Origin of the sequence: uncultured Tateyamaria sp. (assembly GCF_947504105.1) — a bacterium.
Taxonomy (GTDB): Bacteria; Pseudomonadota; Alphaproteobacteria; order Rhodobacterales; family Rhodobacteraceae; genus Tateyamaria.
In genome coordinates this window covers 1-42,862 of sequence record NZ_CANNGP010000037.1, presented here as the reverse complement: position 1 = coordinate 42,862, position 42,862 = coordinate 1, and the positions used below count along the sequence as shown (strand labels likewise).

The window sequence follows — 42,862 nt, the reverse complement described above, 5'->3', positions numbered from 1 at the left end:
GAATAGCAGCCTAAATGAACCCCTGATCCATCTTAAACCGGCTGCAAATTGGTCGAAAATCTAGGACCACCTCTCTTAGCGCACACCGAATGGCACCGTTAGGTCGGGTTCAACGGACGCTCACCCTTCTGACTTAATCTTCTGCTTTTCTCCTGAAGCTTGCATGATGGCAGGCGGTGGAAACTACTGACCAATGCAACTAGTTTCTTAAGTTCTTTTCTTAGTAGCACACTAACATGGAGCTGAACCACGAGTTATGATTACCAACCTGTGATCAAGAGGTAAGATCAGCGTAATATCTAGTGTCATGAGCCTATATCGAGCCTAAAAAATCAAAAAGCCATCTAAGTCTTTGATTTTATGGTGCCCGGGGGCGGAATCGAACCACCGACACGAGGATTTTCAATCCACTGCTCTACCCCTGAGCTACCCGGGCACGGGTGAAGCCTGAGGCTTCGGGTGGGCGCGTGATAAGCGTATCGTCAGGCACTGTCCATAGCTAAATCACACCAAATGCCTAGTGTGGCAAAAGGACTATCTTCATCCGTCACATTCCTCTCGTCTTCGCGCTGAGAAGGGACAGCGTAAGCACCGTTCATCCATCGCGCCAAGTCGATGTCTGCGCAACGTCGCGAACAGAAGGGTCGGTACATTTTGACCGTTTGTTCATTGCAGATTGGGCACGTCACAACAGCACCTCGGTCAATGGCAGTCGTGCGCGCTTTCGTTGCAGTTCGAAGTGACCAAGCGGCGTCCAACCTGCCATCACCGTATCCACATCGTCCTTGCGCAGCGCCGCGCGCAATGTTGCCTCGAAAGTCTTGCGTTCCTTTTTGGGCATAGGTGCAAGATCTATTGTAATCTGTCCGCCTAAGCCTCGCACGCGCAAGGCAGACGGTAGCATGCGGGCGCAGGTGAGGTTCGCTTTCAAACCCGCGGCAAAGGAGCCGTCGGCACCCGTGTTCACATCTACCGCGACCAATGCCCGCGTTGCCTCGATAAACATACTGCCATTTGCGCCCAAGCTCACACGCGCCGCCCTCGCGCTGTCCAGCGCGTCAAGAACACCATTTACTTCAAAACAACCCGGGTCTGTCACGATAGCGGCTGGGTCCCCCCAGTCACGCCAGGCCAAGACGTGTGGACTATCGCCTTCCAGAAGGTTCTCGGGACCAGAGCCTTGATCATCCGCCACAGTCTCCGCCAAACCACGCATCGCGGCGATGTCTTCCGACACAGCTTCTGCATCCGCGCCTGCCGCAGCGGAGCGTAGGATCAGACCCATCTGGCTCCCGTCCATTCCATCATGCGCCAAGGCCATAAGTTCATCGCGGATATCGTCATCCCGAATGCTGCGGGACAGGTTCAGACCTGGCGCATCAGGCGTGACGATCGCGTAACGGCTTTTGAGCAGTATCTTGTGGCTGACAGGGATCGCCTTGCCCGGCTCGGCATATCCAGTAACCTGCACCAAAAGCGTCTCGCCCTGCCCGATCCCCTTCACACCGCGCAGATACGCCGCACCATCAGGGGTCTTGAGAAATACGCCCCCCTGCCCTTTAACCGGTCTGTCCGTGACAGCACGATAAATGGTTCCTGGGCGGGGCAGATCAGAGTCGATCAATACATCATCCAGGTGCCCGTCGACCATAAGCGCAGCCGCTTCCCGATCATTCATATGATCAAGCAGTATCTGGCGGCCCTTCATGTCCAAACCTTCACGCCTGCGGCCTGCAACAGCCCTGCTGTCTCGGCAAGCGGCAAACCTACAATGGCCGAGAACGACCCCGAAATCCACGGGATCAACGCACCAGCTGGCCCCTGGATCCCATATCCTCCAGCCTTGCCACGCCAGTCATCCGTTGCAAGATAACCCGCGATTTCGCCGTCGGCCAAAACCTTCATTCGCACTGTGCTGACAACGTCACGCTCCCAAATCTGGTCGCCCTTTCGTACAGCCACCGCCGTTATGACGCGGTGACGGCGACCCGACAGAAGGGTCAGGAATGCGCGTGCTTCTGTCGCATCAGCAGGTTTGCCCATAATGCGGCGCCCCAATGCAACGGTTGTGTCCGCGCACAGGACGACGTCGTTGTCGTCGGCAGTTACCACGGCCACCTTTTCCCGCGCCATGCGGGAACAATAGGGCCGCGGCAATTCCGACCTGCCCGGCGTTTCATCTATGTCAGGCGGGCGTACATCATCAGGCACAACGCCCAATTGCCCGAGCAACTCAAACCGCCTCGGACTTCCCGATCCCAGAACAAACGCCACGAAAGTGGCTTATTTGAAGCGGTAGTTGATCCGACCTTTGGTCAGATCATAGGGGGTCATCTCGACCTGTACCTTGTCGCCTGCCAGAACGCGGATGCGGTTCTTGCGCATTTTTCCTGCCGTGTGTGCGATGATCTCATGGCCATTCTCAAGCTCGACCCGAAACGTCGCATTGGGCAGGAGTTCCTTCACGACACCGGGAAATTCGAGCGTATCTTCCTTGGCCATGGTCTCTCCTTCATTACACCGCCCGCCGATATGCGGACGCGCCACTAAATGCGCCTCCGCGCCCCATAATTCAAGGGCTAATCAGGTCAGTGCCACGACTGTGACAGGATCGGCACGGCCGATCTGAGCGTCCCAGTCCCTGCGGTTCAGGACGCCACCGTTCGCCCGTACTGCTGCAACATGAGCCAAATCAATTTCACCAAAAACCCAACCCGGCGCGTTCAACGCGCCCAGTGCGATGACACCGTCATCCGGAAAGCCATGATCTGGTGGGCCAAAGATACCGCCTGCGCCAACAGAAACGTCAACTGCTTCTGACCAGGGAGCATCACCAACAACGGATGACATAACTGTAACGCACTGGTTTTCCAGCGCGCGGGCCTGTGCGCCGATCCGGACCCGGGAGTAACCGGACAAGGCCTCGGTCACAGACGGCACTAGAATAATGTCAGCCTCCGCCAAGGCACGCCCCAAAAGCGGGAACTCACTATCGTAGCATATCAGAATACCAATCCGCCCCAAGGACGTGTCGAACAATTGCAAAGGGCCGCCGGGCGCGACATTCCAAGTCTCCGCTTCGAACCGGGTCATGATCTGTTTGTCTTGCACGCCAATAGCTCCACCCGGTGCAAAGAGACGCGTTCGGTTCACAGGACGAGCGCCGTCATAGTGCCCGACGAACCCGGCCGGACCAGAAGCCGCAAGAATGTGACCCCCAAACTGGACAGCAAGATGGCTATGCAAAGCATCCGCATCGGGCAACCTGTCGGCCACAGCAAACAGCGATGCCTCAAGATCGCCAGCAACGTCCAAACCTGCAAGTGTGGCCAATTCCATCGCGCCATACTCCGGAAAGACCAATAAATCTGCGCCAGCGGTCGCTGCTTCGCTCACCCACGCTGTCAGCTTGTCTTCATAAGCCGCCCAATTGGGCAAGACATCGAGGGGGTAAGAGGCTGTTGCAATCTTCATACCCTGTTCTGCCTTACTCTGTTCACTTGACGCAAGCCGCGCCGCCTTCTTCCGAAATTCGAAATGAAACACGGATAGAACCTGATTTTTCTTGACCGAGCGACCTTCAAACATTCAAAGAATACGAAACTAGGGAAGGGTGATGGATGTTGAGCAAGGGCGTTACCCTGCGTGGCCTCGAAGTGTTCGAAGCGCTCGCCGCTACGGGGTCAGTTGCGCAAGCCGCGACAGTAACAGGGCTTAGCCAACCCGCTGTCAGCCAACAATTGCGAAACCTCGAAACCGCTCTGGCGACCGACCTTGTCGATCACGGCAAACGCCCAATGCGGCTTACGCCTGCCGGCACCAGCTTCCTCGCCCGTGCGGAAGCGGCCTTGTCGCAACTACGCCTTGCACAATCCGAGTTGACCGTCATGGATCTGGCACATCTGTCGGCATTGTCCATCGGAGTTATCGACGACTTTGAGAACGACCTGACCCCGCGGCTGGTTACAATCCTGGCCGACAGCCTGACCCGCTGCAAATTCACACTGGCTACCGCCCCCAGCCACGAGATCCTCCAAGCCATAGCCGACAAAAGCCTGCATATCGCCATTTCTGCAAGCGATGGCACAATGCGCGACGGAGTTCTTGAGTACCCACTGGCGCGCGACCCCTTCATTCTGGTCGCCCCGCGCGGCGTGGTACGTGACGGCAACCCGATGTCCATACTACCAGATTTGCCCTTTCTAAGGTACGAGAGGGAGCAGCTGATCTCACGCCAGATCGAAGCACATCTGGCCCGGCAAAAGCTTGACTTCGTGGATCGTTTCGAAATTGGCAGCCATCTGGCCCTGATGGCGATGGTCGCACGACGCATTGGTTGGGCCGTCACAACGCCGCTAGGCTATATGCGCGCTGGCCGCTTCCATGATCAGGTGGATGCGTTCCCCCTTCCCTTCAAGCCTTTCTCACGTACCATATCACTTTATGCGAGTGCGGATTGGGCGGGCGAGGTGCCAACCGATGTGGCCAACACGATGCGACGCCTGATCAAGACACACATGATGGATCCCGCATTGACGCAATTGCCGTGGCTCGCGAGCGAGTTGCGTTTGCTCGACGGCTGACATCTTGCACTTGTTGTCGAGGTGCGTCCACATGGTCACACAAAAGCAAGGAGATGCATGATGTCCGCACCGTCCATCGTGATCCTGACCGGCGCCGGGATTTCAGCTGAAAGTGGTCTCGGAACGTTTCGGGACGAAGGTGGGCTTTGGGCACAACACCGGATCGAGGATGTCGCCACACCTGAAGGCTTTGCGCGCAATCCCCAACGGGTTGTCGACTTCTACAACGCACGTCGCGCACAAGCGGCCGAGGCCAGCCCGAACGCAGCCCACGCAGCGCTGGCGCGGCTGCAGGCCGAACATTTGGGTGATGTGACATTGGTGACCCAGAACGTGGATGATCTGCATGAAAAGGGTGGCAGCGGGGATGTTATCCACATGCACGGCGCGCTGGCCTCTGCCCTGTGCGCTGCATGCGAACATCGCTGGCCCGCCCGCCTGGAGATGTCTGTCGGGGAAGAATGCCCTGCCTGCGCTGCCCCGACCATCCGGCCTGACATCGTATGGTTTGGTGAAATTCCCTATCACATGGAACGGATCGAGCGCGCACTGGCCAACGCCGACATTTTCGCAGCCATTGGCACGTCAGGCAACGTGTATCCAGCTGCCGGCTTTGTGCAGATGGCCCGCCATGTCGGGGCCGAGACGGTCGAGATGAACCTAGAGCCAGGCGAGAATGTAGGTCTGTTTGATGATATTCGCGAGAGCAAAGCATCGGAAACGGTGCCGAACTGGGTGGCAGAAGTTCTGGCTGGGTAACGCGGATCAAGACCTGCCCCACAATGTCTCAATCTGCGGCACGACATAGGTGGCAAACGGCTGGGCAATCCCTGCAACGCTTACGCCGCAACAACAGTAACGCGGTCTTGATCCGCCAGTCTTCAGTGCGAGTGACTTCCGTGAGCACCCGCTTCAGGCTTGCGTGTATTGTCGATAGGTATCGTTACCTCAACCTCGCCTGCATTCTCAAAGACCAAGGTGACATCGATGGTCGCGTCTTGCTCCAGCGGGCCGGTCAGGCCCATCAGCATGACGTGGTCCCCGCCCCGCACCATATGATATGTGCCGCCAGCGGGAAGGGGGACACCGCCCTCGATTTCAGTCATCTGCATAACACCGTCGCTCACCTCAATATGAGTATGCAACTCCACACGGGACGCGGCATCCGTGCTGGCGGAAACTAGCGTATCATCCTGTCCGGTGTCGTTGCGGATCATCATGAAGGCCGCGCCGGATTTGGCAGCCGGGCTGGCAGCCCGCGCATAGGAGTCCATGACTGTAATACCATCGGCAAAAGCTGGAACAGATAGAAACGTGACCGCAAACATAGCGGTAAGGTTAGTGCGAAAGGACATGTGGCCCTCCTGTCGTGAGAATCTTCTATGATTGGGAATCTGGATCAGATCGAAACAGGAGGCGCCCGCGCAGACGCCATTATCAAGGGCATGCCTTCATACCGTTCAACCGGCATTGGAGCGCATACTTGAATACCAATGTCGAACCATATCGGAACAACACTGGGTGAGGCCACAGCTGCAAAAAGATGCAGGGCGCAATCGGGACACAAGTGCGGCGTCGCCGTTGGTTGGCCTTCGGCATCAACAAAGACGATAGCCAGCCACCGCAGTGCCCGAGCAAATCACGATCTGATCGACCGCCTGCGGTGCACCACGTGCCATTGCAGCGCTGTGGCTTGTCACCAACAGCACAAGGCTCAGGGCTATGGACGCAAAAACGCGATACATACTAACTATTTAGATGGATTTTACCCGCATCTCAACTGCGGCACAGTTGCCATCTGTGTGCGTCGCAATTGAAAATAGTCGCGACAACAAGAAAACCCCGCTTTCAACAGAAAGCGGGGCCACAAGCTCGAAACCATTGAGGTTACGCGGCGGCGGCTTGCGCCTTTGCGATCTCTTTCTTCACCTTCAGGGCGCGATCCGACAGCTCAACGTCCTTGGCCTTGGCCAAGTACGCGTCCAAACCCCCGCGGTGGTCAACCGACCGCAGCGCCGCGGCCGAGATGCGGAACTTTACGCCACGCCCCAGAGTCTCGGATTGAAGGGTTACGTCGTTCAGGTTCGGCAGAAAACGCCGACGTGTTTTGTTGTTGGCATGGCTGACATTGTTGCCAGTCATCGGGCCTTTACCGGTCAGTTCGCATACGCGCGACATCAGTCTATCCTCTTCTCCGCTCTGTCGCTCATTCCGCGATGTTGGACTTGAAACGACATAGGCACCGCACGCTGGGCGGCACCATCGAAATTCGTTTGCTGGCTTTAGGGGGAATCGCGTGCAGGGTCAACCCGACCATCACCGAAATTGGCTTCCAACGCCTGAAGCGTGTCAGAGGCAGCCTTAGCGGGATCAAGCGTCCCGTCCGCCACGGCCTCGCCCAGCCTTTGCATCACTGTTTTGGCCGCCGCGGTTTCAAGCTTTGACAAAAGAGCCGACCGCACGTCCTCCTCGAACCAGTACCGCGCTTGCGCCGCACGCGTCGCGCCAAAAAAACCGGCTTCTCGCCGCCAGCTCATCAATGCTTGCATGTCACCCCAGGCGGTCGCCAGCCCGTCTCCAGTCATCGCTGACACCATAATCGCCTTTGGAAACCCATCCGGATCCTGCGGACGCTTACGCAACAGCCGCAGCGCACCGGCATAGTCCGCACAGGTGCGCGTGGCCGCTGGTTTCAGATCGCCATCCGCTTTGTTGATCAGTATCATGTCGGCCATCTCCATGATCCCGCGCTTGATGCCTTGCAGTTCATCTCCGCCTGCCGGGGCAAGCAGCAGCACGAATAGGTCCGCCATCTGTGCCACAATAGTTTCGGACTGGCCGACACCGACCGTTTCGATCAACACCACATCGAACCCCGCTCCTTCACACAGAGCAACAGCCTCGCGCGTGCGGCGAGCCACGCCACCCAAATGCGTCTGACTGGGAGACGGGCGGATAAAGGCGGCAGGTTCACGGCTCAGCCGATCCATGCGTGTCTTGTCCCCCAGGATCGATCCACCAGATCGTGCCGAAGAGGGATCGACAGCAAGCACCGCAACACGCAACCCGGCCTCGACAAGCATCATGCCAAAGGCTTCAATAAAGGTCGATTTGCCGACCCCGGGCGTGCCGGACAGGCCAATCCTCAATGCTTGCCGGTTTCGTGGCAGTGCTGCCAACACCTCGGTCGCCTGCACCCGATGATCCGTACGCCCGCTTTCTACCAGCGTGATGCCACGCGCCAGCGCCCGGCGTTCACCGGCTGCAATCCGCTCCGCAAGATCCTTTGTATCCATGCCGGTGTTTCTGCGGGGGCATCCCAAGAATGTCCAGTGTTGGCCGCCCATGTCACATGCGCCATAAGGCGACGTATGACCCGGTTGCCTATTGACGACATACTGCCCGACCTGATCGACGCACTGCAACAGCATGGGCGCGCCGTGCTGCAGGCCCCACCTGGTGCAGGCAAGACGACGCGGGTGCCACTTGCCATGCTTGACGCGGAATTGACCGAGGGGCGTATCCTAATGCTGGAACCACGTCGTCTGGCCGCACGCAGTGCCGCCGAAAGAATGGCATCAACCCTCGGTGAACGGCCAGGCCAGACCGTTGGTTATCGCATCCGCGGCGACAGCACGGTCAGTTCCTCTACCCGGGTCGAGGTTGTGACCGAAGGTATCCTAACGCGCATGCTGCAAGATGCCCCCGACCTGCCCGGTGTCGGGGCAGTGATCTTTGATGAATTTCACGAACGTTCCCTAAATGCCGACCTCGGCCTTGCCCTGTGCCTGGAGGTCGCGGAAGCGCTGCGCGATGACCTTATCTTGTTGGCCATGTCAGCCACGCTGGATGCCGCGCCAGTTGCAGAGGTGATGGATGCGCCGATCCTGACGTCGGAAGGTAAGAGTTTTGAAGTGACAGCGCATTGGCTTGACAAGCCCCTGCCCAAAACGACCCGCTTCGAAACCGCCATGGCAGACCGGATACGTTTGGCGCATAACAGTGAACCCGGTGGGCTGCTTGCCTTTCTGCCCGGTGAAGGCGAGATTCGGCGCACTGCCGCCCTCTTGTCCGATCTGCCGAACGTACAGCCGCTATTTGGAGCGATGGATTTCAAGGCGCAACGCGCTGCCATATCAACATCTGACCAGCGCAAGGTCGTGCTGGCCACCGCCATCGCCGAAACATCCCTCACCATTCCTGACATCCGCATCGTCGTAGATGGCGGGCGCGCGCGCCGCGCGCAATTCGATCCATCCTCGGGCATGTCTCGGCTGATCACCGAGAAGGCGACCAGGGCTGAGGCAACCCAACGGGCCGGCCGCGCAGGGCGCGTGGCTCCCGGGGTCGCCTATAAGCTGTGGACAAAAGGGGAAGACGGTGCACTATCCACCTTTCCACCTCCTGAAATCAGCGTGGGCGATTTGGCCAGTTTTGCGCTTGAACTTGCTATCTGGGGCGGCGGTGAGCACGGTCTGCGATTTGTCACGCCACCGCACGACGGGCGTTTGGCCGAAGCGCGCGCAGTATTGCAAATGCTAGGCGCGCTGGACGCAAACAGCAGGATCACGGATCATGGTCGGCAGCTTGCCCGAGAACCCTTGCATCCAAGGCTTGCGCACATGTTGGTCACGGCCGGAAAACAGGCAGCACCGCTGGCCGCGCTGCTCGCAGATCGTGATCCGCTCCGAAACCGGGGCATGGATCTTGCTCTACGGTTGCGCGCGCTGGAACGCCCCGGCGACTTCGGCGAAAGTGTTCATCTCGGTGCGGTTGCACGGATTAAGGAAGAAGCCAAACGGCTTGCCAAAAAGCAGCAGAGCGGCCCCGAGCTTGGAACCGCCGTCATGGCCGCACTGGCATATCCTGATCGGGTTGGATTGCGGCGGTCCGGAGATACACCCCGCTACGTTCTGTCGGGGGGCAAAGGCGCAATCATGCCAGATGGGGATGCTCTTGCCAGCCAAAAGTTGATCGTGGCCACTGATCTTGACGGCAACCCGCGAGAAGCGCGGATCAGGCAGGCCGCCGTACTGTCCTTGTCCGAACTGGAGGCGCTGTTTGCGGACCAGATCGGGTGGGCAAACATCTGCACTTGGTCCAAACGGGATGGAATGGTCCTTACCCGTACGCAACGACGCTTTGCGGCACTCGTACTTGAGGATCGACAATGGCAGGACGCCCCGGACGAAGCAGTAGCGCAGGCCATGTTGGAAGGTGTTCGACAGATCGGGCTATACCCGTCCAAGGCAGCCAAGCGACTCATGGCACGTGCAGCATTGATGGAGGGAAGCTTCCCCGACCTGAGCGAAAACAACCTGAACAGCACCCTCGAGAATTGGCTGTTACCACACCTGACCGGAGTGCGAACAACAGCAGATTGGAAATCCTTCGACATTCTGCCTGCCTTGCAGGCGCATCTTGGATGGGAAAACAAGCAAAGGCTCGACCGTGCTGTACCCGGGCACTTTGAAACGCCTCTGGGGCGACGGATTCCAATTGATTACGATGAAGCTGTGCCCGGCATCTCGGTGCGCCTGCAAGAGATGTTTGGTGTCACCAGGCACCCGATCGTGGGCACCGTACCACTACAAGTCACATTGCTTTCGCCTGCGCAACGTCCTGTACAGGTCACATCGGACTTGCCCGGCTTCTGGGACAATTCCTACGCCGATGTGCGCAAGGACATGCGAGGGCAATACCCGAAACACCCTTGGCCCGAAGACCCGACACAAGCTGACCCCACACTCAGGGCAAAGCCAAGGCGTTAAGTATTGTCCGGCTGCTGTCGGATGTCGGTCGGTGTCAGTCCCGGCGATCCATTTCCCGCAACTTCCGCCTGACGGATCAATGTGCTCATCCGGGCATTCAAAGGGGCTTGTCGCCCATACTGTTCAGCAAGTGCAAGGATCGCACCCTGCAAGGCATCAATTTCGGTCCGGCGGCCCTGATTCAGATCATCCCACATGGATGATCGGGCCTGCGCATCAATGGTCAACATCTGCGCTGCAATCCGGCGAAACAACGGTGTGGGCAAACGCAAAATATGAGGGATCAGGTGAGGCGGCGCAGACATCGTCTTGGCAGGCTTGATCCCTGCGGCGGACAGGATGCGAAGCGCCTCGGCCATCTGATCCGCCATCAGGCGGCGCCACGCCCGATCTTGCAATTGTGTCAGCAATGGCAAATCGGACAGCGCATTGATCGCATTGCCAAGATTGATCAGCAGCTTGCCCCACTGCACAGCTTCGATGTTGTCGACCTGTCGCCATGCAAGGGTCGGCGTGTCGAAGTCTGGCAACGGACCGGCTTCGACCAGAATTTCGCCGGATGTTGCGCGGTGAAAATGCACCGGGCTTTCGGGTACAACGTTAAAAGGAACCATGGCCGCGCGCACGTCCGCACCAGGAAGTGCGGCACGCAAAAGAGAGGCATTTTCGACCCCGTTTTGCAAGCTGACGACCTGTGCCGACGGCGCATGCGTGGCAATGCTCTGAGCCATGACTGCAGTGTCCCCGGATTTCACGCAAACAAGGATAACATCCGCGTCGACGAGCGCAGCCCCCGGCGTATCGACAATCTGCGGGGCAGGTAAGTGAAACTCGTTACCGTCAAAGTCGGTCACGCGCAGGCCGTCACGTGCACAGTTTTCCACAAGACGTCGCCGGGCCAGAAAACGCACGTCGTGCCCCGCCGCCGCAAGCAAACCACCGACGTAACAGCCGATGCTGCCTGCCTCTGCGATCGCTATGCGCGCGTGGTCCACCAGCTCAGACGCCCAAGCACCAACGCATGATCGCCTTCTGCGCGTGCAGGCGGTTCTCGGCTTCATCAAAGATGACCGAGTGCGAGCCGTCCATCACCTCGGACGTCGCTTCGTCGTCACGGTGGGCCGGCAGGCAGTGCATGAACAGGCTATCAGGCTTGGCCTTTGCCATCAGGGCCGCGTTGACCTGATATCCGCGCAGCTGATTGTGACGCCGCTCTCGCGCCGATTGAGGATCATGCATACTGACCCATGTGTCGGTTACAACCAGATCAGCACCTTGCACGGCCTTATCGGGATCGCGTTCGGTGGTATAGAGACCATCCAATGCGCGCTCCGGGTCCAGTGGCTCGGGACCGGTAAAGATCAGCTCAAATTCGAATTGTTTGGCTGCATGGGCAAAGCTGGCAAAAACGTTGTTGCCATCACCCGACCACACGACCTTCTTGCCCTTGATTGGGCCACGATGCTCTTCGAACGTCATGACATCCGCCATAATCTGACAGGGGTGCGTGCGGTTTGTCAGTCCATTGACCACAGGCACGGACGCATACTCGGCCATCTCGAGCAATGTTGCTTCCTCGAATGTTCGGATCATGATCAGGTCAACATAGCGGTTGAGCACGCGCGCGGTATCGGCAATGGTCTCTCCGTGACCAAGCTGCATATCGTTGCCCGACAATACCATGGTTTGCCCGCCCAACTGGCGCACGCCGACATCAAAAGACACGCGCGTCCGGGTCGAGGGTTTTTCGAAAATCAGAGCAACCATATGGCCTGCCAAAGGCTGGTCGTCATCCTGCGTGCCCTTGGGACGACCAGCGCGTGCAGTTTTCATGGTCTGTGCGCTGTCGATGATCTGCCGCAGGTCTGCCTGGCTGGTGGTGTGGATATCTAGGAAATGGGTCATGACAGTGTCTCTTGGATCCAGAGAACCAGAGGCATACAGCCCCGCAGTGCTCCGAGTTTAACTTGGTGTGTGGACGGGTCAGGCAGCGATGGTCATTGCCGCTTTATCAAGACGATCAACAGCATCGGCAATCTCTTCATCGGATATGGTCAGTGGCGGCAGCAAACGGACTGTGTTGTCCGCGGCAGGCACCGTTATGACCTCATGACCATAACCCGCCGCAACGACATCGCCACATGCGACCCTGCATTTGATTCCCAACATCAGGCCAGCCCCCCGCACCAGTTCGAACACATCGGGATAGGCAGCGACCAACCCTTCGAGCTTTTGGCGCAAAAGTCCTGCCTTGCGGTTCACATCATTCAGAAACGCGGGATCAGCAACGATATCCAACACTGCACATCCCACTGCACAGCCCAGCGGGTTGCCACCATACGTGGATCCATGGGTCCCCGCAGTCATACCGCCAGCCGCATCCTCGGTTGCCAGGACAGCACCGAGTGGGAAGCCGCCTCCGATGCCTTTAGCCACCATCATGATGTCCGGCTCAATGCCTGCCCATTCGTGGGCAAAGAGTTTGCCGGTGCGCCCCACACCGCACTGCACCTCGTCAAGGATCAGGAGAATGTCCTTCTCATCACAAAGGTCGCGCAACCCCTTCAGGCACTGATCCGGCATGGGGATGATCCCGCCTTCGCCCTGTACAGGCTCGACCATGATTGCAGCCGTCGTTTCTGTGATGGCCGCCGCGATTGCATCGTGATCACCAAAGGTTAGATGCGTGAAACCCGGCAGCAAAGGGCCGAAACCCTTCGTCATCTTCTCCGACCCTGCGGCAGCGATGCCGGCCGAGGATCGACCATGAAAGCTGCCCGAAAAGGTTATGATATCAATCTTGTCCGGGTGTCCTTTGTCGTACCAGTACTTGCGGGCCATCTTGACCGCCAGCTCGCATGCCTCTGTGCCCGAGTTGGTGAAGAACACCGTATCAGCGAATGTTGCTTCGACCAACTTGTCGGCGAGCGCTTGTTGTTGCGGGATATGGTATAGGTTCGACGTGTGCCATAGCGTGCCCGCCTGCTCGGCCAATGCCTGTGTCAACGCCGGATGGGCATGGCCGAGTGCATTCACCGCAATTCCAGCCCCGAGATCAAGAAAACGTCGGCCATCCGCCTCAATCAGCCAAGTGCCCTCGCCTTTGACAAAGGTCAAAGGAGCGCGATTATAGGTCGGCAGAACGGACGTGATCATCGGGATCATCCTTTTTGGAAAACCTAGGCGTCAAAGCACGTTGGTGCATGAGGCATCAGGCGGGGTCAACATATTTGAGGAGTGGGGTGCCATCACGGCACATCAAGATCGGGCGCAGTAGTCAGCTGCGTCGCAGAATTCGTTGGAATTGTACAAAGTCGATCATGCTGATCGTTTAGATCATTCGAGCCGGGCTTGCCAGTAAAAATGCGCTTGCGCTTGGGTCCACTTGGGCGCAGGCACGCGATATGTACATGCCCAAGGCTGAGAACCCTGTCCTTGCCGCCCTGCTGATTATCGTGGCGTGCGCCTTCATCGCTGCGACGACCTTGTTTGCATAGGCGCTCGGAACGAACCAGTTCGGTCCCGCACTGCATCCGTTCCAGATCAGCTTTGGCCGGTTTCTGTTTGCTTTCCTCGCTCTCAGCATGGCCGCATTGGTGCTGCGGCCAGAGTTGCAGCGACCCCATCTCGGCCTCCACCTGGCACGTACGTCCAGTGGATGGGCCGGCGTGACACTGATGTTCGCCTCAGTCGCGTACATTCCGCTGGCAGACGCCACCGCAATTTCATTTTTAAACCCAGTCTTCGGCATGATCCTTGCCATTCCACTATTGGGCGAACGGGTCGGCAAGTGGCGCTGGCTGGCCGCCGCAATCGCCCTTGTCGGTGCGATGATCCTGTTGCGACCGACACCGGCCAGCTTTCAACCCGCAGCGCTTCTGGCCTTGGGTGCTGCCATGGCGTTGGGGCTCGAGCTGAGTTTCATAAAGAAACTGACAGGACGAGAGGGGCCGTTTTCGATCCTGCTGGTCAACAACGCCATTGGCCTTTGCATCGCGGGGTTGGCTGTATCCTTCGTTTGGCGATCTCCCTCTGTCAGCCAATGGGCGCTCATGGCAGGGGTCGGATGTGCCATGGCGGCGGCGCAGACGTGCTTTGTCAACGCCATGGCGAGAGCCGACGCCAGCTTCGTTGCCCCCTTCAGCTACGCAACCCTGATCTTTGCAGCAGTGTACGACATCGCTTTCTACGGCGTAGTCCCCGATGCGATCACCATCTTGGGTGCCGGCATCATCATCGCGGGCGCATTGCTTTTGGCCTGGCGCGAAGGGCTGCGTGCATCCCCCAAAGCCTCAGGTCGTCCCTTGTAACTTTGGCCTGCGTGACTACTATAGGGCGCTGACACTGAAAAGAGACACAAGGCGGCCCCACGCGAGGCCGCTTTTTAGATCGGAAAGCCTGCTGATGTCCTGGACCGACGAACGCGTTGAACTGTTGAAGAAAATGTGGGGCGAAGGCCAATCGGCCAGCCAGATTGCCAAGGAACTTGGCGGCGTCACCCGCAATGCGGTGATAGGCAAGGTGCACCGTCTTGGCCTTTCAAACCGCGCTGGCGGTGGCGGCAGCGCAAGCACTGCCAAGGCGGAAGCCAAACCCAAAGCGCCGCCCAAGGCCAAAGCCGAACCCAAGGCACAGCCCAAAACGGAACCGGCCGTCAAACCAGTGCCGGAGACCAAAGCCGTGGTTCCGGCCCGTAAACAGATCATTCCGGCAGGCCAACCCCTGCCCCCGCAGCCTTCGGCCAACGAAATCAGCCCGGAGGCTCTGGCAAAGGTCAACGAGGTCGAGAAGAAGGCCAAAAAGATCAGCCTGATGGAGTTGACTGAGCGGACATGTAAGTGGCCCGTGGGTGATCCGGCCACCGACAATTTCTGGTTTTGCGGGCTGCCTGTACAACAGGGCAAACCTTACTGCGAGGCGCATGTCGGTGTCGCATTCCAACCGATGTCATCGCGCCGGGATCGCCGCCGTTAACCCCAAAGCCGTCTGACGACGACACCATGGATTAGGGGGCTTTGCCCCCGGCTTGGGGGCCTCCCCCATGGTATTTTCGGTCAGAAGAAGACAGGCTTTTCAGAATTGGGCGGTCGGGTCGGTTGTCGCCTGCGCAGGTATGGGCCAGACGACACAGCCTATCGCACATGGCCAAAAGATCCACGATTTTAGCGATTTTGGCTTCGATGGCATTCACGTGTATCTGTGTAGTCTTGTGGACGTCTGCGCTTGCCCGGCCCCGGTCTTCCCACAAGGCCAACCGTCATCTGCAATCTTCAACGGAAAAGCCGAGCGCCCGTGCGCGTACTAGAAACGCCAGTTGATGAATATGCGTATCTCTAAAATCCCGATACCCGTTTGCACTGCGATCCGGGTTGATAAGCCAAATCTCTTCTTAGTAGCGAACTGTTTCAGGCGGCAGCTTGGTACCGTTTGCAGCTTGCGAGATATTCATGTGGCCCCCTTCGTGCGCAGGCGCAATGCGTTTGTGACGACAAATACGGAAGACAAAGCCATGGCCAGCGCAGCCAGAGCCGGCGAGAGCTGCGGGCCATCAAACGGCACAAGGATGCCTGCGGCCACCGGGATGAGGGCAGTGTTGTAAACGAAAGCCCAGCCCAGGTTTTGCCATATGTTACGCAACGTGGCGCGGCTTATGCGCAATGCGCGCAAGACTGCAGCCGGCTCCGACGACATCAGGACCACATCTGCCGCTTCTATCGCCGCATCCGTAGCGCCGTTCACGGCAAGCCCCACATCTGCCGCGGCCAACGCCGGGGCGTCATTCAAGCCATCCCCAACAAATGCAACGGGACCATGTGAAGCACGCAAACTGCGGAGCGCATCGACTTTCTGATCTGGCTTTACGCCAGCGATGACGGTCCCGATCTGCAACGCTGCCGCAGTATGCCTTGCGGCAGCAGGCGTATCGCCAGAGATCATTGCGACATTACGACCCTGAGCCTTCAGTACGGCAATGGCATCTGCTGCGCCTTCTCTTATCGTATCACGGACAGCCAATGCAGCTGTGTGTTGTCCATCCATTGCGACATGCACAACCGTCGCGCCCGTGTCCGACCAGCGTTCAGCAGTTTCGGTCAAAGCGTCGTCCGGTGTTATCGTCGCTTGCGTAAGCATATCGATATTACCGACAACCACATTTCGCCCTTCTACAACTGCCGCCGCACCCGCTCCAAGCACAGCATGAAAATCCGTAACAGCTTTGGGAACAGTAGATACTGCAGCGACTATGGCCCGACCTATTGGATGCTCGGATAGGCTTTCCACACCTGCAGCCATGCTTAGAACAGATGTCTCATCTCCACCTACCGCCAGCGCGATCTCGTCCAATTGTGGCGTGCCATGGGTCAGTGTCCCGGTCTTGTCAAATGCCACAACCCGGGCATTCTGCATTCGTTGCAGCGCATCGCCCTTGTGAAACAGCACACCCAATTCTGCCGCGCGCCCTGTACCGACCATCACCGACATCGGCGTCGCCAAACCCATAGCGCAAGGGCACGCGATAATCAGTACTGACACGGCGGCCACCACAGCCGGTGCCAATCCGTCGACAGCCCACCAGGCGGCAAATGTTGCCGTGGCGATCAGTAGGACCACCGGCACGAACCATGCCGTAATCCGGTTGACCAAAGCCTCGACCGGCAATCGCGCGGCCTGAGCGTCACGGGTCAGGGCCGTGATACGTGCGAGCACCGTCTCTTCCCCAACATGAGTGGCACGCAGCGCCAGTGTTCCTGTCGTTGTCAACGTACCTCCAGTGACTGGATCTCCTGCCTGCTTCAGGACCGGCACAGGTTCACCCGTCAGCATGCTTTCGTCAACGTGGCTGTGACCATCGACCACAACGCCGTCCACGGGGATCCGCCCGCCCGACCGTACGCGCAACACATCACCTGTCTGCACAGCTGCAATCGGGACGATCTCGACGGCGCCATCATCCCGGACCCGTTCAGCTTCTTCAGGGCGCAGTCCCAACAACCGCCTTACTGCGTCGCCAGTATGACCCTTGGCGCGCGCTTCCAACCAACGGCCCATCAGGATCAGGGTCACAATCACGGCTGCCGCTTCGAAATAGACCCCTGCGGGAGGTAAAATGCCGGGGGCCAATACTGAAAAAGCCGAAAAGACAAACGCCGCGCCTGCCCCAAGCGCTACCAGTGCATCCATATCGGGACGCGCCTTGAACAGGTTGGGCAATCCACGACGAAAAAAACCTGCCCCCGGCCATGCAAGAACCACAGCCGTCAGCAAAAGCTGAAACAGGTGACTGTTGGCTACGCCAATGGTCCTGGCAACCCAGTGATGCAAAGGCGGGTACAAATGCCCTCCCATCTCGATCACAAACACCGGCAGGGTCAGTACAGCCGCCAATAAAAAACGGCGAAAAACGAGACGCGCTTCGTTCACTTCACCCGCATTATCTTCGGGTATGTCCGCTGGATAGCCAGCCGCCTTCAAAGCGTTGCGTAGCGCAGCATCAGACCCAAGAATATCGACCACAAGGGTTTTTGTGGGAAAGCGTACCTCGGCCTTCAGAACACCTGGAACCGCCTGGGCTACCGCCTCGATACGTCCGACACAGGACGCGCAGGACATGGACGGGACGTGCATGGTCATATGCCGTATCGCAGGCGGATAGCCCGCCTGATCAAGCGCCTCCATTGCTACATCCGCACTAACCCCAGAAATACGCGCACTATGATCCGCAAGGTTCACCCGTACATCATGCGCGCCCGGCAATGCCGTCAAAGCCGCCTCGGCACGCCCGATGCAAGATGCGCAGTGTAGCCCCTGCAACGTGAATGTTAGCGTGCGGTCGGTCATGTTGTGCACATAGGGCTTCCAGTCACTGGAACGTCAACCCCTTGATGAAACAAACCCAGCGCAGGTGTGAGTTGTGCGTCATCGATGACCATGACAGGAAGACGCGGTGCTAAAACGTGAAAGACCAGCAATGCAAGACCTGCCCCCGCCCCCCACACCACCACGCGCTGCAGATGTGCTGGCTGCACGCCTCTTTGATGCCGGATGCCGTTTTGCCTTTGGCATGCCCGGGGGCGAGGTACTGACGATCGTGGACGCCTTGGAACGCGCGGGCATTCGCTTTATCCTATGCAAGCACGAAAATGCGGCTGCCTTCATGGCCGAAGGGGCATGGCACCGCACCGGCGCACCGGGCATTCTTGTCGCCACGGTTGGTCCCGGCGCACTGAACGGCGTAAATGCCGTCGCCAACGCCTATCAAGACCGCGTGCCGCTGATTGTTTTGGCAGGCTGCGTTGATGCGGACGAGGCGCAAACTTATACACATCAGGTGCTGGACCAGACGCAGGTGTTCCAGCCAATTACCAAAGCCACATTCACCCTCAACACCGGCGCAGCGCACGTCATAGCAGATAAAGCAGTAGGCATCGCACTCGAAGGGCGGCCCGGGCCCGTACATATCGACGTTCCGATCACGGTGGCGGTAACGCCGGTGCGCCCCGACATCCCGGCACGCAGATCCCATGCAGAACCAGTTGTGCCCGCACCGACCGCTTTGTCCGATATGCAGGCGTCACTCGCAAAGGCCGAACGGCCTATCATGATTGTAGGGGTTGATGCACTGAACCAAGGGTTCAACACCCGGCGGCAAGACATGTCGGACACACTGCTGCAGTTTGTCGAAACCTACAACGTGCCCGTCATCACGACATACAAGGCCAAGGGTCTGTTGCCCGAAGACCATCCGCTCGCATTGGGTGGTGCCGGTCTATCGCCCAAAGCGGACGAAATCCTGCTGCCACTGGTCCAACGCGCCGATCTGATCATCGGCTTGGGCTATGACCCGATCGAAATGCGCACCGGCTGGCGCGATTTCTATTTTCCGGGCATCCAGACCATGATCGACATCACGGCAGAGCCGAACCACCACTATATGCATCAGGCAACTACCAACGTGATCGGCGACTGCTCGGCAACGTTGACTGCAATGGCCGACGGTGTGCCGCCGCGGAGCACATGGCCTTCCGGTGAGATCGCGGCCGCCAAAGCCGACTTGTCCAACGCCTTCCCCCGCAATGACGATTGGGGACCAGCAGCCGTAATCGACACCTGCCGCACCGAACTGCCCAGGGACGCGCTGGCGACGGCAGACAGTGGGGCGCACCGTATCCTGCTCAGCCAGATGTGGGAGTGCTACGAGGCGCGCGGCCTTATGCAATCCTCTGCACTTTGCACAATGGGCTGCGCCATCCCGTTGGCGATGGGCGCGCAAGTGGCAGACCCTACGCGCACTATCGTCAGCTTTTCGGGCGATGCCGGGTTTCTAATGGTTACCGGAGAATTGTCCACCGCGGCAGAGCTGGGCCTCAATACCATCTTCGTCGTCTTCGTCGATGCCTCGCTGGCGCTGATCGAACTGAAACAGCGGCAGCGGCAACTTGCCAATGCGGGCGTTGACTTTGCCAAACATGATTTCGCCGCGATGGGGCGCGCCTTTGGCGGTGCAGGTCATACAGTAACCTCGCGCGCGGAGTTGAAAGACGCGCTTGCCACCGCTAAATCCGCCGATACCTTCACCGTGATTGCCGCTGTGATTGAGCGGGGAGCGTATGATGGCCGCATCTGAAACACCGGGCGCGCTGGATGGACTGTTCGTTCTGGACCTGTCACGTATCCTTGCAGGGCCGACGGCAACGCAAATGCTGGGCGACCTTGGCGCTACGGTCATTAAGATCGAGAACCCGAAAACTGGCGGGGACGACACCCGTGGATGGGGGCCGAATTATGCCCGTAATCAGGACGGGTACCCCACTGACCTGTCGGCCTATTTCATGTCTGCAAACCGCAACAAGCAATCGGTGGCCGTCGACCTTTCGACCAAAGAAGGTCAGGACATTATCCGCCAACTCGCCGCCCGCGCAGATGTGGTGATCGAGAACTACAAACCCGGGGGGCTGGAAAAGTATGGGCTCGACCATGACACGTTACTGACAGCGCATCCGGGACTTGTATATTGTTCGATTTCCGGCTTCGGACAAACGGGCCCGAACCGTGACAGGCCTGGCTACGATCTGATGGCGCAGGGCTACGGCGGAATCATGTCGCTGACTGGCGATCCCGACGGCACACCGACCAAGGTCGGCGTAGGCATTGCTGATGTCATGTGCGGGATGTACGCCACAATCGGAATTCTGGCGGCACTGCGACACAGGGATCAAACGGGCGAAGGTCAGCATATCGACTTAAGTCTGGTGGATGCGCAGATGGCGTGGCTGATCAACGAAGGGTGCAATTATCTTGTGTCGGGACAGGTGCCGGAACGGCGCGGCAATGCGCACCCCAACATCGTGCCCTACGATGCATTTGCCACATCGGACGGGCACGTTTTGGTGGCAGTGGGCAATGATGCGCAGTTTGCACGGTTCTGCGATGCCATCGGTGCACCCGAACTCGGACGGGACCCGCGCTACACAACCAACCTGAGCCGCATCGAAAACCGGGTCACGCTGACCGCATCTCTGTCCCCAATTCTGGCTGGAATGGCCAAGGACGACCTGCTGACCAAAATGCACGCGGTCAAAGTACCAGGTGGGCCCATCCACGATGTGGCGGAAGCACTAAACTCGGATCAGGCACAGGCACGCGGTACGGTAGTGCAGGTTGACCACAGCGACGTGGAAGACGGGTACGTACGTCTTTTGGCGAATCCGCTCAAATTTTCAGCGACTCCTGTGACATATCGACGACCTCCACCTCGGTTCGGACAGGACACCGAGGCAGTGCTTGCAACATTAAAGCGTCATAAATCGCAACAAGATACCGACTAGCTCAACCGCTTTGGCCGGTTTTTGCCTGCTTTTGGCGGATGTGCTGACATTTTGCTCACGGAACAGCACATGCCGCTTCACGGTTACGTGTTTCCTATGCTCATAGCATACCATTCCTGCTTAGATGTTTTACACCCAAACAAGAACGCATACGGTAAGAGGCCACGCACCCATGATGCACGATATTTGCCAGGCGCCAGTCAGCCTTGAAGACGCCACTCTCGTCGAAGAGTGGAATGGCATGATCCGCGCCTTCCTTGCGCATGGCACAGCGACCCCTACCCATTTGAGCGCAGTCCTGTCCGGCGCACCCCAATTTGCAATGGGGTACGCAGCCAAGGGCCTGTTTTCCCTGATGATGGGCCGTAAGGAACTGTATGTTGTGGCACGCGAAGCCGGCGAAGATGCAATTGCAGCACTTGCCGTGTCGGGCGGCAGCGCCCGGGAACGGCTTTGGGTGCGCGCCTTGGGTGAATGGTTGGATGGCCGCCCGTCGGGGGCAATCGCCGCGATGGAGCGTATTCTGGCAGAATACCCCACGGATACGCTGTCGGCCAAGGTCAGCCACGCCATCCGCTTCATTCTGGGTGATGGCGTAGGCATGCGTGCTTCGATCGAAAATGTGCTGGACGCCCATAAAGATCACGCGCTCGAAGGATATCTCTACGGTTGCCACGCCTTTACCCTCGAAGAAACGGGTGATTACCGCGCCGCGGAAGCCGTGGGTCTCAAGGGACTTGAATTGGCAACGGACGACGCTTGGGGCCTGCACGCTGTGGCCCATGTTTATGACATGATGGCACGCCCTGACGCAGGCATTTCCCTGATTGAAAACAATGTATCGGCTTGGGATCACTGCAACAATTTTCGATATCACGTTTGGTGGCACAAGGCACTACTGCACCTCGATAGAGGCGAGAACGACATCGTACTAGCGCTCTATGACCAGCAGATCCGCGCAGACAAAACGGATGACTATCGCGACATTGCCAACGCAACATCCTTGCTGATGCGGCTGGAACTTGAAGGTATCCAGGTGGGTGATCGTTGGGCGGAGCTTGCCGATTTCGCTCAGACACGCACGGATGATGGGTGCCTCGTCTTTGCAGACCTTCACTATCAACTGGCCCTTGGCGCTGCTGGGCGTGAGGACGCTCAAGCCGCTATGTCCACACGCTTTGCGATCGATGCAGCACGCCAAGGCGAGATGCCGGCTCGTGTCGCCGATCCGGGCAAGGCAGCGCTGTCGGGCCTGAATGCCTTTGCCGAAGGGCGCTATGATGCAGCCTTTCACGATCTCGCTGCGGCGCGCCCTGCAATGCAGACTATTGGCGGCAGCCATGCCCAGCGCGACGTCTTTGAACGGATGACAATCGACGCGGGGATCAGGTCCGGCATGTATGACGCGACCGAGGCTTTGCTCGAAGATCGCATTGCACGCCGTGCGGGTGCCGTCGATCGGTTCGCGGCCACCCGGCTTGCATCAATCCAAGATACGCGGCGCATTCCCGCTCAATAATGTGCGGGGATGGCACCCATTTGTGAGGTAAAGTAGACAGCGGCCATGACTTTTGCCGACCCCACCACCCCTGCCGCAGCGGTCACTGCAGCGGCCACACCGGCAAATCCTGTGCGGGTGCGAGATATCCGTCTGGATTTTTTTCGCGGGTTGGCGATGTTCATCATCCTGTTCGCACATACACCCGGCAATTTTCTGACGTCCTGGATTCCAGCCCGTTGGGGTTTTTCAGATGCGACAGAAATCTTCGTATTCTGCTCGGGGATGGCATCAGCCATCGCATTCGGCTCCACATTCCAAAAGGCCGGTTTTGCGCTTGGGACAGCCCGCGTGGGCTACCGCATCTGGCAAGTTTACTGGGCACATGTGGGCCTTTTCTTTGCCACAACAGCCCTGCTCGCCTTTGTCACGGATCTTGAGATCACAACTCGCAACTATTGGGGTCAACTGAACCTCTGGATGCTGTTTGTGGAAGGGGAGCATTGGCAAAACCCCGATATGCTTTTCCGCTTCATGACGTTGCAATGGGTACCGAACCTGTTCGATATCCTGCCCATGTACATGGTGATCCTTGCCATGATGCCCATCGTGATCTTTCTGGCGCGCGTACATCTAGGGCTTGTAGCGGCTTTCTGCGGTATCCTGTGGCTATTTGGTCAGCGTAAATTCATGGAGGCCGCTGGCCTGCCCTATCTGAACTTCACTGCGGAACCATGGGTCGGCAACGACGACTGGCAGCGGCGCTGGTTCCTTAACCCGTTCGGCTGGCAGCTTGTCTTTTTTACCGGCTTCGCTTTCATGCGCGGCTGGTTGCCAAAACCACCCGTCAGCACGGTGCTGATCGGTCTTGCCACATTCATTGTGCTGGCCAACATCCCGCTGTCGAGCATAGGCGTGCGCGAACTGGGCTTTGACTGGGCGCGCGACTGGCGTGCCGACAACCGTCAATGGATCTCCAAATCCGACTTCGGCCTGCTGCGCTACGTGCATTTCCTGGCACTCGCCTACATCGCCTGGGTCCTTGCCGGCGACAAGGGTCACCGCTTGCGCATCATCGCAACCAACGGGATTGCACGTGTATGGGACAAGGCGCTGACAATCATCCTCAAGGTTGGTCAGCAATCCCTGGCAGTCTTTGTGGTGTCAATCTTTGTCGCGCGCTTCAACGGCTTTGCAATGGACGTTCTGGGCCGAGATACAGGCACTGTACTGGCGGTGAACGCGTTCGGCTGCGGTGTATTGGTCCTGACAGCCTACCTTGCAGGCTGGTTCAAGTCCGTCCCCTGGAAACCAAAGGCGAGCCGATGATGCTGCGCCGAGAATTCCTCGCCTCTCTTGCCGCACTGGCTGCGGCGCCCCGCGCCTCATGGGCGCAGGATGAACATGGATTGCCATTGGGTGATGCCACTCCGTTCACCCCGTCCGACGTCATTGACATGGCTCGGGAGAAAGCCGCGCGCGGCTATGAACCACGCCCCATGATCCCAGAAGCGTGGCAGAACCTCACCTACGACCAGTACCGGAAGATCTGGTTCGATAGCCGGAACGGGCTGTGGGAAGGTTCCGATGCACCGCAACGGGTCGATGTGTTTCCACCAGGCCTGTATTTTCCGCAAGCTATCCGAACTTACGTAGTTGAAGGTGATCAAGCCCGACCGCTCAAGTTCGACATGGGTGTGTTTGACACCACGGACAAGTTCCCGAACGTTCCAATCGACGACACGCTTGGCTATTCCGGCCTTCGTTTGCGGGCAGAGCTTCGGCAGCCTGGCATTCACGAGGAATACGCGGTGTTCCAGGGTGCCAGCTATTTCCGCGGCATCGGCACCGGTGATATCTATGGATTGTCGGCACGCGGCCTTGCTCTCAAGACCGGTGACCCAATGGGGGAAGAATTCCCCGACTTTACCCATTTCTGGCTGGAACGCCCCGCAAGCGGCGCAGCACAGATCGTGGTCCATACACTTCTCGACGGTCCATCCTGCACCGGCGCTTTTCGGTTCGAGATCATGCCCGGGCAACCGCTGACAATGCATGTTGAGGCCGAGATTTTCGCCCGCGACACTCTCACCCATGTGGGGATAGCGCCGCTGACTTCGATGTTCATGTTCGACGACACGAACAAGCAGCGCTTCGATGATTTTCGCCCGGCCGTGCATGACAATGACGGGCTGATGATTCACAACGGTGGAGGCGAGGTAATCTGGCGCCCACTCGCCAATCCACAAACACTGCAAATCAGTGCGTTCGGCGATAATAATCCGCGGGGCTTCGGCTTGATGCAAAGGGCGCGCAAGTTCAGTGACTTCAATGACCTCGAAGCACTTTACCACCGTCGTCCCGGCCTCTGGATAACACCGGGCGAGGGCTGGGGCCGGGGCAGTGTCGCCCTCATCGAGATTCCCACCGACAAGGAAATATACGATAATGTTGTCGCGTATTGGCGCCCATCGGCCGACATCGAAGCTGGCACATCGCACCGCATGACCTACCGCCTGGACTGGGGCGCAGATCCGGCACCGAAGGCAGCCATGCCACTGCGCGTATTGAACACCGCGGCTGGCGGTCGTCCAGAAGGCGGGCGTATCTTTACAATCGACTTCGAAGACGCACCCCACGTGCCCAAAGACCTCTCAAAGGTTGACCGCCTTGTCCGCTCCAGCGCGGGCGACGTGACCGAAGGCATCATTCAACGAAACCCCGAAACCGGCGGGCCACGCCTCGCTTTCACCTTCATGGCGGGTGACGCGCAGTGGGCAGAGTTCCGTGCGCAATTGCGACTGGACGGGCAAGCCCTTAGTGAAGTGTGGCTCTATCGATGGACCGCTTGACACAGACTGCCATGCCCCTGCGTGCGCCACTCAAAATGCCGGCGCAGGATTTTGCGCGGGCGCCTGATTGTGTCGATGCTGGCACAGACAAGCGCGATCCGATCTGGCGTATGGCCGTCTTCCTTCCAGCGCTTTCTATTACGGGCATCGTTCTCTGGGGACTGTACGGCTTGTTCGAAATATCTGGCATGACCGGCTTGGAATATGTACTTCTCACGCTAATCGGCCTGACCTTCATCTGGGTCACCATTGCCGTATCGACCGTCGGTGTCGGCCTTGCAGGTAGGCTGGACCCCAGCCGCAGACCGGCGCCTGCCAATCCGCTTGACGTGGCGCTTCTGGTTCCGATCTACAACGAAACTCCATGGGACGTGTTTGGCAACGCCGCCGCAATGTTGACCGATCTGACACGGCAAAAGGGCGGACACCGCTACAGCCTGTTTATCCTCAGCGACACCACCGACAACGCTATTGCCGCGCAGGAATGGCGTGCGTTCCAAGCCCTGCAAGCCAGCGCTCCTGTCTCTGTTTACTATCGCCGCCGTGCTGAGAACACGGACAAGAAGGTCGGCAACCTGGAAGACTGGATCACCGGCTGGGGTGCCGGCTACGAAGCAATGCTGGTTCTCGACGCAGACAGCCTGATGACCGGCCGTGCCATCAGTCGGCTTGCCACGGAACTGGCCGCCGACCCCAAGGCCGGGCTGATCCAAAGCTTTCCGCAGCTAATCGGAGCAAACACAGTGTTCGCCCGGATGCAGCAGTTTTCCAACATCGCCTATGGCTGGATTTTGGCAGAAGGGCTGGCACATTGGTCTCGAACCGAAGGCAACTATTGGGGTCACAATGCCATTATACGGACCCGTGCCTTTGCCTCCTCGGCTGGCCTTCCATATCTCCGCAGCATCAGTGGACGCAAAGACCTGATCCTGAGCCATGACTTTGTCGAAGCATCGCTTCTACGCCGCTCGGGCTGGCGCGTGCGCTTCCTGCCTCGCATCTCTGGCAGTTTCGAGGAAACGCCAGGCACTTTGATTGACTACGTGATCCGTGACCGGCGTTGGTGTCGGGGCAACCTTCAACATCTACGCCTTCTGGCCACGCGCGGCCTGCACCCGGTCAGCCGCTTCCACTTGTTCCAAGGGGCCGCAGCCTACCTGATGTCACCAGCCTGGTTTGTGCTTCTGGTGTTCTGGGCCCTTCTCGGCCGTGATGCCGAAACGAATGTGATATCGTATTTCAACGAAGCAAATCCGCTCTTTCCCAATTGGCCCCCAGCCATGACGCATATCGACAGTGCCATATTCCTAGTGGTGATGTATGTGATGCTACTGACACCCAAGATCACATCTGCCGTCGTCATCGCAGCGAATGGAAGAGCTGTGCGCCTCTTTGGCGGGCGTCGTGTGTTTGCGGGGGCGGTCCTAACGGAACTGGCACTTTCCGTAGCTTACGCACCAATCATGATGATCCAGCAGACCAAGGCTGTAATCGGTGGATTGATCGGGCGCGGAGGCTGGACACCGCAAAGCCGCACAGCGCAAGCTTATCCCTGGGCCACGCTGATCAAGTTCCACTGGATTGAATCACTGCTGGGCGGGTTGCTTTTCTTGGGTCTCGGCACCGGTCTCGTCTCATGGTGGTTGATCCCGATCGCTTTCAGCCTTGCCTTTGCCGTGCCTCTTTCGGCCCTCAGTGCCTTTCCCCTTACCCACCTCGGATTTGCAAGTCTGCGGCTCGACAACCCACTGACACTGCGTGAACCGGCCATCGTTGCGAATGCCCGCACCGCCCGGGCCGAAATGCGTGCATGGATTGAAGCCTCGGAAATCGCGGCAGAGTGAATCCAAGTCGCTACTTCGAAGTCGCATCTGCATCAATTTTTGGATACACGAGGACGAGCTGGCTGTGTCATAGAGCCTGAAGACCCAGGACAAATACTGTACTGATCGGTCAGGCGCTCAATCGAATGGGATCTAGTCAGGCGCCCATGCCACAATCGGCAAGCCACGCTTCAACCATCCGGGACCAGCCCCCGATCCAAGCATGCCTTCAGGCACATCGATGATCGTCGTGAAACCTGCTGCCGTCAGGCGTTCCGACATCCTGCGTGATCGCACACCTCGGGCACAAATGAGCGCTACAGGCGTGTCCGTGCGCCCGCCCGTATGGGTCAACAGCGCATCGGTGAAATCCTTGCGACGCATGTCCAAGGGCACGGCTCCCTCGCCAATTCCGGTTCGCTCCCACTCGTCGGGGCGCCGAATATCAACCAGCAGGATGGTACCGCCCTTTGCGGCGGCATACGCATCAGGCGTGCTCAGCGTTCCTTCTACACCCGCTTGGGCAGCGATGTTGTACCAACGCGATGCAAACACCGCACCGCCAACGATGCACCCTCCGACCACAACGCCAAAACCCCGGCGCGTGATCCGCGCAGGGGTCTCAGCCCGATCAGTTATGGCACGTTCTGTCGGACGATCCGCCATCTTACGATTTGGGCGCTTCACTGGTGAATTTTGGAATGGTGCTTTCCGATGCCGCGTCTTCTTCGATACTCACCCAGTTGTTCTCAGATAGAGTGATGTTACCGGGGATGTCTTCTTCCCAGAAACCTACGACCACGTCGGTAATGTTCAGATACAGCTTGTCGTCAACGATGCGCCACAGGTTGGGATTGGCGGGTACTTTGCCGCCCTGAGCCACACCATAGGCATAGTGGCCATCATATTGCGGGACATAGCGAGCGGGGTCAGCGGCGAACTTGTCGCGGTTTTTCTCGGTCGAAAAAGCAAAAGTCGCCCCGTTGTAGTCCGCTGTGATGCTCTCATCGCCTGGAACGCCCTGTGTCTGCACCTGGCCCGGCGGTTTCATCTCAATATCGAAATAGGCAACCACGTCATAGCCCGAAACGGCAAATCCCGTCTCGTCGATGTACTGGTCCCCGGCGAATGCGGTCGTGCTGAGGGCCAAGGTGCTGGCAGCCGTGGCAACGGCCAATGTGAATCGGTTCATCATATGGGATCATCCTCGTTGCAAACTGTGCCCACCGCGCGTCCGTGCGGCAGATATGAAACATTAGGGACGTTCGGTCCACCATTTCAGCCTGCCTCGCGCTGATGTGAGCAGGTGTCGGATCCCGTGAGGCACCCCAGCTGTTCAGCGCAACCGCGGCGGGCGATCCGGATCCATGCCCGGGGCAGACTGGCCCGGCGACCGCGCGGGGGCAGGTTGCGGCAGGTCAAAACGCAGACCCACGCGCGCGAGCCGCTCGGTCACCGGATCGCGTGCATCAAAAAAGCCGACATCCAAGGCGCCTGCCTCGATCCCGGAAAACGTCAATGCCTCGGATACAGCACAGGCCAGCGCATCCTCGGCGCCCGGTGCGGCTCCTACAAAGGCCAGCATATGACCGCGTGCACCCTCCGTGTCCGTGGTGCCAACGAGATAGGCAATCTGCGCCAATCCAGTTGCCGTCGCCAGCTTGGTGTCCACGGCAGAAATCAACGCGTCCGGCAAACCGGTCGGGGCGGACACTTCAGCCAGACGGGCCTCAACTTGATCCGGGCCATGGCCCAATGTCTGCGCCAACCATTGCACACCATCCGCATCCAGCAGAAATGACGACGGAGCTACATCCAGGTTCAGGCCCAAGCCCAAACCCTGTTCCGCCAACAGCCCCACAACCACCCTGCCCGACAGCGCAGCATAAGGTGCCTCGGTCCCCACGAAAGATGCCAACCGCTCCTCGCGATCAAAGACAAGCACCAATGGCCCGGAACCAGGATCAAAGACCTGTGGCGCAATCTGATTCCCCTGCGCCTCAGCCTGCAGAAGCAGATAAAGCTCCGCATCGCCCAAGCGCTCAAAGAACCGCAACCTTGCTGCATCATCCCCTGACGCGGCCTGCATCGCGACATGCGCCTGGTCCAAAACCGTCTGTGTCACGCCAAAACTTCCTTCACCCGCGCCCGTAGGACCGGCAGCACATCTGCCTCGAACCACGGGTTTTTTTTAAGCCACGCGGTATTGCGCCACGACGGATGAGGCAAGGGAAAGGCCCGAGGCGCAAAGTCGCGCCAAGCAGCCACGGTGTCCCGTACCGATATCTTCGTGCCCAGATGCCAGGATTGGGCATAACCACCGATCAACAGAACCAATGGCACATCACCAACATGCTGCATCACATCAGCCCGCCACGTATTGGCACAGATCTTTGGCGGTGGGAGATCCGAACCGTTTGCATCATAGCCGGGAAAACAGAACGCCATTGGCGCGATGGCCAGCTTATTTCGGTCATAAAATGTGGCCTCGTCAATACCCAGCCAATCCCTCAACCGATCTCCCGACGGATCGGTAAAGGGCCGTCCGCTTTCGTGTACGCGCGCGCCCGGAGCCTGACCGGCCACAAGAATGCGCACGCCCGGCCTGAACCACACGATCGGACGCGGGCTGTGCCCTGTCTCGGTTGCAGCAAAACGTTCGGCGCACAGCGTGCACACGCGGATATCGTCAGGCAGTCCCATATCAAACCTCTAAGCCGTACCAATAGGTTAGGCAATTAATTCGACATTTTTCGAAATAAAACTTGCGTGATATTTATATTTTTATAATTCTAGAAATATGAAAATGGAATCGTCTCACCCGCTCGATCTGACCCGCGCTGCCGCAGCCTTTGCCGCCCTTGGATCTGAACAACGGCTTTCGGTGCTGCGCATTCTCGTGCGGGCCGGACCGGACGGGCTCAGTATCGGCATGCTGGGTGATCGCTCGGGTGTCACCGGCTCGACTCTGACACATCACGTCAAGATCCTCGCAAGTGCTGGCCTTGTCACGCAAGCTCGTCAGGGGCGCTCGATCATCTGCGCCGCCGTCGCCTTTGATGAGGTGCAGGATCTGTCGAACTTCCTTCTCACTGAATGCTGTGCAGACACCCCCCACTCGGATCATGATCATGGCTGACACCACCACCCCGACACCCATTCGGCGACGCAAACTCCTTGACGGTGCCTGGGTCGCCTCGATTGCGGTCCTTGTCATCGTAGCCATTGTAGACCCGCAGCAACTCTGGCCCACAGTTGCCTTCGCGGCCGACGCACTGCTGGGAACCGCCCCGTTCATTGCCTTTGCCGTCTGCGCGGTTGCCTATCTTAAGGCCACGGGGGCGGAAAACCTACTGGCCAGGGCATTCGAGGGCAATCCGGTCCGCATGATCATAATGGCTGCATTACTGGGCGGTCTGTCGCCGTTCTGCTCGTGCGAAGTGATCCCATTCATCGCAGCTTTGTTGGCTGTCGGCGCACCGTTGGGCGCTGTGATGGCGTTCTGGCTCGCCTCCCCGCTCATGGACCCGGCCATGTTCGCAATAACGGCCGGAGCGATAAGTGTCGAATTCGCACTGGCAAAAACAGTTGCTGCGGTGGCGCTTGGCATGCTGGGCGGATTTGGCACACTCATGCTGGCCGGCACACCCGTATTCACAGACCCGCTACGTGAAAGGCCTTCAGTCGGTGGATGCTGCGGCGTAGCAAAGCCATTCTCTGACCAGCCGGTTTGGAAATTCTGGAGCGAACGTGTCCGGGTCGAAACGTTCCGCAGCGCGGCACTGGAAAACGCCGCCTTCTTGCTCAAATGGCTGACACTCGCCTACGTCATCGAAGCAGTGATGGTTTACTACATGCCTGCCGACCTGATTGCATCAGTCCTGGGCGGCGACGGCATCGGCACTGTCATCCTTGGAGCATTCGTAGGCATGCCGGCTTATCTGAACGGATATGCGGCAGCTCCACTTGTGGCCGAGCTTATGGATCAGGGTATGGCGAACGGTGCTGCCTTGTCCTTCATGCTGGCGGGCGGCGTCAGCTGCATCCCCGCCGCCATTGCCGTCTGGGCATTGGTGAAACCGCGGGTCTTCGCTGCTTACCTCGGGTTCGCGCTGACAGGGTCAGTTCTGGCCGGGATGACATGGCAAATTCTGAACTGATCCGACGTTATACTGTCAGCAAACGGCACACAGACGGATCAAAGGGCCGCGCACCACCCTGCAAACTGTCCATTCTCCGGCAACAATGCCCTGCAAAACCTATACATTCGACGGGACTTTGGACATAATATTGCCTAAGTCGGTGATTAGACCATTAAGACGCCTCTGGTAAGGAGGGCACAGGTTCCCCACGTCAGTACGCGGGGGCATAGCAGACACCGCGGAGCAACGGGGATGCTGGAATTCGAAAATGTATCCAAGTCCTTCTGGACAGGCACACAGCGCAAGGTAATCCTTGACCGTGTGTCTTTCCGGGTGGAATTGGGCCATTCGTTTGGCGTGTTGGCCCCCAACGGCACTGGTAAGACCACACTCATCAATATGATGGCGGGGTTGGAAAAACCGGACGAAGGTGAAATCAGGCGTGGCTGCAACATCTCGTTTCCACTTGGCTTCATGGGAGGGGTGCTACCCAAGATCTCGGCGCTGGAAAACTCTCGCTACATCGCGCGCCTCTACGGGCTTGATCCCGACTATGTGGAAAGCTTCTGTCGCTGGCTCTGCAACCTGGGTGAGTATTTCGACCAACCCTTGGGTACGTATTCATCGGGCATGCGCGCACGCTTTTCATTTGCGCTAATGTTGGCACTCGACTTTGATATCTATCTGATTGATGAAGGCATGCCATCGTCAACAGACGTTGAATTCAACCGCAAGGCAGGTGAAGTGTTGCAGGAACGGCTGCGCACTACAACAATCATCATCGTGTCGCATCAGGCTCAGACGCTCGAGAAATTCGCGCGCTCTGCCGCTGTGTTGCTGGACGGCAAACTGCATATGTTTGACACGCTGGAAGAGGCGAAACGGCTTTATGACTACGAAACCCAAAGCTAGAAAGTTCCGCATCAAGCGCACCGCGCCCGCACTTGGCAGTGCGGCGACAGGTCCTGAGCGGGATGATGCGCCTGAAAAGTCGGCATCCGAGTCAAAAACGCAAGACAAGGTGCAAAAACCTGCCCCCAAAAGTGGTGAAGTTGCCTCCAACCAGCAGGTGCAAAGCGAAAACACTATCGACGCCATTCGGCAAGAGGGGCTGACAGGCCGCCAGCTTCGCATGGCGCGGCGGGTGGCCCAGAAACACGGTCTGGCCCCCACGTCGGACTTTGATGCCGTTCGTCTGTTGCGCGCCAAGGGAATTGACCCTTTCCAACGCTCAAACATGCTGGAACTTGTGGTGCCGCAGGCAGGAGCAGAGCAGCATGAAGGTGGTGCACCTGACGCGTTCGCCAACTTGCCCGCGACAACCGGCGGCGCTGGCGCTGGGCGCGCTCAACTTCCCCAGACCGTACAGGTCAAACAGCAGCAACTGCCATCGACAGAACTGAGCCCCGCAGAACGTCGGTCGCAGGAAATTCAAAACATCCAGCGCGATATTGCGCGCCGCCGCCGTCGCAAGATGGGCCTGTTACTGGTGCGACTTGCGTTCTTCGTAATTCTGCCTACCTTTCTTGCAGGCTACTACTTCTACGCTATCGCGACGCCGATGTATGCCACGAAGTCCGAGTTCCTGATCATTCAGAACGAAGGATCAGGCGGCGCCGGTCCGTTGGGTGGCCTGCTGCCAACGCAGTTCGCCACCAATGCTGACAGCATTGCCGTGCAAGGTTTCCTTCAATCCAAGGATGCGATGCTGCGGCTCGACCGTGACATCGGTTTCAAGACGCATTTCACCCAAGGTTGGATTGACCCGATCCAAAGGCTCAGTGACGATCCGACCAATGAAGAAGCGTACAAGACATACAAAAAGAACGTAAAAATCGGTTATGACCCGACCGAGGGCATGATCCGGATGGAGGTGGCCGCCGCCGACCCGCAGGTCTCAGCCGAGTTTTCGAGCCAATTGATCAACTATGCCGAACAACGCGTGAACAACCTGTCCGCCCAAAAGCGGGACGATCAGATGCGTGATGCCCGGGAAGGGTTCGAACGGGCCGAAACGGAGCGCCGTGCCGCCCAGGAGTCCCTAGTGCGCTTGCAGATCGAGGGCGCCACGCTGGATCCCGAAGGCGTGATCGCCAGCCTTCGCACCCAGATTGGTCAACTTGAAACCCAGATCATCGAGAAAGAGATCGAGCTGGCCAGCCTGCTCAACAATACCCGCCCCAACCAAAGCCGAGTGGATGGCGCGCGCGGCACCTTGGAAATTCTCAACAAACAATTGGTCATCTTGAACAACAAGATGACGGATGTGTCCAAGGGTGAAAACTCGCTCGCAGAACTGGCGGCCCGCATCCAGATTGCGCAGGCGGACCTCGCCTCGCGCGATTTGATGCTGCAATCAGCACTGCAACAGATGGAACAATCCCGTGTTGAAGCAACCCGGCAGGTACGTTACCTGACCGTCGCGGTCGAACCGATTGCGCCCGAAGAGCCAACATATCCCTGCGCATTCGAAAACACGATCTTGGCTTTCCTCGTCTTTGCGGGCATCTACCTGATGATCTCGCTCACAGCGTCGATCCTCAGAGAACAGGTGACAAGCTAAGATGAAACATGTTGATGTCGCCGGCCTCACGATCGGCAATGACCGCCCGCTTACAGTCATCGCGGGACCTTGCGCCCTGGAAAGTGTCGATCTTGGCCAAGAAGTTGCCGGGCGCATGAAAGAGGTTTGCGATGCGACGGGTGCACAGTACGTCTTCAAGGCCAGTTATGACAAAGCAAACCGCACTTCCCTGACAGGGGGACGTGGCCTTGGATTGGACGACGGATTGAAAGCGTTGCAGGCCGTCAAGGATGCCATCGGCGTCCCGGTTCTGACGGACGTCCACACCGAAGCGCAATGCGCACCCGTGGCCGAAGTGGCCGACATTCTACAAATCCCCGCCTTCCTCTGCCGCCAGACGGACATGCTGCTGGCTGCGGGCGAAACCGGGGCGGTTGTGAACATAAAAAAGGGCCAGTTCCTGGCACCTTGGGAAATGGGCAATATCGTCACCAAGGTCGAAAGCACCGGTAACACCCGCATCCTGCTGACCGAACGGGGCACTTCGTTCGGCTACAACACGCTGGTGGCAGATATGCGGTCGCTGCCGCAAATGGCCCAAACCGGCTACCCTGTCGTCATGGACGCCACCCACTCAGTCCAGCAACCCGGGGGCAAAGGCGGTTCGTCGGGCGGGCAGCGCGAGTTTGCACCGGTCATGGCCCGGGCTGCCGTTGCCATTGGCGTCGGAGCCGTGTTCATTGAAACCCACCCCGACCCAGACAAGGCCCCTTCCGACGGGCCCAACATGATCTACCTAGATCAGATGCAATCGCTGATCGGCACTCTCATGAAATTTGATGTGCTTGCGAAGGCGCATCCAATGACTTTCTAAGTAAAGAGTTTCCCCATGACCAAACCCTCTGCCATCGTGACGCCAAACACGTGGGCGTTTCTGCGCGACCCCATGATCACTCCAACAGGATTCCGCGAATACGATGCGCGCTGGAAGTACCCGGAAGAAATCAACCTACCTGGCATTACCGCACTTGGCTTCGGGCTCGGCACGCAGATGCGGCGGCGCGGCATTGACCCAGTGATTGCTGTGGGCAACGACTATCGCGACTATTCACTCAGCATAAAGAATGCGCTGATCGTCGGCCTGATACAGGCCGGTATACAGGTCAAGGATATCGGCCCGGCACTGTCCCCCATGGCCTATTTCAGTCAGTTCCACCTTGATGTGCCTGCTGTCGCCATGGTCACAGCCTCGCACAACCCCAATGGCTGGACAGGGGTGAAGATGGGCTTCGACCGCCCCCTGACCCACGGTCCAGACGAGATGTCTGAATTGCGCGATATCGTCCTGAACGGCGATGGCGAAGCGCGCCCCGGCGGCGGCTACGAGTTTATCGATGGAGTGCAGGAAGCATACCTTGAGGACCTCGTCGGCGACTTCAAGATGACCCGCCCACTCAAGGTCGTATGTGCTGCCGGCAACGGCACGGCTGCCGCTTTCGCGCCCGAGCTCTTCCGCCGCATCGGGGTTGAAGTGGTCGAAAGCCATACAACACTTGACTACACATTCCCCCACTACAACCCGAACCCTGAAGCCATGGAAATGCTGCATGACATGGCGGCCTCCGTCAAAGCCTCAGGTGCCGACCTCGCGCTTGGATTTGACGGCGATGGCGACCGATGCGGCGTCGTCGATGACGAGGGCGAGGAGATCTTTGCCGACAAGGTGGGTGTTATCATGGCCCGCGATCTGTCGAAACTCTATCCCAACGCGACCTTCGTGGCGGATGTGAAGTCCACCGGTCTTTTTGCCTCGGACCCCGAATTGCAAGCCAACGGAGTGACGGCAGACTATTGGAAAACCGGCCACAGCCACATGAAACGACGGGTCAAGGAAATCGGTGCACTCGCCGGGTTTGAGAAATCAGGACACTACTTCCTCGCGGAACCCATCGGGCGTGGTTATGATTGCGGCATGCGGGTCGCAGTCGAAATCTGCAAATTGATGGACCGTAATCCCGACATGAAGATGTCAGACCTGCGCAAGGCTTTGCCCAAGACACACTCCACCCCAACAATGTCGCCATACTGCGCAGACACTAAAAAATACGCTACCCTCGACCGCATCGTGGCAAAACTGACGGCCAAGGCCGACGCGCAGGAACTCATCGCAGGTCGCGCGATCAAGGAAGTGGTGACAGTCAACGGCGCCCGCGTGATTTTGGACAACGGTGGCTGGGGGCTGGTGCGCGCCTCATCCAACACCCCGAACCTGGTGGTGGTCTGCGAAAGCCCCGAAAGCGAGGACGAGTTACGAACGATTTTCGCTGACATCGACGCGGTCATCCGGACCGAAGAGACCGTCGGCGAATACGATCAGACATTCTGAGGCTTAGTCCGTTCGGTTTTGAAAGCTTGGGTATCCCTTCAAAGCAGCCGCAAGCAGACGTTGGGCTTCAAGGTTGACTGGTGGGTCTACAGACCCAAACGACCATGGGCCACGACGGCCGGTCTGCTACGAGTTTGGAAACGGAGCTGATCATGGACTGGGAAAAATCTGCAGCCGCTTGGATCGAAGCACAGGGCGAACACGGTGATTTCAGTCGGAGACGCGTCCTCGATGCGCCCATGATAGAACGTGTTCGGGCCTGCCGACCGCGTCGCCTGCTGGATCTCGGCTGTGGCGAAGGTCGCTTTTGCCGTCTCCTCGACAGTATGGTCGCTGAATGTGTTGGGCTGGATCCAACTCCATCCTTGATTGCCCGAGCAAGAGATCTGGGCGGAGCGCATTTCGTCGAAGGTCGTGCGGAGAATCTACCATTTGAAAGCGCTTCATTCGATGTAGTTGTGAGCTATCTCAGCCTTCTCGACATAGAAAAGATCGACGCTGCACTGGATGAGGTGAGACGGGTACTGCATCCAGGTGGCCATTTCCTGATCGCGAACCTTACTGGTTTTGCGACGGCTGCCGATATCAAAGGGGGAGGATGGTCTGTTCGTGCAGACGGGTCGAGAGAAATTGTTGTTCAACGCTATCTAGAACCCCATGCAATCCTTTCCGAGTGGAAGGGGATAAGCGTAACCAACTGGCATCGCCCTCTATCCTTTTACATGCGCGCGCTGCTCGACCGCGGCTTCCAGCTTTGCCACTTTGACGAACCTGCCGTTGTCAACCCAGGCCATCCTAAGGAGGCTGCGTATAACAATGCGCCATACCAGCAGATCATGGAATGGCAAGTGCCTAGTCTTTAGTGAATGAGGTCACCAGATACACTTGGGTAATCTTGGCACGGGAATTCCAAGAACAACAAGTTCCAAATTCCGCTTGCCACTTTAGTTGTGTTTCCGATAGGAAACGTACAGCGCTTGGCGTTGGGAGAACCAGACAACTGGTGCCGAAGGAGCAACTGCCTCGGAAACTCTCAGGCTACAGGACCAGTGTCAGGCCCGAATACTCTGGAGAGTGATGCTCAACGCATCCGCCGAAGGGATAATGATCTCAGGCACCAAGGACAGAGGAGGCACCGACGCGCAGATGAGGTTCTGCGCGCAATGTGGTGCCGCTTGATTTGATGCAAATCTCGTCGGCTTGAAAAAGGCGAGCGAGACATGTCCGATCTCAAGCAGACCCCACTTCATGCACTCCATGTTTCGCTCGGGGGCAAGATGGTACCCTTTGCTGGATATGATCTGCCCGTGCAATACAGTCTTGGCGTGATGAAGGAACACATCCATACGCGGACGAAGGCGGGGCTGTTCGATGTCAGTCACATGGGGCAGGTCATCGTGCACGGCCCAAGCTATGAGGCGGCGGCAACCGGTCTCGAAACGCTAATACCCGTCAACATTCTGGGCCTTGGCGTGGGTCGACAACGCTACGGGTTCTTCACCAATGAGGACGGCGGGATCGAAGACGACCTGATGCTGGCCAATCGCGGTGACCACGTTTTCGTTGTGGTGAACGCCGCCTGCAAGGCCGCGGACATCGCACATATGAGAGAAGCGCTGGAACCAGAGGTCACGGTGACTGAGATCACCAATCGCGCGCTACTTGCCTTGCAGGGACCCGCCGCTGAACCGGTTTTGTCTGTACTGGATCCACGCGCGGCGCAGATGCGCTTTATGGATGTGGCAACCCTGAACCTCGATGGTGTTGAAGTGTGGGCATCGCGGTCGGGCTATACAGGCGAAGACGGTTACGAGATTTCGGTGCCCGCCGACGCGGCCGAGCGCATTGCAAAGAAGTTGCTGGACCACCCGGACGTCGAAGCCATCGGGCTCGGGGCTCGGGACTCTCTGCGGCTGGAGGCCGGTTTGTGCCTTTACGGCCACGACATTGACGAAACGACAACACCGGTGGAGGCTGACCTCGCTTGGGTCATACAAAAGGTGCGCCGGGCTGGCGATGAACGTGCTGGCGGCTTTCCTGGGGCCGAGCGGATCCTGTGTCAACTCGACAGCACCATCACCCAAAAACGGGTCGGCCTTTTGCCTGCAGGCCGTGCGCCCATGCGCGAAGGCATCAGTCTCTTTGAAACGGAAGACGCACCTGATCCGATTGGAACAATCACATCCGGCGGCTTCGGCCCAACAGTCGGAGCGCCTGTTGCCATGGGCTATGTCGGCGCGGACAACGCAACCCCAGGCAACACGCTCTACGGCGAATTACGCGGCAAGCGTCTGCCCTTAACAGTCACCAAAATGCCGTTCACGCCAGCCAACTTCAAAAGATAACAGAGAGGGAAACCAATGAAATACACCGAAGAACACGAATGGCTGCGCGCCGACGGAGACGTGTATGTCGTAGGCATCACAGAACATGCGACCACACAGCTGGGCGATCTGGTCTTTGTCGAACTTCCCGAAGTGGGCGCGACGGTCAGCAAGGACGACGAGATCGTCGTTATCGAAAGCGTCAAGGCAGCGTCCGACATCATGGCCCCGGTGGATGGTGCAATCACCGAGGTTAACACGGCACTGGCCGATGATCCCAGCCTCGCTAATAGCGATCCATTGGGCGAAGGCTGGTTTTTCAAGATCAAGCCATCGGATCCATCGCAGTTCGACGGCCTGATGGATGAGGCCGCCTACAACGCATTGATCGGCTGAGGAACACGCCCCATGACTTTCAAACCCACCGACTATCGGCCCTATGATTTTGCGAACCGCCGCCATATCGGGCCATCCCCCGCCGAAATGGAAGAGATGCTGGAAGTGGTGGGGGCGAAAGACCTCGACGCGCTGATCGACGACACGATCCCCGAGGGTATTCGGCAAAAGGAACCGCTGGATTTCGGCAAGGCCAAGTCGGAACGGGAATTGTTGCACCACATGCGGGTAACAGCATCCAAGAACAAGGTTCTGACTTCGCTCATCGGCCAAGGTTATCACGGAACGGTCACGCCACCAGCAATTCAACGGAACATCCTTGAAAACCCGGCGTGGTACACGGCCTACACGCCCTACCAACCAGAGATCAGCCAAGGGCGGCTTGAGGCGCTGTTGAACTTCCAGACGATGGTGTCGGACCTGACCGGCCTCGAGATTGCCAACGCTTCATTGCTGGACGAGGCGACCGCCTGCGCCGAGGCCATGACCATGGCGCAACGGGTAAGCAAGTCCAAGGTCACGGGCTTCTTTGTCGATGAAAACTGCCACCCGCAGAACATCGCGGTGATGAAAACCCGCGCGCAACCCTTGGGCATCGCAATCACCGTTGGCAGCCCAGATGATTTGGACCCGAGCACGGTGTTTGGCGCAATCTTCCAATACCCGGGCACGTATGGTCATATTCGGGACTTCACGACACAGATCGAAGGCCTGCACGAACACAAAGCGATTGGTATTATCTCCGCCGACCCCCTTTCGTTGACTCTACTCAAAGAGCCTGGGGCGATGGGCGCCGACATCGCCGTCGGCACAACGCAGCGCTTCGGGGTACCTGTTGGCTACGGAGGCCCGCACGCCGCCTATATGGCGACCAAAGCCAGCTATGCCCGCAACATGCCCGGACGCATCGTTGGCGTGTCCGTCGATAGCCTTGGAAATCGTGCCTATCGCTTGTCCCTGCAAACCCGCGAGCAGCACATCAGACGGGAAAAAGCGACATCGAATGTTTGCACCGCCCAGGCTCTGCTGGCTGTGATGGCGGGGTTTTATGGCGTGTTTCACGGCCCTGATGGCCTCAAGGCGATTGCGCAACGGATCCACCGCAAGACAGCGCGGCTGGCCGAAGGCCTGAAGCAGGCAGGGTTTGATGTGCGCCCTGCTATCTTCTTTGACACAATCACCGTTGATGTCGGGCCTTTACAGTCTGCTGTCATCAAATCCGCCGTCGACGAAGGCATCAACTTGCGCGCTGTTGGCCCCACGGCAGTAGGCATTACACTTGATGAACGGACGCGGCCTGCGACCATAGAAAAGGTTTGGCGGGCGTTTGGAATCGAACGACAGGACAAGGATTACACACCGCACTACAACGTGCCGGAAAACCTAGTCCGCAGCACCGATTACCTGACACACCCGATTTTTCACATGAATCGAGCCGAGACCGAGATGATGCGCTACATGCGTCGCTTGGCGGACCGCGATCTTGCGCTGGATCGCGCGATGATCCCACTTGGCTCCTGCACGATGAAGCTGAACTCGGCGGCCGAGATGATGCCGGTCAGTTGGCGCGAGTTTTCCCTACTGCATCCCTACTGCCCCAAGGATCAGGCCGCCGGTTACACAGAGATGATCGATGATTTGTCTGCAAAGTTATGCGACATCACTGGCTACGACGCGATTTCCATGCAGCCCAATTCGGGTGCGCAAGGCGAGTATGCAGGCCTTCTCACCATCGCTAGTTGGCACCATGCAAATGGCGAAAGCCATCGGAACATCTGCCTAATTCCCATGAGTGCCCACGGCACCAACCCCGCCTCCGCTCATATGGTCGGCTGGAAAGTTGTGCCTGTGAAATCAGCAGAGAACGGTGACATTGATCTAGATGACTTCAAGTCCAAGGTGAAGGAGCACAAGAACAACCTTGCAGGCTGCATGATTACCTACCCTTCGACCCATGGTGTATTCGAGGAAACAGTCATCCAAGTGTGCCAGATTACCCACGATGCGGGCGGTCAGGTCTATATTGATGGGGCCAACATGAACGCCATGGCCGGCCTGAGCCGCCCGGGCGACTTGGGCGGCGATGTCAGCCATCTCAATCTCCACAAAACGTTCTGCATCCCGCACGGTGGCGGCGGCCCCGGGATGGGGCCCATTGGTGTCAAAGAGCATTTGACCACCCATCTACCCGGCGATCCAAATGGCGGTGAGGGTGCCGTGAGCGCCGCGGCTTTCGGCTCACCTTCGCTTCTTCCCATTTCGTGGGCCTATTGCCTGATGATGGGCGGCGATGGCCTGACACAGGCAACACGGGTCGCGATCCTGAACGCCAATTACATCGCCAAGCGCCTCGAAGGCGCCTTTGACGTACTGTACAAGGGACCAACTGGGCGGGTGGCGCATGAATGCATCATCGATACACGCCCCTTTGCCGAAAGCGCTCATATCACCGTGGACGATATTGCCAAGCGGCTTGCGGATTGCGGTTTCCACGCCCCTACAATGTCGTGGCCCGTTGCAGGTACGTTGATGATCGAACCGACCGAGTCGGAAACAAAGGCCGAACTGGACCGGTTTTGCGATGCAATGCTGGGTATCCGCGACGAAATCCGCGCCATCGAGGACGGCACCATGGACCCTGACAACAACCCTCTCAAGAACGCACCACACACGATGGAGGATTTGGTACGGGATTGGGATCGCCCCTACAGTCGGGACAGTGCATGTTTCCCAGCCGGATCGTTTCGTGTCGACAAGTATTGGCCACCGGTCAACCGCGTAGACAACGTGTGGGGAGACCGAAATTTGTCCTGCACCTGCCCCCCGATGGAAGACTACGCCCAGAAATGAGCGGGCAATCGACGGGTTGTTTCAAGAGCCGTTCAAGCCTTGGTTCTGGTTGCTTTGTGGCGCACAGAGTTCTCGCTTTTCTGAACTGACGGTTCGTCAACAGCCGAACATTGCGTTGGTCAGGCAACCAGAGAACGCACTACGGAAGTTTCAATGCGACCCTTCCTATGTAGCAACACTTGTTGGCTTGGAAAAAGTACAAGAGAGAGAGAGAGAGAGAGAGAGAGAGAGAGAGAGAGAGAGAGAGAGAGAGAGAAAACTTGGCCAATATTGGAACTGCTAGGGTCAGGATGCATTGATTTTCACTATATAGCGTGATTCACGGCTGGGAAAGCGGAGCGGTGATATGAGCGACCTTTGTTGGCTGACCGACGAGCAGATGGCCAAGCTCGCGCCTTTTTTCCTGAAGTCACACGGCAAGCCTCTTGTTGATGACAAACGAGTGTTGAGTGGGATTATCTTCGTCAATCGCAATGGTTTGCGCTGGTGAGATGCCCCCAAGAAATACAGACCACACAAGACGCTCTACAGCCGCTGGAAGCGTTGGAGCGAGAAAGGTATCTTCGCACGGATTATGGTCGACCTGGCCGCCGAGCACAGCGAAGAGAAGACAGTCATGATTGACGCGACCTATCTAAAAGCGCACCGCACCGCGACCAGTATGGCCGCGAAAAAGGGGGGCGTGGCCGCCTGATACCCTGCCGGTCAATGGATCGTGGCTATGAAGCCGACTGGTTCCGAGACGCGTTAAAAGACAAAGGGATACGCGCCTGCATCCCCGGCCGAAAACAACGCAAGACGCCGGTGAAGTGTAAGCGTTGCTTTGACCCCACCTTGATCAATTGGGGCGCTTTCCCTTTGGCTTCCAGCGCTTGGCGAGTTTGAGG

At 58.2% G+C, this 42,862-nt stretch carries 37 protein-coding genes, 1 tRNA gene, 3 pseudogenes and 1 riboswitch; of the genes and pseudogenes, 22 read left to right on the top strand and 19 right to left on the bottom strand.

Annotated elements, in window-relative coordinates:
* Positions 1 to 361 precede the first annotated feature (361 nt).
* From Q1A75_RS18510 to Q1A75_RS18485, 6 genes are all read right to left on the bottom strand, one after another.
* Positions 362 to 436 (bottom strand) — tRNA-Phe (locus tag Q1A75_RS18510).
* 46 nt (positions 437 to 482) lie between these two features.
* Positions 483 to 689, bottom strand: coding sequence for a DNA gyrase inhibitor YacG (yacG, locus tag Q1A75_RS18505; protein ID WP_299553807.1), 207 nt, complete (start codon positions 687 to 689; stop codon positions 483 to 485).
* Positions 686 to 1,708 (bottom strand): ribonuclease E/G, encoded by a 1,023-nt coding sequence (locus Q1A75_RS18500; protein ID WP_299553804.1) that lies wholly within the window; start codon positions 1,706 to 1,708, stop codon positions 686 to 688. Before Q1A75_RS18500 ends, yacG begins: the two co-directional genes overlap by 4 nt.
* Positions 1,705 to 2,274, bottom strand: coding sequence for a nucleoside triphosphate pyrophosphatase (locus Q1A75_RS18495; protein WP_299553801.1), 570 nt, complete (start codon positions 2,272 to 2,274; stop codon positions 1,705 to 1,707). Before Q1A75_RS18495 ends, Q1A75_RS18500 begins: the two co-directional genes overlap by 4 nt.
* A gap of 9 nt (positions 2,275 to 2,283) precedes the next feature.
* The gene (gene infA, locus Q1A75_RS18490) at positions 2,284 to 2,502 is read right to left on the bottom strand and encodes a translation initiation factor IF-1 (protein WP_005978431.1); all 219 of its coding nucleotides are present in this window, start codon (positions 2,500 to 2,502) and stop codon (positions 2,284 to 2,286) included.
* A gap of 81 nt (positions 2,503 to 2,583) precedes the next feature.
* A complete protein-coding gene (locus tag Q1A75_RS18485; protein ID WP_299553799.1) occupies positions 2,584 to 3,474 on the bottom strand; it encodes a carbon-nitrogen hydrolase family protein in 891 nt (296 codons plus the stop codon).
* A gap of 146 nt (positions 3,475 to 3,620) precedes the next feature.
* Between Q1A75_RS18485 and Q1A75_RS18480 the strand changes: the two genes are divergently transcribed.
* Complete coding sequence (locus Q1A75_RS18480; RefSeq protein WP_299553796.1) at positions 3,621 to 4,583, top strand: LysR family transcriptional regulator; 963 nt, start codon at positions 3,621 to 3,623, stop codon at positions 4,581 to 4,583.
* 60 nt (positions 4,584 to 4,643) lie between these two features.
* Positions 4,644 to 5,342, top strand: coding sequence for an NAD-dependent deacylase (locus Q1A75_RS18475; RefSeq protein WP_299553793.1), 699 nt, complete (start codon positions 4,644 to 4,646; stop codon positions 5,340 to 5,342).
* A 122-nt stretch (positions 5,343 to 5,464) separates the two neighbouring features.
* On the opposite strand, the gene Q1A75_RS18470 is transcribed toward Q1A75_RS18475, so the two are convergent.
* The 4 genes from Q1A75_RS18470 to meaB all read right to left on the bottom strand — a co-directional run bounded on the left by Q1A75_RS18470 (position 5,465) and on the right by meaB (position 7,879).
* On the bottom strand, positions 5,465 to 5,938 hold the full coding sequence (locus Q1A75_RS18470) for a copper chaperone PCu(A)C (RefSeq protein WP_299553790.1): 474 nt from the start codon (positions 5,936 to 5,938) through the stop codon (positions 5,465 to 5,467).
* A 243-nt stretch (positions 5,939 to 6,181) separates the two neighbouring features.
* On the bottom strand, positions 6,182 to 6,328 hold the full coding sequence (locus tag Q1A75_RS18465) for a hypothetical protein (RefSeq protein WP_299553788.1): 147 nt from the start codon (positions 6,326 to 6,328) through the stop codon (positions 6,182 to 6,184).
* A gap of 142 nt (positions 6,329 to 6,470) precedes the next feature.
* Positions 6,471 to 6,761 (bottom strand): 50S ribosomal protein L28, encoded by a 291-nt coding sequence (gene rpmB / locus Q1A75_RS18460; RefSeq protein WP_299553786.1) that lies wholly within the window; start codon positions 6,759 to 6,761, stop codon positions 6,471 to 6,473.
* 104 nt (positions 6,762 to 6,865) lie between these two features.
* A complete protein-coding gene (gene meaB, locus Q1A75_RS18455) occupies positions 6,866 to 7,879 on the bottom strand; it encodes a methylmalonyl Co-A mutase-associated GTPase MeaB (RefSeq protein ID WP_299553783.1) in 1,014 nt (337 codons plus the stop codon).
* 75 nt (positions 7,880 to 7,954) lie between these two features.
* Between meaB and hrpB the strand changes: the two genes are divergently transcribed.
* Positions 7,955 to 10,354, top strand: a complete 2,400-nt coding sequence (hrpB, locus tag Q1A75_RS18450) for an ATP-dependent helicase HrpB (protein ID WP_299553780.1) — start codon at positions 7,955 to 7,957, stop codon at positions 10,352 to 10,354.
* On the opposite strand, the gene Q1A75_RS18445 is transcribed toward hrpB, so the two are convergent.
* The 3 genes from Q1A75_RS18445 to Q1A75_RS18435 all read right to left on the bottom strand — a co-directional run bounded on the left by Q1A75_RS18445 (position 10,351) and on the right by Q1A75_RS18435 (position 13,510).
* Positions 10,351 to 11,349 carry a 2-dehydropantoate 2-reductase gene (locus tag Q1A75_RS18445; RefSeq protein WP_299553777.1) on the bottom strand — a complete coding sequence of 333 codons (999 nt, stop codon included), beginning with the start codon at positions 11,347 to 11,349 and terminating at the stop codon, positions 10,351 to 10,353. The two genes, hrpB and Q1A75_RS18445, sit on opposite strands and share 4 nt — an antisense overlap.
* A gap of 4 nt (positions 11,350 to 11,353) precedes the next feature.
* Entirely contained in the window at positions 11,354 to 12,259 is a 906-nt protein-coding gene (gene argF, locus Q1A75_RS18440; RefSeq protein WP_299553774.1) for an ornithine carbamoyltransferase, read from the bottom strand.
* Positions 12,260 to 12,337: 78 nt separating this feature from the next.
* Complete coding sequence (locus tag Q1A75_RS18435) at positions 12,338 to 13,510, bottom strand: aspartate aminotransferase family protein (RefSeq protein ID WP_299553771.1); 1,173 nt, start codon at positions 13,508 to 13,510, stop codon at positions 12,338 to 12,340.
* Positions 13,511 to 13,758: 248 nt separating this feature from the next.
* Between Q1A75_RS18435 and Q1A75_RS18430 the strand changes: the two are divergent.
* Positions 13,759 to 14,664, top strand: a pseudogene (locus Q1A75_RS18430) (DMT family transporter).
* Positions 14,665 to 14,758: 94 nt separating this feature from the next.
* Positions 14,759 to 15,328, top strand: coding sequence for a GcrA family cell cycle regulator (locus Q1A75_RS18425; RefSeq protein ID WP_299553768.1), 570 nt, complete (start codon positions 14,759 to 14,761; stop codon positions 15,326 to 15,328).
* Positions 15,329 to 15,359: 31 nt separating this feature from the next.
* Here Q1A75_RS18425 and Q1A75_RS18420 read toward each other — a convergent pair.
* Positions 15,360 to 15,803: pseudogene (locus tag Q1A75_RS18420) on the bottom strand (MerR family DNA-binding protein).
* Positions 15,800 to 18,193 (bottom strand): heavy metal translocating P-type ATPase, encoded by a 2,394-nt coding sequence (locus tag Q1A75_RS18415; protein ID WP_299553765.1) that lies wholly within the window; start codon positions 18,191 to 18,193, stop codon positions 15,800 to 15,802. The pseudogene Q1A75_RS18420 and the gene Q1A75_RS18415 overlap by 4 nt, the downstream one beginning before the upstream one ends.
* A gap of 130 nt (positions 18,194 to 18,323) precedes the next feature.
* Between Q1A75_RS18415 and Q1A75_RS18410 the strand changes: the two genes are divergently transcribed.
* The 6 genes from Q1A75_RS18410 (at position 18,324) to mdoH (ending at position 27,374) form a co-directional block, all read left to right on the top strand.
* Positions 18,324 to 19,979, top strand: coding sequence for a thiamine pyrophosphate-binding protein (locus Q1A75_RS18410; RefSeq protein ID WP_299553762.1), 1,656 nt, complete (start codon positions 18,324 to 18,326; stop codon positions 19,977 to 19,979).
* Entirely contained in the window at positions 19,963 to 21,180 is a 1,218-nt protein-coding gene (locus Q1A75_RS18405; RefSeq protein ID WP_299553760.1) for a CoA transferase, read from the top strand. Before Q1A75_RS18410 ends, Q1A75_RS18405 begins: the two co-directional genes overlap by 17 nt.
* Before the next feature lie 172 nt (positions 21,181 to 21,352).
* On the top strand, positions 21,353 to 22,699 hold the full coding sequence (locus tag Q1A75_RS18400) for a tetratricopeptide repeat protein (RefSeq protein ID WP_299553757.1): 1,347 nt from the start codon (positions 21,353 to 21,355) through the stop codon (positions 22,697 to 22,699).
* A gap of 45 nt (positions 22,700 to 22,744) precedes the next feature.
* Positions 22,745 to 24,007 carry an OpgC domain-containing protein gene (locus tag Q1A75_RS18395; RefSeq protein WP_299553754.1) on the top strand — a complete coding sequence of 421 codons (1,263 nt, stop codon included), beginning with the start codon at positions 22,745 to 22,747 and terminating at the stop codon, positions 24,005 to 24,007.
* Positions 24,007 to 25,530: a glucan biosynthesis protein G gene (locus Q1A75_RS18390; RefSeq protein WP_299553813.1), complete on the top strand. Its 1,524-nt coding sequence runs from the start codon at positions 24,007 to 24,009 to the stop codon at positions 25,528 to 25,530. The genes Q1A75_RS18395 and Q1A75_RS18390 overlap by 1 nt, the downstream gene beginning before the upstream one ends.
* The gene (mdoH, locus tag Q1A75_RS18385) at positions 25,518 to 27,374 is read left to right on the top strand and encodes a glucans biosynthesis glucosyltransferase MdoH (RefSeq protein WP_299553752.1); all 1,857 of its coding nucleotides are present in this window, start codon (positions 25,518 to 25,520) and stop codon (positions 27,372 to 27,374) included. Before Q1A75_RS18390 ends, mdoH begins: the two co-directional genes overlap by 13 nt.
* A gap of 132 nt (positions 27,375 to 27,506) precedes the next feature.
* On the opposite strand, the gene Q1A75_RS18380 is transcribed toward mdoH, so the two are convergent.
* The 4 genes from Q1A75_RS18380 to Q1A75_RS18365 all read right to left on the bottom strand — a co-directional run bounded on the left by Q1A75_RS18380 (position 27,507) and on the right by Q1A75_RS18365 (position 30,056).
* Positions 27,507 to 28,019 (bottom strand): rhodanese-like domain-containing protein, encoded by a 513-nt coding sequence (locus tag Q1A75_RS18380; protein WP_299553749.1) that lies wholly within the window; start codon positions 28,017 to 28,019, stop codon positions 27,507 to 27,509.
* Between the two features lies 1 nt (position 28,020).
* Positions 28,021 to 28,545 (bottom strand): YHS domain-containing (seleno)protein, encoded by a 525-nt coding sequence (locus Q1A75_RS18375; protein ID WP_299553810.1) that lies wholly within the window; start codon positions 28,543 to 28,545, stop codon positions 28,021 to 28,023.
* Between the two features lie 144 nt (positions 28,546 to 28,689).
* Complete coding sequence (locus tag Q1A75_RS18370) at positions 28,690 to 29,478, bottom strand: SseB family protein (protein WP_299553746.1); 789 nt, start codon at positions 29,476 to 29,478, stop codon at positions 28,690 to 28,692.
* Entirely contained in the window at positions 29,475 to 30,056 is a 582-nt protein-coding gene (locus Q1A75_RS18365; protein WP_299553743.1) for a uracil-DNA glycosylase family protein, read from the bottom strand. The genes Q1A75_RS18370 and Q1A75_RS18365 overlap by 4 nt, the downstream gene beginning before the upstream one ends.
* 97 nt (positions 30,057 to 30,153) lie before the next feature.
* Between Q1A75_RS18365 and Q1A75_RS18360 the strand changes: the two genes are divergently transcribed.
* The 11 genes and pseudogenes from Q1A75_RS18360 to Q1A75_RS18310 all read left to right on the top strand — a co-directional run.
* On the top strand, positions 30,154 to 30,492 hold the full coding sequence (locus Q1A75_RS18360) for a helix-turn-helix transcriptional regulator (RefSeq protein ID WP_299553740.1): 339 nt from the start codon (positions 30,154 to 30,156) through the stop codon (positions 30,490 to 30,492).
* Positions 30,485 to 31,513 carry a permease gene (locus Q1A75_RS18355; RefSeq protein WP_299553737.1) on the top strand — a complete coding sequence of 343 codons (1,029 nt, stop codon included), beginning with the start codon at positions 30,485 to 30,487 and terminating at the stop codon, positions 31,511 to 31,513. The genes Q1A75_RS18360 and Q1A75_RS18355 overlap by 8 nt, the downstream gene beginning before the upstream one ends.
* Positions 31,514 to 31,747: 234 nt before the next feature.
* A complete protein-coding gene (locus tag Q1A75_RS18350; protein ID WP_299553734.1) occupies positions 31,748 to 32,407 on the top strand; it encodes an ATP-binding cassette domain-containing protein in 660 nt (219 codons plus the stop codon).
* On the top strand, positions 32,385 to 34,058 hold the full coding sequence (locus Q1A75_RS18345; protein ID WP_299553731.1) for a capsule biosynthesis protein: 1,674 nt from the start codon (positions 32,385 to 32,387) through the stop codon (positions 34,056 to 34,058). The genes Q1A75_RS18350 and Q1A75_RS18345 overlap by 23 nt, the downstream gene beginning before the upstream one ends.
* A 1-nt stretch (position 34,059) precedes the next feature.
* The gene (gene kdsA, locus Q1A75_RS18340; protein ID WP_299553727.1) at positions 34,060 to 34,893 is read left to right on the top strand and encodes a 3-deoxy-8-phosphooctulonate synthase; all 834 of its coding nucleotides are present in this window, start codon (positions 34,060 to 34,062) and stop codon (positions 34,891 to 34,893) included.
* Positions 34,894 to 34,908: 15 nt separating this feature from the next.
* On the top strand, positions 34,909 to 36,405 hold the full coding sequence (locus Q1A75_RS18335) for a phosphomannomutase/phosphoglucomutase (protein ID WP_299553724.1): 1,497 nt from the start codon (positions 34,909 to 34,911) through the stop codon (positions 36,403 to 36,405).
* Positions 36,406 to 36,557: 152 nt separating this feature from the next.
* Positions 36,558 to 37,268 (top strand): class I SAM-dependent methyltransferase, encoded by a 711-nt coding sequence (locus Q1A75_RS18330; RefSeq protein ID WP_299553721.1) that lies wholly within the window; start codon positions 36,558 to 36,560, stop codon positions 37,266 to 37,268.
* Between the two features lie 111 nt (positions 37,269 to 37,379).
* A riboswitch (glycine riboswitch) is annotated at positions 37,380 to 37,464 on the top strand.
* A 161-nt stretch (positions 37,465 to 37,625) separates the two neighbouring features.
* Positions 37,626 to 38,750 carry a glycine cleavage system aminomethyltransferase GcvT gene (gene gcvT, locus Q1A75_RS18325; protein WP_299553718.1) on the top strand — a complete coding sequence of 375 codons (1,125 nt, stop codon included), beginning with the start codon at positions 37,626 to 37,628 and terminating at the stop codon, positions 38,748 to 38,750.
* A gap of 15 nt (positions 38,751 to 38,765) precedes the next feature.
* Positions 38,766 to 39,125 (top strand): glycine cleavage system protein GcvH, encoded by a 360-nt coding sequence (gcvH, locus tag Q1A75_RS18320; protein ID WP_299553715.1) that lies wholly within the window; start codon positions 38,766 to 38,768, stop codon positions 39,123 to 39,125.
* Between the two features lie 12 nt (positions 39,126 to 39,137).
* Positions 39,138 to 41,975 carry an aminomethyl-transferring glycine dehydrogenase gene (gene gcvP / locus Q1A75_RS18315; protein ID WP_299553712.1) on the top strand — a complete coding sequence of 946 codons (2,838 nt, stop codon included), beginning with the start codon at positions 39,138 to 39,140 and terminating at the stop codon, positions 41,973 to 41,975.
* A 346-nt stretch (positions 41,976 to 42,321) separates the two neighbouring features.
* A pseudogene (locus Q1A75_RS18310) lies at positions 42,322 to 42,785 on the top strand (transposase); the annotation flags it as partial.
* Positions 42,786 to 42,862 lie beyond the last annotated feature (77 nt).

What these genes read in the sequence shown, in the direction of transcription:
- Q1A75_RS18500 (WP_299553804.1), bottom strand. Translation starts at nt 1,708, where the DNA reads ATGAAGGGCCGCCAGATACTGCTTGATCATATGAATGATCGGGAAGCG.
- infA (WP_005978431.1), bottom strand. Translation starts at nt 2,502, where the DNA reads ATGGCCAAGGAAGATACGCTCGAATTTCCCGGTGTCGTGAAGGAACTC.
- Q1A75_RS18485 (WP_299553799.1), bottom strand. Translation starts at nt 3,474, where the DNA reads ATGAAGATTGCAACAGCCTCTTACCCCCTCGATGTCTTGCCCAATTGG.
- Q1A75_RS18480 (WP_299553796.1), top strand. Translation starts at nt 3,621, where the DNA reads ATGTTGAGCAAGGGCGTTACCCTGCGTGGCCTCGAAGTGTTCGAAGCG.
- Q1A75_RS18475 (WP_299553793.1), top strand. Translation starts at nt 4,644, where the DNA reads ATGTCCGCACCGTCCATCGTGATCCTGACCGGCGCCGGGATTTCAGCT.
- Q1A75_RS18470 (WP_299553790.1), bottom strand. Translation starts at nt 5,938, where the DNA reads ATGTCCTTTCGCACTAACCTTACCGCTATGTTTGCGGTCACGTTTCTA.
- Q1A75_RS18465 (WP_299553788.1), bottom strand. Translation starts at nt 6,328, where the DNA reads ATGTATCGCGTTTTTGCGTCCATAGCCCTGAGCCTTGTGCTGTTGGTG.
- rpmB (WP_299553786.1), bottom strand. Translation starts at nt 6,761, where the DNA reads ATGTCGCGCGTATGCGAACTGACCGGTAAAGGCCCGATGACTGGCAAC.
- meaB (WP_299553783.1), bottom strand. Translation starts at nt 7,879, where the DNA reads ATGGATACAAAGGATCTTGCGGAGCGGATTGCAGCCGGTGAACGCCGG.
- hrpB (WP_299553780.1), top strand. Translation starts at nt 7,955, where the DNA reads ATGACCCGGTTGCCTATTGACGACATACTGCCCGACCTGATCGACGCA.
- argF (WP_299553774.1), bottom strand. Translation starts at nt 12,259, where the DNA reads ATGACCCATTTCCTAGATATCCACACCACCAGCCAGGCAGACCTGCGG.
- Q1A75_RS18435 (WP_299553771.1), bottom strand. Translation starts at nt 13,510, where the DNA reads ATGATCACGTCCGTTCTGCCGACCTATAATCGCGCTCCTTTGACCTTT.
- Q1A75_RS18425 (WP_299553768.1), top strand. Translation starts at nt 14,759, where the DNA reads ATGTCCTGGACCGACGAACGCGTTGAACTGTTGAAGAAAATGTGGGGC.
- Q1A75_RS18415 (WP_299553765.1), bottom strand. Translation starts at nt 18,193, where the DNA reads ATGACCGACCGCACGCTAACATTCACGTTGCAGGGGCTACACTGCGCA.
- Q1A75_RS18410 (WP_299553762.1), top strand. Translation starts at nt 18,324, where the DNA reads ATGCAAGACCTGCCCCCGCCCCCCACACCACCACGCGCTGCAGATGTG.
- Q1A75_RS18405 (WP_299553760.1), top strand. Translation starts at nt 19,963, where the DNA reads ATGATGGCCGCATCTGAAACACCGGGCGCGCTGGATGGACTGTTCGTT.
- Q1A75_RS18400 (WP_299553757.1), top strand. Translation starts at nt 21,353, where the DNA reads ATGATGCACGATATTTGCCAGGCGCCAGTCAGCCTTGAAGACGCCACT.
- Q1A75_RS18395 (WP_299553754.1), top strand. Translation starts at nt 22,745, where the DNA reads ATGACTTTTGCCGACCCCACCACCCCTGCCGCAGCGGTCACTGCAGCG.
- Q1A75_RS18390 (WP_299553813.1), top strand. Translation starts at nt 24,007, where the DNA reads ATGCTGCGCCGAGAATTCCTCGCCTCTCTTGCCGCACTGGCTGCGGCG.
- mdoH (WP_299553752.1), top strand. Translation starts at nt 25,518, where the DNA reads ATGGACCGCTTGACACAGACTGCCATGCCCCTGCGTGCGCCACTCAAA.
- Q1A75_RS18380 (WP_299553749.1), bottom strand. Translation starts at nt 28,019, where the DNA reads ATGGCGGATCGTCCGACAGAACGTGCCATAACTGATCGGGCTGAGACC.
- Q1A75_RS18375 (WP_299553810.1), bottom strand. Translation starts at nt 28,545, where the DNA reads ATGAACCGATTCACATTGGCCGTTGCCACGGCTGCCAGCACCTTGGCC.
- Q1A75_RS18365 (WP_299553743.1), bottom strand. Translation starts at nt 30,056, where the DNA reads ATGGGACTGCCTGACGATATCCGCGTGTGCACGCTGTGCGCCGAACGT.
- Q1A75_RS18360 (WP_299553740.1), top strand. Translation starts at nt 30,154, where the DNA reads ATGAAAATGGAATCGTCTCACCCGCTCGATCTGACCCGCGCTGCCGCA.
- Q1A75_RS18355 (WP_299553737.1), top strand. Translation starts at nt 30,485, where the DNA reads ATGGCTGACACCACCACCCCGACACCCATTCGGCGACGCAAACTCCTT.
- Q1A75_RS18350 (WP_299553734.1), top strand. Translation starts at nt 31,748, where the DNA reads ATGCTGGAATTCGAAAATGTATCCAAGTCCTTCTGGACAGGCACACAG.
- Q1A75_RS18345 (WP_299553731.1), top strand. Translation starts at nt 32,385, where the DNA reads ATGACTACGAAACCCAAAGCTAGAAAGTTCCGCATCAAGCGCACCGCG.
- kdsA (WP_299553727.1), top strand. Translation starts at nt 34,060, where the DNA reads ATGAAACATGTTGATGTCGCCGGCCTCACGATCGGCAATGACCGCCCG.
- Q1A75_RS18335 (WP_299553724.1), top strand. Translation starts at nt 34,909, where the DNA reads ATGACCAAACCCTCTGCCATCGTGACGCCAAACACGTGGGCGTTTCTG.
- Q1A75_RS18330 (WP_299553721.1), top strand. Translation starts at nt 36,558, where the DNA reads ATGGACTGGGAAAAATCTGCAGCCGCTTGGATCGAAGCACAGGGCGAA.
- gcvT (WP_299553718.1), top strand. Translation starts at nt 37,626, where the DNA reads ATGTCCGATCTCAAGCAGACCCCACTTCATGCACTCCATGTTTCGCTC.
- gcvH (WP_299553715.1), top strand. Translation starts at nt 38,766, where the DNA reads ATGAAATACACCGAAGAACACGAATGGCTGCGCGCCGACGGAGACGTG.
- gcvP (WP_299553712.1), top strand. Translation starts at nt 39,138, where the DNA reads ATGACTTTCAAACCCACCGACTATCGGCCCTATGATTTTGCGAACCGC.